This is a genomic window from Streptomyces bambusae, assembly GCF_020532645.1.
Classification (GTDB): domain Bacteria; phylum Actinomycetota; class Actinomycetes; order Streptomycetales; family Streptomycetaceae; genus Streptomyces; species Streptomyces bambusae.
Map to the genome: position 1 here is coordinate 57,672 of NZ_JAJAUZ010000002.1, position 57,671 is coordinate 115,342.

45 protein-coding genes and 4 pseudogenes (1 of these 49 only partly in view) are annotated in these 57,671 nt (G+C 66.7%); 29 read left to right on the top strand and 20 right to left on the bottom strand.

Going from position 1 to position 57,671, the window contains the following annotated elements; translation table 11 throughout:
- Nucleotides 1-855: 855 nt before the first annotated feature.
- A pseudogene (locus LG634_RS01690) lies at nucleotides 856-1,603 on the top strand (transposase).
- On the opposite strand, the gene LG634_RS01695 reads toward LG634_RS01690, so the two are convergent.
- Together LG634_RS01695 and LG634_RS01700 are read right to left on the bottom strand one after the other, a co-directional pair.
- Nucleotides 1,581-1,982: a helix-turn-helix domain-containing protein gene (locus LG634_RS01695; protein ID WP_372482353.1), complete on the bottom strand. Its 402-nt coding sequence runs from the start codon at nucleotides 1,980-1,982 to the stop codon at nucleotides 1,581-1,583. The pseudogene LG634_RS01690 and the gene LG634_RS01695 sit on opposite strands and share 23 nt — an antisense overlap.
- Before the next feature lie 125 nt (nucleotides 1,983-2,107).
- The gene (locus tag LG634_RS01700) at nucleotides 2,108-3,652 is read right to left on the bottom strand and encodes a hypothetical protein (protein WP_226731744.1); all 1,545 of its coding nucleotides are present in this window, start codon (nucleotides 3,650-3,652) and stop codon (nucleotides 2,108-2,110) included.
- A gap of 1,261 nt (nucleotides 3,653-4,913) precedes the next feature.
- Between LG634_RS01700 and LG634_RS01705 the strand changes: the two are divergent.
- The 3 genes and pseudogenes from LG634_RS01705 to LG634_RS01715 all read left to right on the top strand — a co-directional run.
- A pseudogene (locus tag LG634_RS01705) lies at nucleotides 4,914-5,260 on the top strand (transposase family protein); the annotation flags it as partial.
- A gap of 2 nt (nucleotides 5,261-5,262) precedes the next feature.
- Nucleotides 5,263-6,039, top strand: a complete 777-nt coding sequence (locus tag LG634_RS01710) for a protein kinase family protein (protein ID WP_226731745.1) — start codon at nucleotides 5,263-5,265, stop codon at nucleotides 6,037-6,039.
- 90 nt (nucleotides 6,040-6,129) lie between these two features.
- Nucleotides 6,130-6,747: a class I SAM-dependent methyltransferase gene (locus LG634_RS01715; protein ID WP_226731746.1), complete on the top strand. Its 618-nt coding sequence runs from the start codon at nucleotides 6,130-6,132 to the stop codon at nucleotides 6,745-6,747.
- Between the two features lie 14 nt (nucleotides 6,748-6,761).
- Here LG634_RS01715 and LG634_RS01720 read toward each other — a convergent pair.
- The 4 genes from LG634_RS01720 to LG634_RS01735 all read right to left on the bottom strand — a co-directional run bounded on the left by LG634_RS01720 (nucleotide 6,762) and on the right by LG634_RS01735 (nucleotide 12,079).
- Nucleotides 6,762-7,570 (bottom strand): IS5 family transposase gene (locus LG634_RS01720; RefSeq protein WP_443728997.1). Its coding sequence is split into 2 segments (ribosomal slippage): nucleotides 6,762-7,237 and nucleotides 7,237-7,570, totalling 810 coding nucleotides; the frame shifts between segments, so codons are not numbered across the junction.
- Nucleotides 7,571-7,740: 170 nt separating this feature from the next.
- Nucleotides 7,741-8,640, bottom strand: coding sequence for a phospholipase D family protein (locus LG634_RS01725; protein ID WP_226731748.1), 900 nt, complete (start codon nucleotides 8,638-8,640; stop codon nucleotides 7,741-7,743).
- Nucleotides 8,637-10,508, bottom strand: a complete 1,872-nt coding sequence (locus LG634_RS01730) for an ATP-binding protein (RefSeq protein WP_226731749.1) — start codon at nucleotides 10,506-10,508, stop codon at nucleotides 8,637-8,639. Before LG634_RS01730 ends, LG634_RS01725 begins: the two co-directional genes overlap by 4 nt.
- Entirely contained in the window at nucleotides 10,505-12,079 is a 1,575-nt protein-coding gene (locus tag LG634_RS01735; RefSeq protein ID WP_226731750.1) for a DEAD/DEAH box helicase, read from the bottom strand. The genes LG634_RS01730 and LG634_RS01735 overlap by 4 nt, the downstream gene beginning before the upstream one ends.
- A 679-nt stretch (nucleotides 12,080-12,758) precedes the next feature.
- On the opposite strand from LG634_RS01735, the gene LG634_RS01740 reads away from it, so the two are divergent.
- The 5 genes from LG634_RS01740 (at nucleotide 12,759) to LG634_RS01760 (ending at nucleotide 20,726) form a co-directional block, all read left to right on the top strand.
- The gene (locus LG634_RS01740; RefSeq protein WP_226731751.1) at nucleotides 12,759-13,970 is read left to right on the top strand and encodes a cysteine desulfurase family protein; all 1,212 of its coding nucleotides are present in this window, start codon (nucleotides 12,759-12,761) and stop codon (nucleotides 13,968-13,970) included.
- 60 nt (nucleotides 13,971-14,030) lie between these two features.
- A complete protein-coding gene (locus LG634_RS01745) occupies nucleotides 14,031-15,137 on the top strand; it encodes a DUF4007 family protein (RefSeq protein ID WP_226731752.1) in 1,107 nt (368 codons plus the stop codon).
- Nucleotides 15,138-15,139: 2 nt separating this feature from the next.
- Nucleotides 15,140-18,748, top strand: coding sequence for an ATP-binding protein (locus LG634_RS01750; protein WP_226731753.1), 3,609 nt, complete (start codon nucleotides 15,140-15,142; stop codon nucleotides 18,746-18,748).
- Nucleotides 18,745-19,581, top strand: a complete 837-nt coding sequence (locus tag LG634_RS01755; RefSeq protein WP_226731754.1) for a phosphoadenosine phosphosulfate reductase domain-containing protein — start codon at nucleotides 18,745-18,747, stop codon at nucleotides 19,579-19,581. The genes LG634_RS01750 and LG634_RS01755 overlap by 4 nt, the downstream gene beginning before the upstream one ends.
- Nucleotides 19,582-19,874: 293 nt before the next feature.
- Entirely contained in the window at nucleotides 19,875-20,726 is an 852-nt protein-coding gene (locus LG634_RS01760; protein ID WP_226731755.1) for an adenine nucleotide alpha hydrolase family protein, read from the top strand.
- A gap of 203 nt (nucleotides 20,727-20,929) precedes the next feature.
- Here LG634_RS01760 and LG634_RS01765 read toward each other — a convergent pair whose 3' ends face one another.
- Both LG634_RS01765 and LG634_RS38390 read right to left on the bottom strand, forming a co-directional pair.
- Entirely contained in the window at nucleotides 20,930-21,733 is an 804-nt protein-coding gene (locus tag LG634_RS01765) for a class I SAM-dependent methyltransferase (protein WP_226731756.1), read from the bottom strand.
- Between the two features lie 163 nt (nucleotides 21,734-21,896).
- Nucleotides 21,897-22,673: an outer membrane protein assembly factor BamB family protein gene (locus LG634_RS38390; RefSeq protein WP_372482354.1), complete on the bottom strand. Its 777-nt coding sequence runs from the start codon at nucleotides 22,671-22,673 to the stop codon at nucleotides 21,897-21,899.
- 715 nt (nucleotides 22,674-23,388) lie between these two features.
- Here LG634_RS38390 and LG634_RS01775 point away from each other — a divergent pair.
- Nucleotides 23,389-23,887: pseudogene (locus LG634_RS01775) on the top strand (NUDIX hydrolase).
- A 72-nt stretch (nucleotides 23,888-23,959) separates the two neighbouring features.
- On the opposite strand, the gene tyrS reads toward LG634_RS01775, so the two are convergent.
- The 9 genes from tyrS to LG634_RS01820 form a co-directional block, all read right to left on the bottom strand.
- On the bottom strand, nucleotides 23,960-25,363 hold the full coding sequence (gene tyrS, locus LG634_RS01780) for a tyrosine--tRNA ligase (RefSeq protein ID WP_226731758.1): 1,404 nt from the start codon (nucleotides 25,361-25,363) through the stop codon (nucleotides 23,960-23,962).
- A gap of 103 nt (nucleotides 25,364-25,466) precedes the next feature.
- Nucleotides 25,467-26,372 (bottom strand): glycosyltransferase, encoded by a 906-nt coding sequence (locus LG634_RS01785; RefSeq protein ID WP_226731759.1) that lies wholly within the window; start codon nucleotides 26,370-26,372, stop codon nucleotides 25,467-25,469.
- Nucleotides 26,369-27,463 carry a glycosyltransferase family protein gene (locus LG634_RS01790; protein WP_226731915.1) on the bottom strand — a complete coding sequence of 365 codons (1,095 nt, stop codon included), beginning with the start codon at nucleotides 27,461-27,463 and terminating at the stop codon, nucleotides 26,369-26,371. The genes LG634_RS01785 and LG634_RS01790 overlap by 4 nt, the downstream gene beginning before the upstream one ends.
- Before the next feature lie 5 nt (nucleotides 27,464-27,468).
- Nucleotides 27,469-28,170, bottom strand: coding sequence for a class I SAM-dependent methyltransferase (locus LG634_RS01795; protein WP_226731760.1), 702 nt, complete (start codon nucleotides 28,168-28,170; stop codon nucleotides 27,469-27,471).
- Nucleotides 28,171-28,186: 16 nt separating this feature from the next.
- Nucleotides 28,187-29,203 carry a nucleotidyl transferase family protein gene (locus tag LG634_RS01800; protein WP_226731761.1) on the bottom strand — a complete coding sequence of 339 codons (1,017 nt, stop codon included), beginning with the start codon at nucleotides 29,201-29,203 and terminating at the stop codon, nucleotides 28,187-28,189.
- Nucleotides 29,200-30,102, bottom strand: a complete 903-nt coding sequence (locus LG634_RS01805; protein ID WP_226731762.1) for a radical SAM protein — start codon at nucleotides 30,100-30,102, stop codon at nucleotides 29,200-29,202. Before LG634_RS01805 ends, LG634_RS01800 begins: the two co-directional genes overlap by 4 nt.
- Complete coding sequence (locus LG634_RS01810; RefSeq protein ID WP_226731763.1) at nucleotides 30,096-31,247, bottom strand: hypothetical protein; 1,152 nt, start codon at nucleotides 31,245-31,247, stop codon at nucleotides 30,096-30,098. The genes LG634_RS01805 and LG634_RS01810 overlap by 7 nt, the downstream gene beginning before the upstream one ends.
- A gap of 17 nt (nucleotides 31,248-31,264) precedes the next feature.
- Nucleotides 31,265-32,350, bottom strand: coding sequence for an alcohol dehydrogenase catalytic domain-containing protein (locus LG634_RS01815; protein WP_308072208.1), 1,086 nt, complete (start codon nucleotides 32,348-32,350; stop codon nucleotides 31,265-31,267).
- Nucleotides 32,281-33,090 carry an HAD family hydrolase gene (locus tag LG634_RS01820; RefSeq protein WP_226731765.1) on the bottom strand — a complete coding sequence of 270 codons (810 nt, stop codon included), beginning with the start codon at nucleotides 33,088-33,090 and terminating at the stop codon, nucleotides 32,281-32,283. The genes LG634_RS01815 and LG634_RS01820 overlap by 70 nt, the downstream gene beginning before the upstream one ends.
- A gap of 409 nt (nucleotides 33,091-33,499) precedes the next feature.
- Between LG634_RS01820 and LG634_RS01825 the strand changes: the two genes are divergently transcribed.
- The 7 genes from LG634_RS01825 (at nucleotide 33,500) to LG634_RS01855 (ending at nucleotide 40,454) form a co-directional block, all read left to right on the top strand.
- Nucleotides 33,500-34,738, top strand: coding sequence for a helix-turn-helix domain-containing protein (locus tag LG634_RS01825; RefSeq protein WP_226731766.1), 1,239 nt, complete (start codon nucleotides 33,500-33,502; stop codon nucleotides 34,736-34,738).
- A gap of 108 nt (nucleotides 34,739-34,846) precedes the next feature.
- Entirely contained in the window at nucleotides 34,847-35,281 is a 435-nt protein-coding gene (locus LG634_RS01830; protein WP_226731767.1) for a hypothetical protein, read from the top strand.
- Between the two features lie 135 nt (nucleotides 35,282-35,416).
- Nucleotides 35,417-35,611: a hypothetical protein gene (locus LG634_RS01835; protein ID WP_226731768.1), complete on the top strand. Its 195-nt coding sequence runs from the start codon at nucleotides 35,417-35,419 to the stop codon at nucleotides 35,609-35,611.
- Nucleotides 35,612-36,174: 563 nt separating this feature from the next.
- The gene (locus LG634_RS01840; protein ID WP_226731769.1) at nucleotides 36,175-36,822 is read left to right on the top strand and encodes a hypothetical protein; all 648 of its coding nucleotides are present in this window, start codon (nucleotides 36,175-36,177) and stop codon (nucleotides 36,820-36,822) included.
- Nucleotides 36,823-36,897: 75 nt separating this feature from the next.
- Entirely contained in the window at nucleotides 36,898-38,433 is a 1,536-nt protein-coding gene (locus LG634_RS01845) for an amino acid permease (RefSeq protein ID WP_226731770.1), read from the top strand.
- Nucleotides 38,433-39,878, top strand: coding sequence for a glutamine synthetase family protein (locus tag LG634_RS01850; RefSeq protein ID WP_226731771.1), 1,446 nt, complete (start codon nucleotides 38,433-38,435; stop codon nucleotides 39,876-39,878). Before LG634_RS01845 ends, LG634_RS01850 begins: the two co-directional genes overlap by 1 nt.
- Before the next feature lie 105 nt (nucleotides 39,879-39,983).
- On the top strand, nucleotides 39,984-40,454 hold the full coding sequence (locus LG634_RS01855; RefSeq protein ID WP_226731772.1) for a LuxR C-terminal-related transcriptional regulator: 471 nt from the start codon (nucleotides 39,984-39,986) through the stop codon (nucleotides 40,452-40,454).
- A gap of 101 nt (nucleotides 40,455-40,555) precedes the next feature.
- Here LG634_RS01855 and LG634_RS01860 read toward each other — a convergent pair whose 3' ends face one another.
- Complete coding sequence (locus LG634_RS01860; RefSeq protein ID WP_226731773.1) at nucleotides 40,556-40,981, bottom strand: acyl-CoA thioesterase; 426 nt, start codon at nucleotides 40,979-40,981, stop codon at nucleotides 40,556-40,558.
- A gap of 228 nt (nucleotides 40,982-41,209) precedes the next feature.
- Nucleotides 41,210-42,559, bottom strand: coding sequence for a helix-turn-helix transcriptional regulator (locus LG634_RS01865; RefSeq protein ID WP_226731774.1), 1,350 nt, complete (start codon nucleotides 42,557-42,559; stop codon nucleotides 41,210-41,212).
- 931 nt (nucleotides 42,560-43,490) lie between these two features.
- Here LG634_RS01865 and LG634_RS01870 point away from each other — a divergent pair.
- From LG634_RS01870 to LG634_RS01905, 9 genes and pseudogenes are all read left to right on the top strand, one after another.
- A complete protein-coding gene (locus LG634_RS01870; protein ID WP_226731775.1) occupies nucleotides 43,491-44,579 on the top strand; it encodes a hypothetical protein in 1,089 nt (362 codons plus the stop codon).
- Complete coding sequence (locus tag LG634_RS01875; RefSeq protein WP_226731776.1) at nucleotides 44,576-45,337, top strand: ATP-binding protein; 762 nt, start codon at nucleotides 44,576-44,578, stop codon at nucleotides 45,335-45,337. Before LG634_RS01870 ends, LG634_RS01875 begins: the two co-directional genes overlap by 4 nt.
- A gap of 158 nt (nucleotides 45,338-45,495) precedes the next feature.
- Complete coding sequence (locus LG634_RS01880) at nucleotides 45,496-46,218, top strand: WhiB family transcriptional regulator (RefSeq protein WP_226731777.1); 723 nt, start codon at nucleotides 45,496-45,498, stop codon at nucleotides 46,216-46,218.
- Nucleotides 46,209-46,334 carry a hypothetical protein gene (locus tag LG634_RS37705; protein ID WP_264202601.1) on the top strand — a complete coding sequence of 42 codons (126 nt, stop codon included), beginning with the start codon at nucleotides 46,209-46,211 and terminating at the stop codon, nucleotides 46,332-46,334. The genes LG634_RS01880 and LG634_RS37705 overlap by 10 nt, the downstream gene beginning before the upstream one ends.
- Nucleotides 46,331-46,751 (top strand): annotated as a pseudogene (locus LG634_RS01885) (DUF2637 domain-containing protein); the annotation flags it as partial. The gene LG634_RS37705 and the pseudogene LG634_RS01885, both read left to right, overlap by 4 nt.
- Nucleotides 46,752-47,629: 878 nt before the next feature.
- On the top strand, nucleotides 47,630-47,812 hold the full coding sequence (locus LG634_RS01890; protein WP_226731932.1) for a hypothetical protein: 183 nt from the start codon (nucleotides 47,630-47,632) through the stop codon (nucleotides 47,810-47,812).
- A gap of 363 nt (nucleotides 47,813-48,175) precedes the next feature.
- Nucleotides 48,176-48,802, top strand: a complete 627-nt coding sequence (locus tag LG634_RS01895; RefSeq protein WP_226731778.1) for a hypothetical protein — start codon at nucleotides 48,176-48,178, stop codon at nucleotides 48,800-48,802.
- Nucleotides 48,799-50,529 carry a relaxase/mobilization nuclease domain-containing protein gene (locus tag LG634_RS01900; RefSeq protein WP_226731779.1) on the top strand — a complete coding sequence of 577 codons (1,731 nt, stop codon included), beginning with the start codon at nucleotides 48,799-48,801 and terminating at the stop codon, nucleotides 50,527-50,529. The genes LG634_RS01895 and LG634_RS01900 overlap by 4 nt, the downstream gene beginning before the upstream one ends.
- A gap of 155 nt (nucleotides 50,530-50,684) precedes the next feature.
- Nucleotides 50,685-51,041 (top strand): hypothetical protein, encoded by a 357-nt coding sequence (locus tag LG634_RS01905; protein WP_226731780.1) that lies wholly within the window; start codon nucleotides 50,685-50,687, stop codon nucleotides 51,039-51,041.
- 241 nt (nucleotides 51,042-51,282) lie between these two features.
- Here LG634_RS01905 and LG634_RS01910 read toward each other — a convergent pair whose 3' ends face one another.
- Nucleotides 51,283-51,816 (bottom strand): putative phosphothreonine lyase domain-containing protein, encoded by a 534-nt coding sequence (locus LG634_RS01910; protein ID WP_226731781.1) that lies wholly within the window; start codon nucleotides 51,814-51,816, stop codon nucleotides 51,283-51,285.
- 234 nt (nucleotides 51,817-52,050) lie between these two features.
- Between LG634_RS01910 and LG634_RS01915 the strand changes: the two genes are divergently transcribed.
- The 3 genes in view from LG634_RS01915 to LG634_RS01925 are tightly spaced (at most 4 nt apart) and all read left to right on the top strand, a layout consistent with a single transcriptional unit that may run on beyond the window.
- Nucleotides 52,051-53,043: a restriction endonuclease-related protein gene (locus LG634_RS01915; RefSeq protein ID WP_226731782.1), complete on the top strand. Its 993-nt coding sequence runs from the start codon at nucleotides 52,051-52,053 to the stop codon at nucleotides 53,041-53,043.
- Nucleotides 53,040-56,297 (top strand): ATP-dependent DNA helicase, encoded by a 3,258-nt coding sequence (locus LG634_RS01920; RefSeq protein WP_226731783.1) that lies wholly within the window; start codon nucleotides 53,040-53,042, stop codon nucleotides 56,295-56,297. Before LG634_RS01915 ends, LG634_RS01920 begins: the two co-directional genes overlap by 4 nt.
- A gap of 4 nt (nucleotides 56,298-56,301) precedes the next feature.
- Nucleotides 56,302-57,671, top strand: partial view of an RNaseH domain-containing protein gene (locus LG634_RS01925; protein WP_226731784.1) — the 5' portion only. It continues 1,417 nt past the right edge of the window; 1,370 of the gene's 2,787 nt are visible here — the first part of the coding sequence; the start codon lies at nucleotides 56,302-56,304; its stop codon lies off the right edge, out of view.

The following is a 57,671-nucleotide window of genomic DNA, read 5'->3' on the forward strand; positions in this document are numbered from 1 at the left end:
TTTGGCTAACCGGGGATCGTCGGCTATATATGTACGCCGCTGTGTGAACCTCAGGCGCTGTCCGGAGGGGTCAGAGGGCCAACCGAAATGACCGAGGCGATCGCCCGTCGGCGTCGTTTTGCGCAGCCACGATCCCGTCGCGGACAAGGCAGTCGAGGCTTCGGGTCGCGACCTTCTCCGAGACACCCACCGCGCGGGCGACCTGTCGGACATTCACGCCCGGGTGCACGGCGACGTGAGCGAGTGCAGCTAGATCGCTTCGGTAGCAATCCTGGAGAAAGTCTTCGGCGAATAGGCCAGCCGCGCAGACACTCAGGCAGAGCGCCGTGGCGATGCCGCCATAGTCAACATGCTGCTTCTCAGTCCATGCGCACACAGCGCCGAGCGTGAACAGAGGAGGAGCCGTCAGGCGCAGAGAGAGCAATACAGACTTGGACAGAGGATCTCCTGGAGCCATGGCTCGATCGAGAGTGCAGTGAGCCCATGGGCCGCCTGGAGCACGCACGAGGCCTTGCTGACCTGGTGTTTTCGGGGACGTTGTACGTTGGCATGGTCCCGGAGAGCGTTCCAGTCCTTCGCGTCTCTTCCATGTCTGCCGTGGGCGAATGCTCCGAGCCGGGCGCGTTTCCTGCCTCGAACGGGAAACTCCCTGCGGCATCGGACCAGACTTGGCACGATCACGAGCATGATGCCGCATCCTCTCCTTGACGTCGCCCACGTGGCCAATGAGCGTTTTCAGCGTGGCCACTGATCGGGTGACGGGGCCGGGGGTGAGGGAGGGGTTCGCAACGCACAGGGCTCCCGTGCCGTTGAGGGAGGTGTTCGAAGTCTCAACCCATCGGCACAGGAGCCCTGTTGGTTCCGTATCCTGCCGCACTCGACCTCCCGCACGCCCTGGTCGAGTGGGTCACGATGCTCATAGTCACCCGCGAGGGTGACCGACGGTGCAAACTCCCGCCGCACCGGCGTGCGCTCGTCGCTCTGGTGTACTTACGCCGCCACGACACCCTCTCCCGCATCGCATCCGGATTCGGGATATCCGTCGGCACCGCCCACGCGTATGTCACCGCCGTGACCGGCCTGCTCGCCGAACGGGCTCCCGGCCTACTCAAGACTCTGCGCGAGCACGACCCGGAGTTCGTCCTGCTGGACGGGACCCTCGCCGAGTGCGACCGCGTCGGCGACAGCCGGGCGGACTACTCGGCCAAGCACCGCCGGCACGGCGTGAACGTCCAGGTCGTCACCGACCCCTCCGGTGAGGTGCTGTGGATCTCGCCCGCGCTGCCGGGCCGCACCCACGACCTGACCGCCGCCCGCACCCACCGCATTATCCAGATCTGCGAGCGCCAGGGCGCCCCGATCCTCGCCGATCGCGCCTACACGGGCGCCGGCCCCTGGGTCGCCACCGGCCTCAAACGACCGCCCGGCGGGGAGCTCACTCCCACTCAGCGCACTGTCACCGCGCCCTCGCGCAAACCCGGGCCCCTGTCGAACGCGGCATGGCACGGCTGAAGTGCTGGCAGATCTTCCGCAGGTCCCGCGTCAGCCCCACCGCATGACCGTCATCACCAAGGCCGTCCTCACCCTGGAGAGGCAACGCTGAAAAGGCTCACTCCGTGCCGGCGGTGCTTGGCCGAGTAGTCCTCCCGGCTGTCGCCGACGCGGTCGCACTCGACGAGGGTCCCGTCCAGCAGCACGAAGTTGGGGTCGTTCTCGCGCAGGGTTTTCAGCAGGCCGGGTGTACGGGCCGCGAGTAGCCCGGTGACGGCGGTGACATAGGCGTGGGCGGTGCCGACGGATATCCCGAAGCCAGCCGCGATACGGGTGAGGGTGTCGTGGCGCCGCAAGTACACGAGAGCGACGAGCGCGCGCTGGTGCGGCGGGAGTTTGCGCCTTCGGTCACCCTCGCGGGTGACGATGAGCATCGTTACCCACTCGACCAGGGCGTGGGGCAGGTCGAGTGCGGCAGGATAGGGAACCAACGAGGCTTCTGTGCCGATGGGGTTGAGACTTCGAACATCTCCCTCAACGGCATGGGAGCCTCGTGCGTTGCGGCCCCGCCTCCACCACACTGGCATCACCCGATCGGTGACCGCGCTGAAACGGCTCAGTGGCAAAAAATCGCCAGAGATTGAGAAAGCAGATCACGGACAGCTGGAATTGGCACTGATGATACTCGCCAATCCCAATACTCTATCGACAATTCACCTTTTAGGTCTTCTATGAGGGCGGGGTCGCCGTGGACGGCAACAGCGCGCAGTATTAGGCCGACAGCGGTCGGACTCCACTCTTCTTCTATCATGGCGACTATCGCTGTGTTCGAGGGGAGGGGAGCGGGCGGATGATCGACACCCAAATAGTTCGCTAGGCCCAGATATGGCATGTAAGTATCGTCATCTAGGCGAGGAAGCAAAGTTCCGCTGGTTTGCCGCATAAAAACCGCGGCACTCTCCTTGTCGGCCTGAGACGCGTTCCATAGCAGCCAGAAGCGCGCTTTCCAATCCGCCCGGTCCAGCATCTTTTGCAAGGAATCGCGATTTCGGACGATGAACTGCATGACGATTTCAGGGTGCTCAGCCTCATTCATCCGATAGAGGATTGAGGAAAAGCTGCCCGGCTCTGCATTCTCCATGACCAAAGCAAGGTCGGCGCTCAACACCTTCTCAAGGAATGGCGCAGTGCACCCTTTTTCTAGTCTCTCTAGATTGCCGATGAGGCCGCTCAGGCTACTCATTGAAGTCTGGCATTTTGTGAGAACACCCTGTAGATCGCCAGAAGAGAGCGCCCTTGCAAGCGAGTTTGCTGCAGGATTCAGACGGTAACGGAGGATGGAGTAGGCGAGGCTCTTTAGGCTATTGATGGAGGACTTGTTAATTGTTGTCTGCCAGTCTTCAATGCCCCAACCATCGAAAACAGTGCATGGATTGACAGTTGAGCACAGGACTCTCATGCCCTGGTCTACCTGATAAGCGGGAGCCCCCTTCAAGCTTTCACTCAACAGCGTAGTCGCTGAGGGCGTGAGGAGGTCCTGGAGGCGCCAGCGTTCATTTTGGGGAAGGGAGTAGAGGACGGGGTGCAGTATTTTCCTGAGCATCGCCCCCGATACGTTTTCCAGAGAGCTTCGCAGCCTTGGGGTTATTTTCTGGTCTCTCAGAATCCGAAATACTAGTTCACGCTCCCGGCGTTCAGCAAACCAGCGCAGCGCATAAATTCCTACTCCCCCGGTCGCGATGGAGCGTTCGTAGTACTCATGCACAATTGAGTCGTCGGTCGGTATGATTGTTTTGCAGTGCCGAGACAGCGCACGCAGAACCCAATCGCAAACCTTTATGTTGCTGAGCTGGTAGCGTCCACGTCTGGTCGGACTCTCACTGACCAGGCCCTCAGCCAACAATTTTTGCATCGCTCCAGAGAAACGGGTAAGCATCTCCACAGGTGTGGTGTATTCCCGCGCCCCAAGGACGGCCAAGACGTGAAGCGCCTTGCAGCGATCGCCACTGAATGGGGCGATCCCATATTCTTCTTTAATGAAATCCAGGACGGCATTTCGATCCACTTGCCTTAGCGATATTTCTGGCTTCTTGTTCCACACTTCCAAAGATTCCACGATTCCCGCCAGGTCAAAACCAGAATGCCGTACGAGGGCTTTCATGTCCTCCTTGGTGGCGCTTCGTTCGACTCTGCGAGTGTATTCCTTTACTACTTCCAAATCCAATTGATGATTCCGTGTGAGCAAGACAACATCGGAACCCGCCGTCCTCTCTTTCAACGCCAAAACCCATCTAGGCAGTTCAATGAATGAGTTGCCCCGGAAGCAAAATAGAACGACTACGCCTGGAGGACTCGCTTTCATGTAGAGATTCCTGGCAATGTCTTCGTTCAAGTGGCAGTCGTCCAAAATGTACAGCGTTGGAGTTTTGTACCTCCTGTACTGTTGGTCGGCTATCGCAAGATCTTCTAGATCCTCATTTTCGAGCTCGCTTGCGGAGGCATACCGAACAGCGGGATTGCCGGTCCTGGAGATATCATGCCAGAGCCTCCCAGCCTGATATGAGAAGAAAGTCTTCCCGCGGTTTGGTCCACCAAATATCACCACATGGGCTTGCTCGAGCCTCTGTGCCACACGGCTGAGGAGCTCTTCTCGTCCTGGGAGTCCGTGGAACGAAACGTCCTCCCATGTCGGTTTCCCTGGGAACGTCGGCCATGACTGACTTGCCAAGTGTCGCTGTAGGTCCTCGAATCCCATACTGCATCGCCTCACCTTAGGAACAGGACCCCAATTGCGCTGGCCAAAACTGAAGTTCCAGATATCAACAGGATGCTCAATTTGCGGCTCACGCTGGAAAGTGTAATGAGGCGCTCGAACTCGGAAGCGTCCCGAGAATCACCTCGAAACCCTTCAAGGTTGAGGCTAAACCAAGCAAACAAAATAGCCGAAAGTATTAGAAGAGCTGCGGAGGCGATGATGGTCCCTTGAAGCGGCTTCGCAGTCTGCGACACTTCCGACGTTAGGATGTTGATAGCCGCTCCGGCTATCGTGCCAGCCAACAGGGACCATGCACTTGGTGCAATCAGAAATATCCTCCTGATGCTCACGCCACACCTCCACCACCCAGGATTCTGGTGAGTATGTAGAGAGGGTAGAACGATTGCTACCAAGTCCCTGCCTCAGCGAGCTCTTCGCCATCAAGGCTATTTGCTTCTCAATCAGCTTGCACCCTGACGCCAGGCGTCGTCATGCAGGCCCCGAAGTGCGGTGAGCCAGTCTTCCGGCACGGTCAGGACTGGCCGGTAGGAGTCCAGCCCGGCTGGGCTGCTGCCTGGATCCGGTACAAGTTCGAGCGCGTGGCCCGCGACCCGGACGCGCTGGCCGAGGCTCCACCGCTGGTCAGCCCAGCCGTGTACCAGCGGCGACCGGGCAGGTGCTGTGGATCTCGCCGGCCTTGCCGGGCCGGCGCCACGACCTGACCGCGGCCCGCACTCACGGGATCATCCGGGTCTGCGAACGAAAAGGTGTCCCAGTCCTGGCCGACCCCGCCTACCAGGGCGCCGGCCCCTGGGTCACCACCGGGCGCAGACGGCCGCCCGGCGGGCAGCTATCCCCAACACAGCAGACGGTCAACCGGGCACTGGCCACATCCCGGGCACCCGTCGAACGGGGCATGGCACTGCTGAAGTCCTGATTCCGAAGATCCCGGATCTGCCCCAACCGCATGACGTCAATCGCCAGGCCGTACTCACCATGGAGAGGCAACGCTGAAAATGCTCAATCTCGACGCCTACGTTGCGGACATCGGAACGATCTTTCGCGCGTTTGCCGATCAGGACTCCGGATGTGTCTCGTACGGGGTCCTGGTGGAAGGGCGGAGATGGTTCGTGAAGAGCGCTTCAGTCCCTGCAGCTGTGTCGTCGCTGCGGCGAGCCGTCAGCGTGCACCTGGCCGTCACTCACCCAGCCATCACGCCCCTGCTGCACAGCATCACGACGAATGAGGGACTGGCCCTCGTCTACCCCTGGGTGCCAGGCGAGGTTCTCTACCACCCCACCAAATCCCACCAGGGGGGCAGAACTGCTCCGGACAGCCCGATGGCCCGTTTCCGTGGCCTTCCACTCCCCGAGGTCCACGCCGCCCTGGACATGATTCTGGACGCCCATCTCGCGGTGGAGTCCGCGGGGCTCGTGGCCGTCGACCTCTATGACGGCTGCATGTTGTACGACTTCGAAGAGCAGCGGATGAGGCTGTGCGACCTTGACGAGTACCGGCAGGGGCCGTTCACGCTGGACGCCAACCGGCTCCCCGGCTCCAGCCGATACATGGCACCGGAGGAGTTCGTACGCGGTTCGCTGATCGACATCCGGACCACCGTATTCAACCTCGGCAGGGCCTTGCGGCTCCTGCTGGACGCTGGCGACGATGAGCATCAATGGCGCGGCACCGCCTCCCAGCTGGCAATCGCCAAAAAGGCAACATGTAAGGAACCAGACCAAAGATTCCCCTCCGTCAACGCACTGACCGAAGCGTGGCATGAAGCCCTGTAAGCACAGGATCGAGGCTAACGCTGACCAGCTGGACGTAACGGTCACATTCGCCAGGCAATATTAGTGCGAGCCAGGAGGGAGGATTTCGAGATGAATGGCAGAACCGCCAAGAGTAAAGCCAAACAACGCGAGGCACGCGACGAGAACGAAAATCTGGCCAGGCTCTATGAACAGGTGACTTTCGAGGAAGTACACCGCCAGGTACTCCACCTACTTCCGACGGAGTCAGTCAGGGTCTTGGACATCGGTGCCGGTACGGGCAGGGACGCAGCCGCCATGTCCCTCCTTGGGCACTCGGTGATCGCCGTCGAACCTGCCGAAGAACTACGGTCCGTAGGACAGCGCGCCCATGCCGGTCACAATATTGACTGGGTGGATGACGCACTGCCCGAGCTAAGGAGCCTCGGTCGACAGAACGAGCGCTTTCAGCTGGTGATGCTGACAGCGGTGTGGATGTTCCTCAACGAGGATCAGCGCCACAATGCCCTGATCCGCATCGATGAGTTGCTGGAGGACGGCGGCCGGCTGGGGATGGTCCTACGCGCCGGACCGGTACCAGCCGGCCGCGTCATGTACACCGTGTCCGCAGCTGAGACGGTCTCTCTGGTATCTAGCCGGGGACTCCGCCTAATCCACCAGAGCCAGCAGGCCGACGCCCTCGGGCGCGACGGCGTGGTCTGGAACAACCTGTTCTTCGAGAAGCCATAGAGCTCGTAACACGATCACGAGTCGGGCTTGTTGAGGCGTCGCCAGCAGATGAGGCTGCAGGCGAGGGACATGAAGGCGTCGTGGAGCTCGGTGCGGCGTTCCCATCGAACGGCGAGTCGTTTGAACTGGTGGAGCAGGGCGAAGGTCTGCTCCACGACGTAGCGGAGTTTGCCCATGCCCTTGATGTTCGGGACTCCTTTGCGTGAGATGACGGGCAGGATCCGGCGTTTGCGCAGTTCATCGCGGTTGGGGTTGGAGTCGTAACCCTTGTCCCCGAGCAGGGCCTCGGGACGTCGGCGGGGTCGGCCGGGGCGGCCTACCACAGGTGGGATGCCGTCGACCAAGGCGAGAGTCTGGGTGACGTCGTTGACGTTCGCCGCAGTCGTGATGACTTTGAGCGGAGTGCCGCGTCCGTCGCAGATCAGGTGGTGTTTGCTGCCCGTCTTCCGCCGGTCGACCGGCGACGGACCGGTGTCGGCTCCCCCTCTTTCGCCCGGATGTGGGAGCCGTCGACGCAGGCCCTGGACCAGTCGAGCCGGCCGGCCGCGTTCAGCTCGGCGAGCAGGATCTGGTGCAGTTGGCCGAAGACACCGGCCTGCTGCCAACGCTCAAGGCGCCGCCAGCAGGTCTGCCCGGACCCGAATCCCAACTCAGGCGGCAGGAGTTGCCAGGCGATGTCGTTGCAGAGCACGTACAGGATGCCTTGCAGACACAGCCGGTCAGCCACCGGCCGCGGCCCTGGCGACCTCGTCGGCCAGGGCGGCAGCAGCGGCTCGATCAGTGCCCACAAGTCGTCGTCCACGATCCACGGCTGAGTACTCACACCACCACGAACGGCCGAATCGTCACACCGGTCACGGCTGACCAGGGCATCTCATCAAGATCGTGTTACGAGCTCATAGGCTGCCTGCCAAAACGACAGCAGTTGCGGCGCAGTGCCAGGACTTCCGGGCCGGCTGGCCGCTACCGCAACCAGCCACACCCCGTGAAGCATCAACCCAGCTCGCGACCACGGCGTAGTTCCCAGGAACCCACCTCGGTGTAGTACCTGTCGAAGTGTTGGAGCCAGGCTGCGATGTTCTCCGTTCTCCGGCGGGCCAGAGCGTCGGTCACACCCGAGTGCTGCGCAATGGCAGCCGCCAGCTCTACGTTGCTGAGACTCTCGCCCTCCTGCAGCTTCCGTAGTTCCGGTATGGCGTGCAACCGTGTCCGAACAGAAGCGTTGAACTGAGCCTCTTCCAGTCCGGCTGGAACGTTAAGCAGGGCGAGATCCCGCACGATGCCGGCCTCTACGGCGGACGCAAACGTTCCGCGCCCGCTGTAGAGGGCGAAAAGGTTCTCCGGTCGCCGAGTGGCCGGGTACCAAAGCGTGGTCGCCTCCGCACCTTCCGTTTGCGACGGACCGGTCTCGGCCTTGAGGAGTTCGGCCTGTTTACGGATGAGGGCTGCCTGTTGCGGTGTCGCCTCACTGGAGGCGGCTTCGACTTGGTCCAAGACTCGCTGGACCTCAGGGTGTGCCGCGGGGGTCTCAACCAGTAGCTCGAAGTTGCTGTTCGGGCCGCGACCAGTGGCCTTGCCCGTCAGGTTTGCGGAGCCGACCAGACAGCGGTCGTCAGCGAGGTAGATCTTGGCGTGTAACGCAGGGCAGAGATCGACCTGGACGCGTTTGTCACTCTCTGTCAGTTCCATGATCTCCGGGTCGGAGACCCCGGCGGCTACCTCCGCCGGGGTCCACCGTGTCACGCAGCGAACGCGCTCCACGGATGCGGGCACGGCTGCAACAGCCGCTTCGAAGATCGGCTTCTTGATGAACGGCGCGATCAGGGTCACGCTCCGCGAAGCGCGCTGCAGCAGCCCCTCGATCTGCCGCCAGACGTGGTCGTACTCCGTCACGCCCCGTCGTCCTCGCCGTCGATGAAGTCGCGGGCGTAGCGGCCCCAGTCCTGCCGCGCATCTGCGATCTTCTCGCGCTGCCGGTCGCTGGGGATCTCGTCCTCCATACGGGCCCATGAGAAGAGGAGGAGCTTAAACGTATCGGCCGCCCGGTCAAGGCGGTGCCTCAGTTCATCCGGGGTGGCGTCTTCCGGCACCTCTTCGAGCACTGCCAGCAGGTGGGCGTGCAGCGGGTGCTTTTCGTTGAAGATCACCTGGAGCATGCCTGCCATGAGGTCCACGCTGAAGAACGCATGCGAGTCCTGGTAGCTGGAGATCCAGCGCACGCGCCAGTCGTTCTCCAGGGCCTCATCGACCAGGGACTGCGCAGTGTCCTCATCGAGGTGGTGCCGCTGGGTCAGGGCATCGAACTGTTCCTGCCGCTTGTCTTCACGAGTCGCGCCTTCCGCCAGGTCGTCGGTCTTGCCCGTATGCCCGTCCTCGCTACGTCGCTTGACAGCGTCCGTGGCCTTGGCGTTGACATCGTCGTCATGGCGCTTCTTCGTCTTGCGGTTGCCCACCGTCTGCTGCCGCAGCTGCCGCCGAATGGCGGGGAGCAGCTTGGTCTCGAGGTAGAGGGCAAGGTCGATGAGCCGCAAACGAGGATCGCCGAGGTCCGCGAGGCGATCCTTGAACGCCTTGAACGTCTCGTCAGCCTCCGCTTCAGACCTCCAGTCAAAGTGGGCGAGCGAGGAAAAGATCGTCGCAGTCTGCTTGTTATTCGTGACACCAAACACGTCATCGAGGGCCGGAGGGAAGTCGATCTCGACACCCCACCAGCGCTCCACAGGGTCATAACCGATGGCCCAGGAGGAGTCGAGGTCGAGTTCACGGCCGTGACGGACGAGCGAAATGCCGATGTTGTGGCGGGCGTGCTTGCCCCAGGGCTGCGCGCCGGCGTCCTTGGTGGCCTTCGCGCTCTCCGGCCAGGGCTGGCCTTCGATATCCGGGCGGCGAGCCTCGGGGCGCGCGATGGAGGCACGCACCTTGACTACGTGCTGCTTGCCATCGACGGTGATGGGGAAGTGCGCAACACCGGGCTGATCTTCGGTGCCCATGTTGAAGGGTTCGAACATGGGCTGCTCATCGAACGGCTTCGGGGTGCTGGTCGATGCCATCAGGTACAGCGGGTCGTTGGGCGCGGCGTAGTACTCGCCGTCGATAACCGCTCCGTCGCGGACCGGAGCCATCCTGATGTCGACAGTGCCGGCATCCAGGTAGTGCCGGTAGACGCGACCGATGATGTCCGACGTATTACGCAGTGTGGCTGCGGCACCGTGCCAGTTGACGCGGTCAAGATTGGTCCACACCACGAGGGTTCCAGTACTGCCCAGCCCCAGGCTGAGATTACGCCAGTACTCGGGGAGCGGGCTGAACTCTGGAGCGGGGACGTCATCCCGCCCCTTGTTGATCTCTTCGAGATCAAGGTAGCTATACATGGCGTTGCCAGGGCCATTGGTCCAGGACCACACTTCGAGCTTGGTGCACTGGGACATGCTGGAGTTGGGCAGACCCATCCCGAAACGACCGATGCGCTTACGGTCGTCACCGCTGCCGTCACCAAACTTCAGCGCTCGGCGCAGAGCCTCAGCGTCCATTCCGGTGCCGTTGTCGAGCACGGCGATGGTCTCAACGCGATGGCTTGTACGAGCGGCCACCTGCACCGGGCTCTCACAGGCGAAAACTTCTACAAGCTTGGCCTTGGCATCGATGCTGTTGTCGATGAGCTCGGCGAGCGCGTACGCCGTGTTCTTGTACCCGCTGTCGCGCATGGCCTTCACGGTCAGCGAAGGGCTGACGATCCGGTAGTTGTTGCCTTCGCTGGTCACGCGGTCTCCCATACATCTTCCCAGTTGATGAATGCCTCGGCGACGTCTCCGAATCCGGGAAGTTCCGGGTCGACGACGGTGACGATCTCGCAGGTGGCGGTTCCGCCAGCCTTCGGGCCGCGGATGACCCGGCCGACCATCTGGCTGTAGAGCACCAGGGACATGGTCGGGCGGGCAATGACTGCGGCGCTGGCCGCCGGCGCGTCAAAGCCCGTCGTCAGAACCCCGTAGTTGCACAGGATCATCGGACGGGGAGCAGCGCTCTTGAAACGGGTGATGACCTGGTTGCGGTGCCGGGTCGAGGATTCGCCCGTGACGAACTCGGCGTCGAGGCCTACGGCGGACAGCACGGCCGCAATGAGGCGGCAGTGGTCGACGGACGCCGCAAATACCAGGATTCTGCGGTGCTTTCGCTCCAGCAGATCCATGATGGTCTGGACAACCTTAAGGTTCCACTGCTCGTCCCGGGCGAGCTCGGCGATGATCCTGGCCGGGATGTCGAACGAGTTGGCCAGCAGGCGCTGGTCCTGTACCGACAGGTGCAGGCCAGCCTCGGACGCCACCGTCTTCATGGTCGGCTTGGAGAGATAACCCTGGTCGATCAAGGCCGTGACCGGGTTGCTGTAGCCATCGATCTTCAGCATGACCTTCTGGCGCGAGAAGAAGTCGGACAGCCGCTCATCCTGGGCAATGTCTGCCCAGGTACGTCCCGGTGTGGCCGTGAGTCCCAGCAAGCTCGCGTCCGGGCGGATGGTCAGTGCGTCCACGACCCGCTGGAAGGTGGGCGCGATGATCTGGTGCGCCTCGTCGAACACTGTCAGGCTGCTGCGGGCGGCGAGGAGCCGCAGAAACTCCGGCCTGCTCTTTGCTGCCGAGACCGCCTTCTCCAGGCCAAGGATGACCACGCCATCCGTCACACCTTCCAGGTCAGTCGGCGCATCAGCCCACATGCGGACCACGGATACCGGTCGGTCACCCAACTTGCCCCAGGCCCGCTCGAACTCAGCAGCTGCCTGCTCGAGGAGCTCTTGCCCATGGGCCAGCCACACCACGAGTGTCGGCTCATGCTGCCGCAGGTGATCGCAGATCAGGTTCATGCCGGTGCGGGTCTTGCCGACCCCGGTGGGCAGATGGAGAACCACCCGCCGCGGGCCGTCGTACAAGAGCTCCTTCACCCGGGCCGCCGCGGTCCGCTGATGCGGGAAAAGGGCGTACTCCGGCCCGCAGTCCTGACGGAACAGCGGCTGCGCCGCCGGCGCCCGGTCGATCGTGAACCCGAGGAACTCGAGCAGCTCCCGACGCTGGTCGAGCGACCACTTCAGGGACTTGAGGTATACGAGCGGCTCGATGCCGGCCTCCTCAGAGCCCAGCCGCTGCGCCAACTCCCGCTGCTTCACGGCGGGCAGCAGCGCGAACAGCTCCTCCCGTTCCGCCGCATCAGCGACCAGCGCCTCGGCATCGATTGCCACGGACGCCACGGCGCGGAGTCGCTCGTCTTCCGCCGCACCACCGTCGATGAGGTCCAACAAGGCGCACAGGTCCTTGCCGAGCCGCTCACGGATGTACGACATCGGGGCAGCGTCCAGGACCGCCTGAAAGGCCAAGCCAGGCGACCACGCAGTCAAGGGGCCACCATCCCGTGAGTGCCCATCGCAGCGCCGCGCGACGCACGCACCTGACCAACCATCAACATGAAGCGCCCCCACCTCAGTACAGCCGACGCCAAGCATCGCTCCAGCGATGAGTAGCCCCAGCGCAACAGCGTGCGATCACCTTAAACCCGCCCACTGACAATCGGGTTCACGTCCCGCATATCAGCAGATCAGCAGACGTCTTTCGGGCATCCGCCTATCGAAATCACGCCACGAAACGCTTGACGGGTGGCAGCGAGCCCGGCGCACGAGTGAATAGAAATTATGTTCGATTCAGCACGCCGCTCACTCTGCCAGCCCCCATCCCATATGGCTGGCAGAATTCGACTCCTGGTGAAGGCCAGAGGCATGCGCCCCGCATTCACCAGGAGTGCCGACTCAGACGGAGATCACAGGGGCGTCCGGCCCCGTCATCGACCGAGCGCAAGCGCGGAGACTAGGCCGGATCGATCCACTCGGTGACCCGGGGAGTGCGCGTTGTGCTCCGCGCCACACCGGGCCGGTTGTGGCGAGCCTGTCCCGGTTGTCTCAGGCGTTCGTTAGGATCTCAGTGCACTCCTGGTGGAAGATGAGAGCCGGCCGAGGAGAGCCGCCAGGAGTGACCGGAGCGCACAGCAGCAAATGGGGGCAGAACATGGCAGGTGACCTGCGAGACGCAGACGTGGTCTACCTCGACTACAACGCCACCGCGCCCCTGCGACCCGAGGCCTTTGAAGCGACCCTCGGCGCACTGCAAAGTGTCGGCAATGCCTCTAGCATGCACCACCCCGGCCGCGACGCCGCGGCCCGAGTCGATGCGGCCCGCCGAGACCTCGCTGACCTGCTTAATTGCACTCCCGGCGAGATCATCTTCACCTCCGGGGCCACCGAGGCGAACAATCTGGCCCTGCGGACCAGCTATGCGCGCGGCGGCTTGCTGGTGACCACCGCCGCTGAGCATCTGGCCGTGATCGAAACCGCGCGCGCCATCACGGCAGAGCGCCCCGACTCCCTCCTCGTCCTGCCCGTCGACAGGGACGGTGTGGTTGATCTTGAGCCCCTGGATGCAGCGCTGAGCGACGGCCCCGTGGCTCTCGTCTCCCTGATGATCGCGAACAACGAGACCGGAGTGCTGACGGACCTGGCCCCCGTCTGCAAGGCGGCCCACGAAGCAGGCGCCCTGGTCCACACCGACGCCACGCAGTACGTCGGGCGGCTCCCCCTGGATCTGCGCGAGCTCGATGTCGACCTGCTCTCCCTCTCGGCCCACAAGTTTGGCGGGCCGCAGGGCATCGGGGCCCTCTTCGTCCGTCGAGGGACACCCCTGCCGCACCGCCCACTGCTCGTGGGTGGCGGGCACGAGCGGGGATGGCGGGCCGGCACGCTTAATGTGGCGGGAATCACAGGCCTCGGAGCGGCTGCACGAGCCGCTCGACAGCAGCTTGCACATGAGGCAGAAAGAATCGCTGCGCTGCGTGACGCCCTCGAAGCGGCACTGACCGCCGAGGTCGCCGACTGCCGCATCAATGGAGCTCGGACCCGTCGCCTCCCCGGCGTCACCAGCATCACCTTCCCTGGCCTGCCGGCAGACGCTGTCCTTGCGGCAATGCCGCACGTGGCCGCATCTGACGGAAGTGCGTGCTCATCAGGAGCCCCGAGCCCAAGCCATGTGCTTCTCGCCATGGGGCACAGCCGCGACGACGCCGACTCCACAGTGCGCTTCTCTCTCGGCTACGCCACCACCGAACGCGACATCGAACGGGCCGCCACTGCGGCCGTGAACGCCGTACGGCACGTCCGGTCAGTCATGGCCGCGACGGCCGAGCCCTAGCCGGCGTTATCCCCTCATAGACGTCTTCCTCTCGTTCTTGTTCACTGAAAGGCCCCTCGCATGTCAGACAGCCGGCTTCCTGAAGCCGTGGAACTCTCCTTCGGGCGCCACGAGACGTTTGCCCCGCGTTTCGGTTGGCTGCACAAGGCGTACATGCAGGTCAAACACGACAAAGAGATCTTCCATCGCGAGGATGCCCCGGTTCTGCTGGGTGTGGGCAAGAACATGGTTCATTCCATGCGGCACTGGTCCAAGGCCTTCAAACTCACCCAAGAACACGCTCACGAGGACCCCTCCTACCGGGCCATGGCCGCATCCCCTACGTGGCGTGCCCGGTGGCTGCTCGACGAGGAGGGAGCCGACCCCTACCTCGAGGACACAGGCAGTCTGTGGTTGCTTCACTGGTGGCTGCTGTCGGGCGAGCCTGAGGCCAAGTCCTGGGTTCCGAGCTGGTACGTGATCTTCAACCACTCGCCCCGCTCCAGGGTCACCTCAGCAGAGATGACCAGCTTCATCACGCGCACCATCCACGAGAACTTCAAGGAGAAGGACTGGCCTGCAGGGGAGTCCATCTCGCGCGACGTGGAATGCATGATCAAGATGTATGCGCTGGACCAGGAGTTCAACCCGCTGTCCCCCGGCAGCTTCGAAGACCTCCTCATGTCCCCTTTCCGTGAGCTCGGTCTGCTGGAAGGCCAAGGCAAGGGCAGGGACCGGACCTGGTACTTCACCAACGGATCCCGCTCAAATCTTCCCGCGCCCGTACTGGCCTATGCCTGCCTGGACTTCGCCGCGCGGTTCTCGAAGAACGCCGGCTCCATCTCCTTGGCCCGGCTCGCTCAGGACCCGGGATCCCCAGGCCGTGCCTTCCGTATGCGGGAGCCCGAACTGACGAAGGCCATCGAGTCTCTCGTTAGCGACCACCCGGACCTGCAGATCGTCGAAACTCTCGGCCAGGGCAGTCTCGCTTTCTCCAAGGCTCCTCTGGAGCTGGCCTGGGACATTCTTGACGCGCACTACGGACGTGTCCGGGAGCGCGAGGGGTTCCCCACCCCCCAGGAATGGACCAAGAAGTACCCCGGACTTGATGGCGACGTTCCCAAGCGGACGCGCAAGAAGCCGCCGCAGCAGGTCGAGGCGCTGGACCTGATCGAGGAGAACGCGTAACCATGGAGATGAAGACCAACCGACGTCCTCACCAGGCCGCTGCCGCCCAACTCCCTGCTGGTATCACCCTGGTGGGCTCCGAACTGCGCTCAACCAATCTTGAGCGCGACGTCCACGAGAAGCACCTCAACAACCCCTACGTCGGGGTCCGCGCCCTCGATGTCCTTGATCGCGTCACGAACGCCGTGGCGGATCTCCGCCGTACCCGTGCCTGGTCCTTCACTGGTCCGTATGGCTCCGGCAAGTCCACCCTTTCGAACCTCTTTGACGCCTTCCTCGGTCACGACGAAACCCGCCGCGGCGAGGCCGAGGCTGCGGTCAGAGCCACCAACCCCGGGCAGGCAGCTCGGCTCGCCCGGGTACGCGACGAGCTCACCGACAAGGCGGGCTTCCTCGGTGCGGTCGCCACGGCTCGCCGCGAGCCGCTCGCCGCCACCGTGTATCGCGCGCTGCAGACCGCGGTAGAGCGCAAGTGGAAGAAGCGCGTCCCCAAAGAAGTCGCTCAAGCGCTGGCCGTGTGCGCGGAGCGCGAGGTGCCGAGCACCCAGAGCATCATCGATGCTGTCACCATCCTGTGTGACCGGCACCCTCTCCTGCTAATCATCGACGAGTTCGGCAAGACGCTCGAATACCTCGCCGCCAGCGGCGACTCGGGCAGCGCCGAGAGCGACGTGTTCCTGCTGCAAATGCTTGCCGAAAAGGGTGCCGGGCCCTCGGGTATGCGGCTGTTCATGTTCACCCTGCAGCACCTCGCGTTCACCGATTACGCGGCTCGCTCCAGCGCCATCCAGACTCAGGAGTGGGCCAAAATCCAGGGCCGCTTCGAAGACATCACCTTCGCTCCGAACCTCGGCGATGCCATCCATCTGATGCGTCGACGCCTGGACTTGACGGGAGTCGCAGAGCCGGGTCTCGAGCTGATCCGCATGCAGGCCGACGCCGCAGCCCGGGCATGGAGCGATCACGCCTTGAGCGCCGTGGTGAGCATCTCCCCGGAGACGTTGGCTGGCGTCTACCCGCTGCACCCACTCACCGCCGTTGCTGCGCCGCTGCTCGCGTCCCAAATCGGCCAGCACGACCGCAGCCTTACCGGCTTCCTCGCCAGCGACGAGCCCAACACGGTCCGCCGGACGCTGGACACCCTGTCGTCTGACGCACCCGAGCGAGCATGCACCATTCGTCTGCCGCAGCTCTACGACTACTTCTTCGCGTCAGGCCGCACCACCATCCTTGCTTCGACCAACGCCGGCCGCTGGCTGGAGGTCGACAACCGCCTCAACGAGGCTCACGGCCTGCCTGCACAGGACCAGGAAGTCCTCAAGGCGATCGGCATCCTGAACCTCATCGACGCCGACGGCCTGCTGCGCGCCACTCCATCCATGATCCAGTTCGCGCTGCACGACCCGGCGGACGCACCCGACCCTGAGCGCTACACCGCCCTGCAGCAGCGGCTGAACAAGCTCGTCGACGACGGCTTCATCGTCCACCGCGCCTACAGCAACGAATACCGGGTCTGGCAGGGCTCCGATGTCGACATCGACGCGCGTGTTCGGGAGGTCGCCACCCGCATCGCCCCGGCCGACGTCATGGGCTATTTCAGCAAGCACCTCGGGACTGTGCTGCCTGCGGCTGTCGTGGCCGGTGGGCACAGCCAGCGCACCGGCATGTTGCGCTACTTCTCCACTGCGGTCAGCCACAAGAGCGAGAAGCTCACCGGACCCCAGGTTGTCCAGGACGCCGCCGACGGTCTGATCGTCTACCACCTCGGGCCGCTCGAGAGTCGTCCTGTAGTGCAATCACCGTTGCCCGTACTCATCGGCACCACCAAGAACCCAGAAGCTGTTCTGCAGGCTGGCATCGACCTCGTCGCTCTTGAAGAGCTCCTGGACGATGACACCATCGACCACGTTGCCACCCGTGAGATCGAGGAACGCGCAGCACACATCTCCCAGACCATCGGCACACTGCTGGACGAGGCATTCAACCCCCTCAGCCCGCAGTCCAGCTGGTACCTGTGGCACAAGGGAACTGAGGTTGACGGCGGCGAGAGCGAGCCCATCGAGGCGCGCAGCTACGCCAACCTGGCCTCCCAGGCATGCGACCGGGTGTACCCCTACACCCCGCACATCCGCAACGAGATGGTTGGACGCCACCAGCTCACGAGCAACGGTGCCCGGGCCCGCCGCGAACTGCTCACCTCCATGCTGCAGCGGTCCGGCAACCCTCTGCTCGGATACGACAAGACGAAGTACACCCCTGAGCGGGCCATGTACCACGGCGTCCTGGAATACCTGGGGCTGCACCGGGCTGCTGGCGAGACCGAGGCAGGCACCGACTCCACCAGCATCCTCACCCACGGCCTGTCGCGCCCCAACCCCGAGAAGAACCCCAGCATCAGCAAGGCCTGGGAAGCCCTCGAGGAAGCGCTGACCGGCGCGAAGCAGGCTACGCCGATCGTCGACATCTACCAGCAGCTCATGGCGCCGCCCTACGGTGTCAAGGCCGGCGTCGTTCCCATCCTCGTGGTTACCGCACTCATCCTGCGTGCTCAGGACGTCGCCCTGTTCGAGGACGGCAACTACTGCCAGCGGCTCACTCCGGAAATCGTCGAGAGGCTCAACGTCCCTTACCCGGACCGCTTCACGATCAAGGCTTCCCCGACGGGCCGCGGGCAGCGCCTCCTCGTCGTCAACGGTCTGGCCAAGGCACTCAACGTCGACACCCCGCGCTCCCGGGCTGCGCGTAACCCTGCGCTACTCGGCGTGACGCGGGCGATGCTCGAACGCGTCATGGTTCTGGAGCCCTATGCCCTGAAGACGCGTCGGCTGAGCGCCGAGGCACTCGCGATCCGCGACGTGCTCTCCCAGGCCACCGACCCCGACGAGCTGGTCTTCACCTCTCTGCCCATGGCGTTGGGCTTCGAGCCGATCGGGGCTACAGCACCTCGGGACGACGAGGCAGCCAAGGCCTTCGTCACCAGCCTGACCGCAGCACTTGACGAACTGACCGGTGCCGGCGCCGCCCTGCGCCAGGAGGTCGTGGCCACGATCGGCCGCGAGTTCCGTCTGCCGGCCGAGATCACCAGCCTCCGCACCGGACTAACCGAACGGCTGCTCGGTTTCGCCAACGCGCCGCTCGAGCTCAACCTGCAGGGCTTCGTCTCTCGTGTTCTCAACGAGAGCCTGCCGGACGAGGACTGGCTCGACCCGATCATCATCCGCCTGGCGAACCGAGCTCTGGGAGACTGGACCGACAAGGACGCCGCGACCTTCCCGCGGCAGGTCAAGGAGGTGGCCCGCGCTCTCGACCGTGTGAGCCACCTGTACGAAGCCCACACGGCTACCAATGCGGCCAAGGACGAGACGACCGTCTCCCGGCAGATCGACACCCATCTGCTGACACTCACCACACCTCAGGGGACCGAGGAGCGCACCCTCATCCACGTCCCCAAGCAGTCCCGCCAGGTGGCCGACGAGCTCGTTGTCAGTGTCATCAGGCAGGCTGAAGAAGCACTGGGTCCCGACGGCGCACGAATCCTTCTCGCCGCCCTGGCCGAGCGCCTGGCCGTGCAGGACGCCGACGCGGCCCCGACGACGAAGGAGATGCTGTGACCGACACCAACAGCCCGGCGGGGAAGAAGCGCCACGTCCTCGGCCTGTCGGGAGGCAAGGACTCCTCTGCTCTCGCGATTCACATGCGCGACCGGGTGCCGGAGATGGAGTACTTCTTCTGCGATACCGGCGCCGAGCTGCCGGAGACGTACGAGTACCTCAACCGCCTTGAGGCCGCCGTCGGCAAGCCGATCGTGCGACTCAACGCGACCCGCGATTTCGACCACTGGCTCGAGGTCTACCAGGGCACGCTGCCCAGCCCTCAGATGCGCTGGTGCACCAAGAACCTGAAGCTCAAGCCCCTGGAGGAGTGGGTCGGCGATGACGAGGTGATCTCCTACGTCGCGATCCGCGCCGATGAGAACCGCCTCGGCTACGTCAGCACCAAGCCGAACATCTCCGCCGTCTTCCCCTTCCGGGAAGACGGCATCGACCGAGCCGGCGTCGACCGCATCCTCGAGGAAGCTGGCATCGGTCTGCCGGCGTACTACGAGTGGCGCACTCGCTCGGGCTGTTACTTCTGCTTCTTCCAGCGCAAGCACGAGTGGGTGGGCCTCAAGGACCGCCATCCGGAGCTGTTCGAGAAGGCCATAGCGTACGAAGAGAAGGTCAACTACCGGCGCACTGCGATGCAGGGCCGCGAGTACACCTGGTCCCAGGGTGAGTCGCTGCACGAACTGATCGCCCGCCGGGACGAGATCGAGGAAAAGCACCAGGCCGCGCTCGACCGCGCAGCCAAGCGCGTGAAGCCGAACCGCCCCCTACTCGAGATACTCGCTGACGCCCACGACGAGGATGACGACGAGGCGGGCTGCGCCGTGTGCCACCTGTAGAGCTCTCACACGTTGAAGGGCCTTGCTGATTTCGGTCTATGCCGAAGTCAGCAAGGCCCTTCTCCTTTGCCTACGATCCTCAGCAGTCTCCCCCCTTCCCGAAGTGCCTCTTTCAAAGGCATACCGCCAGATTTCTACCTGCTGAATCCTCCACTCCGTCACATCCAGGGCAGATCTAAATTTGCTAAATAACCGGGCTTGCCGGTAACTCAAGAACTCCATACAACTCATCGTTGACTTCTCCCCCATACGTGGGTTTGGTTGTACAGACCGAGACCACGGAGGGGCCCAACTTGACCGATTTTGCAATTACACACGACCTCGACCCAATTTTCGAGCGTGAGCCGCAGAGCGCACTGAAGGTCATCTCATATGGAGGTGGCGTGCAGTCCACGGCCCTCCTGGCCCTAGCCGCAAAAGGAACGATCGACTTCCCCACATTCTTGTTCTCCAACGTTGGGGACGACAGCGAGAACCCAGACACTCTGCAATACATCAGGGAGGTTGCCTCCCCTTTCGCCCAGCAGTACGGCATCTCCCTAGAGATCCTGCAGAAGGTGCGGCGAGATGGGCGCACGGAGACACTTTGGCAGATGCTGCACAGGCCAGAAGCGCGCTCCATACCAATCCCTGTGCGGATGGCCAATGGAGCTCCTGGGCGCCGCAATTGCACAGGCGACTTCAAGATTAAAGTGATCTCCAAATGGCTCAAGACCAATGGCGCATCAGCAGACAGGCCCGCTACTGTCGGCATCGGAATATCTGTCGACGAGATCCATCGCGCAAACAGACGACGATCCGAACCCAATCAGAGGGTCGCGTACCCTCTGCTCGACCTCGGGCTACGTCGCGAAGACTGTATCCGACTGATCAGAGAGGCCGGACTTCCCGTACCCCCCAAGAGCTCGTGCTTCTTCTGCCCATTTCACACTGTCGACGAATGGCGAGCCCAGCGAAAATTCGCGCCTGAGCTATTCAGCAAGTCGGAGAACCTGGAGAGGTTCATCAACTCTCGTCGCGCTGCGCTGGGCCGTGATGATGTCTATCTCACACGATATGGAACCCCTCTGGGGACTGCCATTCAGATTCCAGCCGGCGACGACCTCGGGGAAGGCAACTGCGACTCCGGCTGGTGCATGACGTAAAGGCTGCACAAGCCTGCCACTGAAGTTGATCGAGTCGTGTCGTTGAGAAGGCCGCGGCGCCTGCCTCGGATGGCCACTTCCGTTCCATGCACCCGCTCGTCGGTGGATGGCATGCGACAGCCCGAGAGTGTGCCAGCTCATCCCGCGCCCCCCTACGACGACTCGTCCAGTCCCCCGAAGCGAACTCCGGCGAGCCCTGCGCCTCAGACTGTGCCGACCGCAAGAACGTGCGAGGAGGCGTCCACGAGCGCGCAGTGCTCGTCAGCGAGGCGAGCCGTCGTGATCGCATCCGCGAGCAGCGCTCCTGCTACCTTCTGGCTCGCATAGCGGTCTGCCGCGACTACGTACGCCCACCCCGGACCCTCGATTCCGTGGACGCTCACACCATTGAGTCCCGCCTCGGTGGCCTCCTCGGCGAGCTCAGCTGCGGTGTGGAAGTGAATCACCGTGAATCCCCTACTGCCGTCGTAGGAGCCTGTGCTGATGACTTGCGCGACCTCGCCAGCCAGCAGCTCCGGGGTCAGGCCCGCGCTGACGGTGTAGTCCTGCATCAGCGAGTAGCGGGAGATCCCTGCGGCTGCCACCAGGCCGCCCGGCACCGTGACCCGGCAAGCCTCCCGGAGAGCCCTGAGGCGATCCGCGCGGTCCGCCAGATGGTATAGAGGGCCCAATAGCAAAACCGCCTCGAAGCAGTCGGACGGGAAGGCTAGATCGCGAGCGTCGCCGAGCTCGGCCGAACAGCCCGGCGCGTACGCGCGGGCCTGCTCGACGTGCTTGGGCACCGGATCTACGAGCAGCACCTCATAGCCGTCCTTGGTGAGCCAGCGGGCATGCGTACCCGGGCCACCGCCCACGTCCAGCACCCGGGCCGGCGCCACGGGCAGGTGGCGCCGCAATAGCTCACGGGTCCTCTCGAACTCCAAACGACCGACTGCTGTGGCGTGCAGCCGGGATGCCTCGTCGTACTCGGCGTAGAAGTCGGCGATCCGGGCATCGATGCTCTTCATGCCCTGCGAGAGTAGGGCCGGCGAAGCAGATATCCGGCCGCGACAGGGCCGACGCGGGGACAGGAGATCCGGTTGGGGGTCTGTAGGCCCCGTCGCAACCAGCATCGCGCTGCGGCTCGCGGCAGGATTCCGGAAATCGTGACGCTTCCGGGATCCGCCATTGTTAACCGGCGGCGCGATGGAACGTCGATCCGGCCACACCGCCATACCGATCGATCTCGTACGGCGCCGCGCCAGCAGAAGTCTGCCGATCCTGTCCCGTCGTGCCGTCCAGGACGATCGGTTCGCCGCCCACCTCCCCGTACACGGCACCGTGCCAAAATCCGTTGACCTTCGGCACTTTCCGTCCGGACCCGTCTGGCAAGGCCCACCGCTTCTGAACCGAAGCGGTGTCGAACACCGTGATCCCGCGGTCTGCCTCCCTGTAGCCGTATTTGGAGCACAGCACCAGGGACTGGGCGTCGTGGCGGCACCGCCAGCCGCTGCCATCGAGCGCCACGCGCTGCTCACCGCTGACGGCATCCACAACGAGCGTCTTGTCTGCGAGGGTTGCGCTCAGCAGCCGGGGCGCGGCGGCGGCCGGCTGCCGCGCCTCCGCTACTGTCCATCGTTGTTCACCCGTGGCCGCGGCAACGCCCAGCAGCCTGCCCGCGCCGAACCCCGTCTTCTCGCCCCCGGCAACGACGCCGTCAGCGAAGGTCACTGCACGGAAGTCCGGCTTCGACCAGCGAACGGTGCCCGCAGAGAGTTCAACGGCGTACGTGGTGTCAGCCGCGGTGACGAGCGCTGTGCCCGAGTCGACTCCGATGACCTGTGGTGCGAGGATCTCGTCGGCCCCGATGGCCGTGGCGGCGAGCCCGCGGGAGCTGGGAGCAGCCGCGATCTCGGCCGACCATGCCGTCTTGCCGGTCGCCGTCTCGACGGCCAGCACCTCGATCACGGCTCGATCCGGCGTTGTCCCTTGCCCCTTCACATCCCTGTTCCAGGCGGCGTACACGGTTGCACCGTCAGGCGAGACGAGGGGGGCAGCCCGGTTGCTTCCGAACCCACCCTTGTCTGCCGCGTACTTCGTGGCCACATCCCACCGCGGTGCACCGGTCTCGGTGTCGATCGCCTTCAGTCCGTCCTCAGCAGTGATGAAGGCGACCCCGCCGGCAAGCGTGACCGCGGGCCGTGCCGCTCCCCCGCTCGTCGTACTCGGCTGGCTGGCGTCCGGCAAGTCGACCGTAGGCCCGGCGAAGCGCACGGGCGGGTCGAACGCCGGACGGCTTGGCTTCCCGGAAGTCGCGTGGGACGGTTCCGCGGACTTACCGGACGACTTCGCATCCGATGAGCTGCCGTCTCCGCAGGCGACCAACGTAGCTGTCGCCAGCGTCACTCCGGCCGCAGCAGCGGCCCATCGTCGCGTCCTGCCTGTCCAGCCCATCGCTCCCCCTGCTCGTGATCTTCGTGATCACGACGACCATAGCGGTTGGGCTCCCTGGAGAGCGGCAAGTTCTCCAACCACCCACGGCGAGCCGGTGCGGGGGAACCAGGCCGTCTCCGAGCCACCTCACCGTCCTCATGAATCTGGTCGGTGGTGATCCGAAAGAAGCGTCTTAACCGTCGGTTGGTCCAAGGCGAAAGCCACCGTCCGCAGTCGAAGGGTGCAAGTAGTGTCGATCACCAGGCGAAGTGCGAGGGCCATCCTGTTGCACGGCGATGACCTCGTGCTGATCATTACGAACCAGGCCAGGGCGGGAACCGTACTGGGTAACAGTCGGCGGCGGTGTCGAGGACGGGGACCCGAGCATCGAGGTCGCCCTGCACCGGAAGGTATTCGAGGAGGTCGGCGGCAAGCTGAGCAGGGCAGAGCTGGTGTTTCTGATCACCGATTCGTTGGACGGGAGTGGAGGTGTCCAGCACATCTTCGCGGCGCGTCTGGAGCGGTTGGACATCGAGGCAGGCACGGGCACCGAGTTCGACAAGCCCGAGCGGGGCAGCCACGAGGTCGTGCGGATTCCGTCTACCGCGGAGACTATCCGGCAGATCAAGCTGATGCCGCCGGAACTAGCAGAGTTCGCCGCTGGCAACGTCGAAGCCCTCACGGCCGTGCTCGACGCGCAGATCGCGTCCGTCCCCGTCACACAGACAGCGATTCGCCCCACCGAGTGAATCGGTGGGGCGAATCGAGGTACTCAGCTGCCGGCGGCGTCTCTCCTCAGTGCCGAGTCGCCTGGCCTGCCGTCAGGCGTCGATGCGGGCAATCTTGCGGCCAGCCTTGAGGTAGAGGTCGGCGCCATCGGCCGCGCCGGCCTCAGTCAGGACGGTGGCCAGCGTCTGCTGGACGGCGGTCTCGGTGAGCGGCGTGGCGTTCTGTTCTCCGTCGGATTCGGCGATCAGGCGGAGCCCGTTCTGCTGGGCAATGCGACGGACGGCCGAGAGGCTGGGGGCGAAGTCCAGCGTCTGGCTGAGCAGAGCGCCCAGGGAAGTCTCCGCGTGTTCCTTGAGGGAGATGACCGGGAGGTTCTGCGTGTCGCCGAAGGAACGCTTGGAGAAGCGGGCCGTGAACTCGGCGCGCGCAGCCCGGGCTGCGTCCAGGCCGTGCAGGGCAGCCACGACTTCGCCGGCGAGGATGCGCTTGACCGCCATGGGGTGGGCAGTGCCGTCGGCCAGGCGCTTGGTGACCACCTGGATCTCTTCGTCCGTCCACTCGGTCAGCAGTTTCAGGTACGGCTCGGTGACGTGGTCGGGAATGGACATCAGGCGGCCGTAGACGTCGTCTGGGGTGGCAGTGAGGCCGACGTAGTTGCCCTTGCTCTTGCTCATCTTGGCGCCGGTGCCGTCAGTGCCCTCGATGAGCGGGGTGGTGATGACGACCTCGGGAGTCTGCTCCGAGATCTCCATGACCTTGCGGCACATCTGGAGGTTGAGGAGCTGGTCCACGCCGCCCAGTTCGACATCGGCGGTGATGGCCACGGAGTCCATGGCCATGACGACCGAGTAGACGAACTCGGCAACGGACAGGCCCTGCCCCTCCGCGAGCCGGGTGCGGAAGTCCTCACGCTGGAGGGACATGGACACCGGCACGCGGGCCAGGATTTCCACGAGCTGGGGCAGGCTGACCTTGTTGAGCCACTCGCCGTTGAAGCGCAGATCGGCTCGCTCGAAGTCGATGAACGGCGTCACCTGCTGCTGGTAGGTGCTGAGGTTCCGCGCGATGTCGTCGTCGGTGAGGGCGGGACGCTCGGACGAGCGCCCGGAGGGGTCGCCGATCTTCGCTGTGACGTCACCGATGATGAAGACGACATGGTGCCCCATGCGCTGGAACCGGCTCGCGATGATGATCGGCACCGCATGGCCGAGGTGTACGTCGGGGGATGTCGGGTCGATGCCGTACTTGATGACGAACTGACGACCTGCCGCCTGAGCGGCGGTGATCTTCTCCGCGAGTGCCTCGGCTGAGGGAATCATGTTGATCGCGCGCCCTTCGACCAGGGCCGCCTGCTCCCGAGGGGAGAGGTCGGAGAGGTCGAGAGAGCGCCGGGCTGTTGTCTCGTCCAAGAGCTGAGCGACCGTATAGTCCGCGCCCAGGTCCGATCCCTCGAGGATCTGCATGACGCGGGTGACGGACTCGCTCAGACGGCTCATGGTGCCTATACGCTCCTGGGTCTGACAACTGGCTTGGTGCCAGCGTGGGTTGGTTGGCGACTTTATCATCGCTGCTCACGCCGTCGTATTCGAATAGTCACTCTCAGCTTCGCCGTTCCTGATCACTGGAAATGGCTACCTGCGGTCGTCCGGTCAAGGCACTCGACACCGCCCTGGCCCATGGGGCGAAAGACCGCCGGGAGCAGGCTGTATCGATCAGCATGGTGATGAGAGGACGCAGACATGTGCGCCGGCGCCCGAGCTGCACCTGTGCCTCCACGAGGTGCCCGGCGCCGAGTGCGCGGAAGTGCCGGGACATGCGATGGAGGTCGCGGCGCGCCGTCCAGGTCGGCGGGTCGGCAGTCAAGGTGCGCAGTCGGCGGGCGAGGGCTGCGGAGACCTCGGCCCGGTACAGCTGTGACACTCCGCGGTTGTGCCGGTCGGTCATGCTGAGCGGGTGAAGCCGGTAGTACACCAAGGGGACACGCAGGGCGTGGCCATGGCCGGCCTCGCGCAGAGCATGGAAGAAGATCTCGTTCGTGACCGGGAGGAGGGTGAGGGCCGCCTCCCGGTGTACGAGCAGGGTGCTGGTGTTTCCACCAGGGTGTGGCTCTGCGAGGAACGGGCGTCCGTCCGCGTCGACCACGTGCTCCCAGTGCTCGATGAAGAGCCGGCCGTCGGTGACGGCGTCGGCACAGGTTCGCAGCTTGGATGCGTGGAACCAGTCGTCGGCGTCGAGCGGGGCCACCCAGTCGCCGCTGCTCAGGCGGAAGGCGTCAGTCAAACTGGGGCCGAAACCTTTCGTTTCTCGCCGGATTACGCGGACGCGGTCCTCGTAGCGACGGCAGACCTCCACGGTCTCGTCGGTGGAACCGTCATCAATGACGATAACCTCGTGCAGGACGTATCTCCCGGGCTCCTGTTCCAAGCAGCTGCTGATGGCCCTGTCGAGGTAGCGCCCGTAGTTGTGGCACAGGATGACGCACGATATTCGAGGCAAGTCGTTCACCGGTCGCCTCCGTATATCTGAGCGTAGGCGTCGATGACAGACTTGTGCTCCTGGGCGCGGTAGTCGAGAAACGTGCGGTCAAGACCACGCGATGTGGAGGATGCCATGCGTGCTGTGGCGTTCTCGACGGCGGTGAGAAAGCGCTCGCCGAAGAGGTTGGGGTGTCCCGTTGACCAGTCGAACCACTCGGGCTCGCTCACCAGTCCTTGGTGGTGGCGGTACTGCTCGGGCAGGTGGCCGGTGCGGGAACAAACCGGCAGCAGGTTGAGGTCGAAGGCGAGTTCCAGCTGACCCGAGTGGCTGCCCCAGAGGTAAGGGAGCAGGAGGACGTCTGCGGCGAGGCCGGCGTCGACCACATCGTCGTCGCTGGGGTACGGGCGCATCGACAGCCGGATCCGGGGATCGTGGCGGGCCGTCTCCAGAAGGAGAGGGATGCGGCTGTCCGGGGCGAAGTCAACAGGGCTGAACGCTCGGAGCAGGAGCCGGAGGGTGCTCCTGGGGTCCGTTACGCCCAGGCTCCAGTTGATCACCGGGGAAAGCTGGTCGCGGCTGGCCCGGGACGCCCCGTACATGAGAAAGCGGGCTGAGGGAGAGCCTTGCTCCCGCTCTCTGCGGAGCAGTGCATCCGGCGGGACGACGTACCCATGAGGGATGACCGTCGCCGGAGGCCGGTCTCCCAGCAGGCAGGCCAGCTCGACGAGGGAGCTCTCCGTCAGGCATACCCACTGCACATCGGCGGCGAGCAGGAGCTGCAGACGGGCGGCGAACTCCATCGCGGACCCGTACATGGGGCGGGTGTCGTGGGCTGTGAAAACGACGCGGACCCCGGACCTGGCGCAGGCGTCGAGGAGCCTCTCCAGAGTGGGGAGGTCCTCGACGTCGATGTGGTGCAGGTGCAGCACATCGAGCCAGTCGAGCGGGGTGTGTGCGAGTAGCCATGACGCATTCACTGCCGCGGGGACAGTGACTCCGGAGCGGATCGCGGTCTCGTTGAGGATCAGGATGTCCTGGCTGTGCAGCTTGCGGGCGTACGGGGTACGGGCCGGCAAGTGAACAACGCGCAGGGCCGGTGAGCGCGTGGCTGCCATCATGGTGGTCACCCGTTGTCTCGCCCAAGGCCGACGAGTACCAGCTGGGTGGACAGGCCGTGGGAGACGTCGTCGCTGCGGGTGAGCCCGGCGTAGTGGATCTCGAAGCCGACGGCGCGGAGCAGGGCCTGGAACTCGTCGCTCGCCCACTCGCGGACGTGGCTGGGGTTGCGGGGCGGACCAGGGGCGTCGTAGCCGCTGCGGAACTCGCGGGCGGGTGTGGAGAGAACTGCGGCGGCGGAACCCTCGGCGAGCAGTCCGCGGATCAGCGCGAGCGCCGGCCCGGGGTTGAGCAGGTGCTCCACGACGTCGGAGCAGACCACGACGGAACGGCGGATGAGGGCGGGGGCGATCGGGAGAACGTGGGTGGACTCCAGGTCCGCCTCGACCCACCGGCCGAAGGCGTGGTTCTCGCGGCACCAGCGGAGGTTCTCGCCGAAGTCGACGCCGACGTAGTTCCAGTCGGGACGCGCAGCGGCCAGAGTGGCCAGCTTGCCTGCCCGGCCGCAGCCGATGTCGATCAGTACGTCACGGCCGAGCTCCTCCGCTCGGGCCGCAGCGTATGGGTAGACGTCGGGCTGCCAGACGGTGGTGTCGTCCGTCTCGTCGGCGAAGTACTCCACGGTGTCGCGGCTGAGGTAGCCGTTCCTGATGAAGTACGAGGCGGCGTCGCCTATGGGGCGACTGGATAAGGCGGGGGCGGTGTGCATCGAATAGCTCCTTCGGTTACTTCGGCCAGAGGGAGAAGATGGTGATCAGGCGTTCGGTGAGCTCCTCGCGGAGCACCTGCCACTCGGGGGCGTTGTTGCGGCGTGCTGCAGCGGCGCGGTCGTAGTCCGGACCGTCGACCTCGGGGAGGCACGCGTACATCTGGAGCATGGCTGAGCCGTCGTCCTCGGGCGCGGTGTCGCTGTCGGCGGCGAGCAGTGCGCGGATGTCCTGGCCGGGCATCGAGGCGTCGATCCCGGAGCCAGGGATGCTCTTGCTCATCTTCGGGAGGCCGCCCAGGCCGGGGATCATCTTGGTGTAGATGCCGGACAGGCGGTCCGCGGGCAGTCCCCAGCGTTCCGCTCCGCGGCGGGCGAGAGCCACATACTTGTGCTCATCGACGCCGAGGGAGACCAGGACGTGCCGACCCTCGGAGAGGAGCTGGACGAAGTCGGCGGCCATGAGGAGCGTCGCTTGCTTCATGCCGTACGACAGGTGATCGAAGACACCGTGGCTGCGGTAGAGGCCGGAGAGGTCCTCCTCGGCCCACTGGAAGTCCGCGTCGTCGAGGTGGCGGGAGAGCAGGAAGGCAGTGGCCAGCACGTCGGTGTGTCCTTCCTGGCGGCGCAGCACACCGCGGTGCTCATCGAATCCGAGCCCGCGCACGAATTCCTCGTACTGGTCCGCGATGCGGCGCACGGTGTCCAGGGGGGTTCGGCGCGCGTTGTACGAGTCCAGGTCGCCGAGCACGATCTGCACGTCCAGGCCCTGCTGCTGGAGTTTGATCGCACGCAACAGCTGGAACACCGTGCCGGCGTGGGGAGGGCCACCGAGGCCGACACCGGTGGTCACGATCGCGGGCTGGCCGGCCGCGACCGCCTCGGCGAAGTCGCGGGCGCCGGTGTGGCACACCCACTTGGTGCGCAGGTCGTCGGGGCTCATGCCGGCGAGGGCGAAGTCGATGGCGCCGAGACCGAGGCGCTCGTAGCGGTGCTGGTCGATGACGCTGTCGTAGTAGGCGGTGTCGAATTTCACGAGGTCACTTCCTGGTGTGAGGAGGCGTCTGCGCGAAGCGCGAAGGCGCGGCGGACGAGCGACTCGAAGCCGTCGGTCAGGATGTTGCCGAGCACGGCGTTGCGCGGTGCCGAGACGCTGCCGAGGTCAGCTGTGACAGTGCCGTCCGCGAGGACCCAGACGCGGAACGGGTAGGCATCGTGCGGGGCGCGTGTCGGCTGGGCGAAGACAGGGATGTCGGGGACGAGGGCACGGACATCGTTAACGGCCTGAAGGAAGTCCTCGCGTCCGAAACCGTAGATCTCCGCCTTGTGGGGGTTGGCGCGGCCGATGGGCCGGTACTGGGAGATCAGCCAGTACTCGACCGGGGTGGTGACGGCCAGGTCGCTGATGAGCCGGGCCAGGTCCTGGAGAGTCTGGATGGAGTGCGCAGTGGTGAAGGTGTTGAAGGCGAGGCGCCGCCGGTCGGAAGTGAGCATGGCCGTGTTGGCCTGGAAGCAGTCGAAGTAGCCCTCTCCGCGGAACCAGTCGGCGGTCTCCGCATCCGGGCCGTCGATCGCCAGGGAGTAGACGGATACGTGCTCGCGGATTTCGGGGTAGCGCCCCTTCAGGAGAAGACCGTTGGTGTGCAGGTTCGTCTCGAAGCCGGCGGCGCAGGCGTGCCGGAGGGCGAGCTCCAGATGGTTCTCGTACGGCATCACGGGGTCGCCGCCGGTGAAGACGATTCGGTGCGCCTCCGACTCGCCTCGGAGGCGGTCGATGACACGGACGACGGTGCCCGGGTCTGCCTTGACTCGGTTGCGCTCGCGGTAGCAGAAGCGGCACACCCCCGGGGACGACGGCGTGGGGGCCAGGTCCCAGGCGTTGCAGTCTGTGTTGAGAACCAGGTGGATGATGCCCAGTTCGTCTCGGGTCAGCATGCGGCCTTCTCCTCGAGATGTGCCTGGACTGCGGGGCCGGAAGGCGGGACCTGGCGGAGCAGTACGTCGAGCGTGCGTGGCGACCCACCGGTGAGGCGGACGAAGCACAGGAGCGTGTCCAGTCCAGCGCCGTTGCGGAGGATGTTGAACGCCGTGTCGAGTCCGGCCTGGAACGTCGGGACCACCCGGGCCGTCAGCAGAAGCAAGGCTGCGTTGAGGGCGACGGCGTCCCGCGCGGGTGAGGTGTCCTGGCCAGCCAGGACGCGGACCGCGGCCGCCACGTTCACGTGAGGCTCGGCGTGCTGGGTGATGCAGCCCATGTCGCGGGGCATTGACGCTGCGGCGCGCATCACGTCGTCGGCGAGGGTGCGGTCTTCATGGCCGTCGATGATCCGGCAGGCACGGGCCGTGGTTCCAGGCAGGAGTTCGTCTACCTGAAGCGTCGCGTCGTCGGAGGAGTTGACGACGGTCGCATCCGACAGCCCGAGCCGGGACAGAAGTTGCGCGGAGACGTGGACCGCGGTGTGGGAGAGCCCGTAGACGTACGCGGGGCAGACCACCGGACTCAGCAGCGCGGGGAAGGCCAGGCTCAGCGCGTGGACCGCTTGGAACCTGCCGCCGTAGCGCCTGTCGAACTCGGGCACACGGTGCTCGATGGAGAAGAAGCCGAACCCGCACTCGGCCGTGATACCGACCATCTCCCCCTGCGGCACCGTTTCGGCGTTCGCGCCAACGATGTCGATGAAGTCCCGGGACCCGGTCTTGGAGGAGGCGCTGCGTGAGCCGAGCTTGGCGATGTGTGCCCCACCAGTGGCCGCGACGAGCGCGGCGGTTGAGCTCAGGTTGATGGTCTTGAAGGTCTTCTTTCCGCTGCCGGTGTAGCCGACGAAGCGAATTCCCTCGGGCGGCTGGTGGAAGTCCCAGGCGGCGCGGTCGAGGTGCGTGGCGGCGTGGATGGCCGCCTCGACCTCTCCGATCCTTGGGCCGCGTAACAGCAGGCCGGTCAGAACGCTGCCGAGCATCACGTCGCGTGTATGGCCGGCGGGGAGTTCGAGGACGGCGAGGATGCCGTCGTGGACCTCATGCGGGTCAATCTCGGCAAGCGAATTGATCTTGTGGACCAGTGGAGGGATGGAGACGGTCACGAGCATGGCTCCCGGAGCTAGATGTTCGAAGTGAGCAGGACTTTGAGCGGGCGACAGTGGTCCTGACGGCCCAGCGCCGCGAGTGCTCGCGGCAGTTCGGGCAGCGGATATCGGTCGCGCGTCAAGAGGTCAGCCCAAGCACCGCCGTGGGTAAGGAAGGCAAGTGCGTCGCGGAAGTCGTCGTGGCCGCTGCCGCGGCAGTACGAGAAGGACCCGCGCAGGGTGACTGACCGACGGAAGAGGTCGCGTAGAGGGAGGGAGAGAGTGACGTTCGGTGCATAGGCGTTCTGGACGAGCACTGTGCCCCCGTCTCGGACCGATGCCACAGCCTGAAGCAATGGGGAATCGTCGTATCCGGAGGCGGTGTCGACGACCGCGTCGCACGGAGGTAGGGCGCGGTGGTGCACGCTGAGGCGCGGGCCGACGAGGGCTCGTTGCAGCTCCTGGTGCCTGGCGGCGGATCGGACCGCAAGGTGGACATCCCACCCGGTGGAGGCTGCGCAGACCGCCGTGCAGATCCCAAGGGCTCCGGCCCCGATAACGCCGAGGCGCCCGGACCCCGCCTCCAGTCCGCAGCGAATGCCGTGCAGGGCAACTGCCATGGGGTCGGCCAGAATGCCGTGCGCGGGATCTCGGAGGTACGGGAGCTTCACGATGCTGGACTCCGGCACCTGGACCATCTCGGCCAAGCCGCCGGGCAGATCCCATCCGACGCGCCGCAGATCGCGGCACAAGTGTGTACGTCCGGATTGGCATGCACCGCATGAGTGGCATGCGATCAGGGGGTCGACACTGACCCAGTCGCCCCGAGCATCCTTGCCGACGATCTCGTGTCCGGGGAACCAAGGCGTGGGCAGGGAGCCACGCCAAGTGGGAAGGAGCTTGGGAATGTCACTGCCGCACACACCGGCGTAACGGACTCGGACCAACGCCGAATCGCGACCGGTGCCGCAAGGCGCCGAGCCGGGTCCGATCGGGGCCTCCGCGAATCGAGGAACACCGTCTCGCACCGTCCAGGCACGTGCCGCCGCGCTCATACGGGCCACCCACTGGCCAAGGCCGCAGGCAGAGCCTCGATGCTGGGAACCGATGCCCCAGACCATGGTGTCTCGCCGAAAGCGAGGCGGTGTGCTCCACCTCGGCGTAACACCCGTAACGGCCGCATCCCTAACCGTTGGGCCCCCGTCAGTTCGTCCCCGCCGCCGTCGCCGCAGTAGACGGCGTTGGCCGGGGCGACTCCGAGCCGCGCCAGCAGACCGCCGTAGAGATGGGGGGCCGGCTTCACCGCGCCCTCCCAGCAGCTGAACGCTGCCACCTCGAAGTAGGAGGCCAGCGCCGACTCGCTCCAGCATTCCGCGATGTCCGGCGAGGCGTCACTGAGCAGTGCCAGACGTAGCCCCGAGCGTTGGAGCTCGGCCAACGCCCTGCAGACCGACTCGTCCGGACGCAGCCGGGCAGTTGCGAGCCGACGGAGCACCGATGCTGCACGGGCCGTGCGGTCCGCGGAAGCGCTGCACCTCTCAACAAGGTGGCCAGCGACAGCGGCTGCCGATCGCAGTTCCCCGTCGTGCCGTACCCGCCAGCTCGCGGAGAGCTCTGCCTCGACGGCCCCCGCCGTCACGCCGAGGGCAGAGGCGAGCTCGGCCACTGCGACGCCGCGTTCGGCGATGTCCGGAGCCGCGACAAGAGTCCCGAAGAGGTCAAGCACCAGGGCTTCGGAGCCGTTCGCCGCCTGCGAGTTGGCCGACCGGTGGGGCGCCACTCCCCTATGACCGGTCGCAACGGCGGACAACTGCGATGGCAGCGACTCGTTGCTCGAGGACATCGCGGACAGATAGCGCAAGTCAAGACTCCCTCACCTGTGTCGGGCATGCCTGTACGGGGGTGCGGAAGCGCCGACATACCGCGTCGTCATTGGGGAGACGGGGAGCGGGCAGGGGGCGCGTTGTCAGGAGACGATTCCACCGACGAGGGCGTGGACAGCGGACAAACTGTCCGCAGCGATCTACTACATAGATCTTGACTGAGCGTCACATGACATGTATTAGCCAGGGCTCACCTTTGGCTGTGCATCTGGGATGAAATGTGCGCTGCCTGGCGAAATCGGCAATCGCCGTGGGTGGCCCACGGACCGTTGGTGGGGCTCCGCCATGAAGTGGCGCGGAAGTTAACTCTTTCCGCAGCCCGTCGCAGAGCTGGACATCGAACGTACGCTGGACGGAGTGCTCCGTCGCGAAGGGACTGTTCCGCCCATGAGTGAAAACCTGACGTTGGGAGACCGTCTCCGTATCGCCCGAAAGACACGGAACCTGTCTGCCGCCCAACTGGCGCAAAGAGTCGCCATATCACCTAGCTACGTGCAGAAGCTCGAATCCGGCGCGCGCAAGGCGTCACCCTCGTTGGTCCTGGCGCTCGCGAAGGCGCTGCACTTCGGGCCTGAGGTCCTGACCGGGCAGCCTTATTACGGGGAACCCGAGTCCGAAGACGGCGTGCACGCTGTGATCCCCGAGCTGCGCAGGATCATGCTGTGCTATGACACGCCGGACGACTTGGAAATCGCTCCACGGCCGCTGCCTGTACTTGCATCCGAAGTGGATCAGGTTGCCGCCCTCCGCCGCGATGCCCGCTACGCCCCCATGGGCCCGCTTCTCCCGGCGGTCATTACGGAACTGACGCACGTCGCCCTGAGCGGCACCAACGGCGAGCGGGAGAAGGCCTTCGGCCACCTCGCCCGCGCCTACCGGGCGGTCAACTCCCTTGCGCACAAGCTGGGACACCACGACCTGTCCAGCACGGCGCTAGAGCGCGTCCGCTGGGCTGCCGACCGCTCCGGTGACCCCTTGATGCAGTTCACCGCTGGGTACCTCGTCGTTGGGGCGATGCTGCGGCAGGGAGCATACGCACCGGGACGCCGCAAGTTGCTGGCCCTGCGGCACGAGCTCGAGCGAATGCAGCCGGAGCACTCGTACACGAACGATGCCCTCGCCGTCGATGGCGCGCTCCTGCTGAAGCTGGCCGTGTTGGAGGCCCGGGAGAACAACCCGGACGGTGCTGACACATACCTCCGTGAAGCGGAGAGCGTCGCGCGCTTGGCCGGCAACCGCGACTCCCTCGCCTACGAGATGTCATTCGGCCCCACCAACATCCGCATCCACGAGGTGCACGCCCTGATCGACATGGGAGACGTGGAGCAGGCCCTCGCCCGTCTCGCCGAGTGGTCCGATGCACCGGGGCAGGAGTGGACACCGCCGGCCTCGACCGTGGGGGAACGATCGAGCCACCACTTCATCGACGTAGCCTCGGCGAAGCTGGCCGTCGGCGACAGGCGAGGCGCTTTCACCGACCTCCGCCGAGCGCGAAAGGTTGCCCCCAACCACACGCGCTTCCACCCGTCCGCCCGAGAGACCTCAGCAGCACTCTTGCGCCTGGACACGCATCCCTCCGCCGAACTCACGGCCTTCGGAAGGTGGGCAGGGGTTATCACAACCTAGCCCTCCTGTACGGCAGTTCACGGAACTCCCCCGCAGACAATCTGTCCGTACACGGCTCTGGCCACATGGAATGGTCTTCTCACCAGCCTTTGTGAGGAGACCATTTTCATGTCCGTGGACCGCCCCTCTCCCTCCGGGATCCCGCCCCGCTGGATGCCCATCGGTGACGACCCCGAGGTCTGCCCGGCCGGACAGTGGTGGGACGTGGTTCGAGTGTCCGAGGAGGTCGGCCGGCGCGCCATCGAGATCCTTCAAGCGGAGGGCGAGCCCATCGGCCCAGTGATCCTCTGCGACGAGGTCACGGAACTGCGCATGTGCCTCCTGGTGCCGGTCGGCACCGCCGCCACTTGGCAGGAACCGGACACCGTGGCACTGGGTTCGCGATGCCACCTCGTCGTGCCGCCCCTTGAGGCCACCGACCCGCCCGGACTGCACTGGCATTCCTTGCCCGCCAGCCCGCGAGTCCTCACCCGCGCAGCTGCCCTGAGCAGGGCAATCGGCCGGGCGCGCAGGCAGTTACGCGGCCCCTCCCGGAGCACGTGATGCCTCGCCACAACTCCCCCGATCTGCAACCGCGCGCTACCCCGGTCCGGCCCATCCCGCAGACACCCGGCGGCCCGGTCAGGGCAACGCCGCAGCCGCTCCAGGTGCGGGCGCAGATCCGTTGGAGGGCGTCCCGTGGCCGTTAGCGTCTCCGCTGTCGTACTGCTGGCGGTGATCGTCGTCCTGCTCGTCAAGAAGGGCGGGTTGAAGGCCGGGCATGCTGTCGTGTGCACCCTCCTCGGGTTCTACCTGGCCAGTTCCTCGCTCGCACCCGCGATCTCCGAGGCCGTGACCAGCGCCGCACGCTTGATCAGCGGTCTGAAGTTCTAAACCGGCCGCCCAAGGTGCCGCAGTTTCCCCTTCCGCCCAGGCCACACTTCCTGACTCGACCGGCCATATCTACCAAGGGATCATCCGGTGATCGAGAACTCCGTGCCCTTACCGGGCAGCATGATCGAGCTCTTGCGTTCTCAGCCTCCCTTTCCGCGCGCCGCCGTCGGCAGCCACCTCCCTGGGGCACACTGATGCGCCCGGTGTATCACCCCGCTGGCGGAGACGAGGCACTCGCCTTTGCCCTGGTCGAGTTACAAGCGGGGCGATGGAAGCCAGCACGAGCCTTACTGTCTGCGACTGGAAATCAATGGGCACTGCGGACCTCGCGAACCCAAGTGCTGGCAGTCGCAGCCGCGCACTCCGACGTGATCGGTGTGTGGCTGGCCGAGGAGCCTGACGGTTACGACGCGCAGCTAATGAGGGCTCGCGTGACGGTGGAGCGCGCCCTTCGCGCCCACCACCAGCGGCACGCCAGCGCCGTGGTACTGGAGGAAGCCGCCCGGCGTGCGGCCTTGATGGCAGCACGCCGAATGCCAGAGGATCCGGTGCCTTGGGTGTGCATGCTCGCGCTTGCCCAGATCGACGAGCGTCAGGTGCGGCGGGAGCACCGAGAAGTCTCGACGGAGCCGATGCTGCCGAGCGGGCCGTGGGGCCTGCTGCACGGCGTCAACCAGCGAGACCCGTATAACCGGGAGGCGTTTCACCGGGTGTCGCAGTTCCTACTGGCCCGCTCCGCGCCCCCGGCGGCTTCGGTCGCGGCAATGTTCGACTTCGGCAGGTGGGTCGCCTCCTGGTCGCCAGCAGGGTCCCCGCTGCTGCTGTTGCCGTTGTACGCACTGGTCGAGCAGTGCCGGCAACAGTCCGCCTGGCGCCGGTCCGATCCGCTGTGGCGAAGGCAGTGGGCGGAGGAGCCGACACTCACGTACGCGCTCAAGGCATTCCACCACTGGTTCCGGCAGGTGGAAGCCACGCTGCGATCGGTGACGGACCTGCACCACCTGGCGTACGCGCTGTGGGCCGGGCACCGGTTCGTGGAGGCCGCCGAGGTGTTCACGGCCGTGGGCGCGTACGCCTCGCGCGAGCCATGGGCATCCGTCCACAGCAGCTCCAATCACCCGGACGGCGGCGAGGCCCTGCTGCTGCGTGCCCGCCGGGAATCCCTCTCCTTCGCCCGCACCCACGCACCCAGCTTCGGCCCGCCGAGCTGACTACCAACCATTTTCAATCACGTGACATGCACCTGACCATTACGTCCCTTCGTCAACCCCTGTGGAGGATTTCCAGTGTTACGAACCCGCCCGGCTCACCGCACGGCCGGAGCCCAGGCCGACGACGCGTTCCTGCGGGAACTGGGCTATGAGCCGGTGCTGGCCCGCCGCATGGGCCCGTTCGGCAACTTCGCCATCAGCTTCTCGGTGATCTCCGTGCTGAGCGGCTGCATGACCCTGTACGGCTTCGGCCTCGGAACCGGCGGCCCGGCCGTGATGATGTGGGGCTGGGTCGCGGTCGGCGCGATGGTGATGCTCGTGGGCGCCGGCCTCGCCGAGGTCACCTCCGCGTACCCGACCTCAGGGGCCCTGTACTACCAGGCCGAGCAGCTCGGTGGCCGCAAATGGGGTTGGTACACCGGCTGGCTCAACCTGCTGGGGCTGCTCGGCGCGATCGCCGGCATCGACTACGGCGCCGCGCTGTTCACGGGCGCCTTCCTGAACCTGCAGTTCGGGTTCGTCCCGACGCCGGGCAAGATCATGGCGATCTACTTCTGCATTCTCGCGCTGCACGCCGCCCTCAACCTCTTCGGTGTCCGGCTGGTCAGCATCCTGAACTCGGTCAGCGTGTGGTGGCACCTGGGCGGGGTCGCCGTGATCGTCGGGGCGCTGGCGATCGTGCCGGGGCACCACCAGTCGCCGTCCTTCGTGTTCGGGGAGTTCGTCAACAACACCGGCTGGTCCAGCTCGCTGTACGTGGTGCTGATCGGACTGCTGCTCGCCCAGTACACCTTCAGCGGGTACGACGCCTCGGCGCACCTGTCCGAGGAGACCACCAACGCGCAGGTCTCCGCATCCCGCGGGATCATGCGGGCGATCGGATGGTCGTGGCTGGCCGGGTTCGTGCTGCTGGCCGGGCTAACCTTCGCAATCCAGGACTACGCCGCCACCCAGGCCACCGCGACCGGGGTGCCACCGGCGCAGATTTTCCTCGACGCCCTCGGCGTCGCCGGCGCGAAGGCCCTGCTGCTCGTTGTGATCGTCGCGCAGCTCTTCTGCGGCAACGCCGAGACGGCCGCCGCCAGCCGAATGGTGTTCGCCTTCTCCCGTGACGGCGCCCTGCCCGGCTCAAGGCTGTGGAGGCACGTCGATACCCGCACGGGCACCCCGACCCGCGCGGTATGGCTGTCCGTCGGCGTGGCCGCGCTGCTGGCGCTGCCGTCGCTGTACAGCCCGACCGCGTACGCCGCCGTCACCGCGATCAACGTCATCGGGATCACCCCCGCGTACGCGATACCGATCTATCTGCGGATCCGCAACCGTCACCGCTTCCAGCCCGGTCCCTGGAACCTTGGCCGCTGGGGCGTGCCCGTCGGCGTGGTCGCCGTGGCCTGGGTGGCGTTCGTGACTGTGCTGTTCTGCCTGCCCCAGACCCGCCCAGAGACCGGGCTCGTCTCCGTGGCGACGTTCAACTACGCGCCCATCGCCCTGCTGGTCGTCCTCGCCCTGGCCGCCCTGTGGTGGCGGAAGTCCGGGCGGGACTACAAGGTGCCGACCGCGGCCGCCGACGCCGGCTCCGACATGGCCAAGATCCAGGAAGAAGTCGTGTGATGACAGCCCAGCCCACCTCCGCCGAAGCGGCAGCACGCCCGAGCAGCACGGTGCAGCGTGGCAACGAGACCGCGTCGGCCTCCCGACAGCGGCCGGCCCGGGCGTTCAACGTCGACGAACTACGCAAGGCCGTCGGCGCCGGCCTGATCGACACCGTTCTCCTCGCCGTGCCGGACCTGCAGGGACGCCTCAAGGGCAAGCGGTACGGGGCGCGGCACTTCCTCGACCGCGTCCTCGACGGCGGCGCCGAGATGTGCGCGTACATCCTGGCCACAGACGCCGACATGACGCCGTCCGACGGCTTCGTGCTCACCTCGTGGGCGACCGGGTACGAGGACATGACGGTCGTGCCCGATGCCTCGACGCTACGGATGCTGCCGTGGATGCCGCGTACCGCGCTGGTTCTCGGCAACGCCGTCGACCTCGACGAGGACCCCATTGAGGTCGCACCCCGGCAGGTCCTGCGCCACCAGCTGACCCGTCTGGCCGCCCACGGGCTACACGCTCAGGCCGCGTTGGAGACCGAGTTCGTGCTCTACCGCGGCAGCCACACCTCTGCCTCCCGGGTCGGCCACGAGGGACTCGTTCCCGTGACCGAGGAAAACTTGGACTACGCCCTCGACCACACGCCGGAAGCCGACCGGTTCTTCCGGCGCCTCCAGGGCTCACTGGCCAAGGCGGGCATGCCCGTGGAGGCGGTAAAGACGGAAGGCGCGCCGGGCCAAGTAGAGGTCACCTTCCCCTACGGCCCCGCGCTGACCGCGTGCGACAACCACCTCGTCTTCAAGCACGCGGTGCGCACCCTGGCCGGCCGCTCCGGCATGACCGCCACGTTCATGGCCTCCCCCCAGACCGGACTGGTCAGCGGCCTGCACCTGCACATCTCCCTCACGCGCAGCGGCAACCCCATGCTCAACCATCCGGACGGACGGCTCTCGGAGATAGGTGAGCAGGCCGTCGCAGGACTCCTGGCCGCCCTGCCCGGGCTCGCACCCCTGTACGCGCCGAACACCAACTCGTACAAGCGGTACGTGCCCAGCTCGTTCGCCCCTACCTACATGACATGGGGCTGGGACAACCGGACGTGCGCCGTACGCATCGCCGGCCACGGACAGGGGCTGCACTTGGAGGTCCGCGTACCAGGTGCGGACGCCAACCCCTACCTCGCTCTCGCCGCGGCCATCGCAGCGATCACCCACGGCATCGAGCGGCAGCTCAAACCGCCGGCACCCTGCACCTCCAACGCCTACGAGGCCACTGACGCGCCCAGGCTGCCCCTCACCCTCGACCAGGCTCGCTCAGCCTTCCGGCACAGCCCCGTCGCCCGCGAGGCGTTCGGGAAGACGGTGGTCGATCACTACGCGCACCTCGCGCAGCTCGAACTCGACCACCACCGCGGCACGGTCACCGACGCGGAGCAGGCCCGCTGGTTCACCCGCGCCTGACCACACCCGCCCCAAGACCAGGCCCCGGCCGAGCTTCCCCCCTCGGCCGGGGCCTGCCCAACGCCCGCCCCCGGCCGACACCCATCGACTGAAAGTGATCCACTGATGCCTGCACGCCCTGGTCCGGCCGCCTCGCACCCGACCCCCGCCCAGGTGAAGATCGTCGGCAAGCTCGCCCAGGGGCTCAGCACCAGCAAGGCTGCCGCCGAACTGGGCCTGTCCGAAGGCACCGTCGCAAATCAGATGTCGCACGGCAACCGGCGTGCCGGAGTACGCCACCGCCATGCCCTGGTCCACGCGTGCTACGTCACCGAGCAGCTACCCCGGCCGGAGCCGACAGCATCACCCCCCGGCGGCATCGACGACACTGAGACCAAACTCTGGTCGCTCGCGCTGGACGGCACGTACGCCGAGATCGCGCAGCACTGCGGCCTCCCCCACGACGCGATGAAGAAGCGGATCCGAGCGCTGCGGGCGCGCTGGGGCGCCGAGCACGACCCGCATCTGATCGCCCTCGGCTGGATGTTCGGCGTACTCGACGGCTCCTATGGAACCGGCGGCGACCAGGTTGCATGACTGCAGACCGGCCAGACCAGGCGGCGGTGGGCCTGGACGCTCGTCCTGGAGCGCGATGCCGTCCGGCCGCCGCCAGGCAGCCGATGGTCTGGCCGCGGGGTTCAGCTGGTGGCGGCCGAGGCGGTGTCGGCGTAGCTGTTGAATACGTCGAGCTCGTTCTGCTCGAAGCGGCGGATGCCGCCGCGGATGGAGTCGTAGCCGGCCACGACAGAGGTCGCGGTGGCATAGACGTGCTTGTCGTCCTTGACCTCGAAGTGGAAGGTGAGGGAGACGCGCTTGACGTCGGTCACCCAGGCTTCGACGCGGACCGGGGTCTCCCAGGTCTCCAGCGGGTGCCTATAGCGGATGGTCTGCTCGCGCAGGAGGAAGTTGCGGGCAAGGCGCTCGGCGGGATCGGCAGGAACCAGCATGCTGAACATGCGCATGCGGGTCTCCTCCAGGAGGGTGCCGTAGCGGGAGCTGTTGAGGTGTCCGTTCGCGTCGAGGTCCGACCAGCGAACGGGGCAGTCATAGATGTGTCGGGACACAGTGACTCCTGAGAGCTGTGAGATCTGCCGTGCCTTCAAGGCACCCGGCCGATTCAAGGGCGTACTGGTACACGCTCCCTCGCGAGCGCCAGGGGCATCGGGAGGTCTGGCCGTCCGGACCCTCTCCGTGGTCCGGACGGCCGCGCCTCGGCCCCCACACCTGGGAGAGAGAGCCCGCACCAGTCGTGACGGTAAGTTACCTTTTGCGGCCAATGGGCCAGCCACCAGCTAGCCAGGCAGGGCCTCACCCTCTTGGAGATCGTTGAAGATCTCCCGAAGGAGCGCTGCCCTCAGGTCGACCTGGGGCAGCTGTTCACGGAGCCGGCTGATGGCCGCCGGGTCGGAGTCCGGCAGCGAAGCACGCAGGAGTAGCTTCATCTCCGCTCGGGCCTGGGGGTCGACGATCGGCACCTGGATGCGGTCGACGACGGCACCCGCCCCCAGCTGCGTGACGCCCCACTCGCCAGCGGATTCCTCGATTGCCCACACCACAGAGTGGTTCTCGGGCGACAGGGTGAGACGGCACCCGGGTCCGGCCAGGGCGCTGAGTGCCGGGAGCGGGACACCGTCGGGGCCGGCGAGCGCCGCGGCTCCGTCAGCGCTGTCGACGACGAGGCGGGCAGTGAGCGCCCGGGCTGCGCGGCGGCGGGCGGCGTCGGCTTCGGCCTGTGCAGAGGGCTGCGGAGTCGTAGGCGAGCCGGGCTCGGCGTGGGCCCAGGCGTTGCGCTTGCCTCCCAGGGCGTCGGTCTCATCATCGGAGGTCTCGGCCTCGACCCAGGTGATGACCACGAACCGGCAGTGCGGCATCGACGCCGGGTACAGGACGTGGGAGACGACCTCGACGGTCTCCCAGCCCAGGGCAGGGATGATCATCCGGAAGACGTGGCCGTCCCTGTCGGCCTCCAGATCGGCCTCGGTGCGCCAGATCCGCTCGACGTCCGGGTTCTGACGAACCTCGGCAATCAGTTCGACGAGCTCGGCGTTGTCCTTGTGGGTGGCCTGGGCGAACTTCAGCAGGCGGACGTAGGCTGCGGCGTGCATGTCCCAGTCGTGGTACTGGGTGCGGGCCTCCGGGTTCGTCAGAGCCCAGCGCATTAGGTTGGCGCGCGGTTCCATGACCCAGGGCCACCACTCAGCCATTGCCGCGTTGTACGCAAGGACGTTCCAGTTGCGGTCGGTCAGATACGTCGGCGAAGGCATCTGCCTGTCAATCAGCAGGCGAAGGGCCCGGCGCAACTCCGGGCTGGCATCGATCTGCGGGTCACCGTCGAGCGAGGTGCCGATGTTGTACAGCAGCAGGGCGTGACGCTCACTCTTGTCGAGCCCGAGCAGGTCCGCGAGCGCCTCGCACTGAGGCTTGGTGAAGCGGGGCGGCACGGCCCCCTTCTCCACGTTGCGGTAGGTCCGGACCCCCATGCCGAGGGCCTTGGCCACCGGGGCCTGGGTAAGCCCCGCCGCCTGGCGCCATCGCTTCAACCAGCCGCCGAACCCCATGAACTGACCGGCGATTTCTCCGCCGTGTGCGCCCTTGTTCTCGGCGCGGTCATCGCCGAAGGGGACGGTCCCCTGAGCAACCATGAGGCTCTTCCTTTGTCTCCGCAGTGTGCAGGACGACATCCGGACGAGGGCATGAAAAAAGAGGGGCAGCACGAACGCTGGCCCCCCGGCCGGGTGTCTCCTACAAAGACGATACGACGACCCTGAGGGCTTTCCGCAATTTGTGGCCTCAACCACAGAGCAGGTGGTTAAACGTGAAACCACGTGGCGCCACACCAGATCCGCCTTTCGTGACGAATCTGGACATTCCTACGCCCGAACTGCCCATGATCGGGAAAGCGGCAAATCCTTGCCGTTTTTTGTTGCAAGGGATTGAATGATCATTCATGCAGTTGGCTCCTACCCCAACTAAGCGGAGCGGAACTCGCCAACTCCCCTGAAAACCAGGAGCGTTACTCATTCCTTTACGTCGCCTCCACGCTTCCCACACCTCCGTCTACGCGCGTGGATTCGCCTGTGAGATGCCGTTGACGAAGGCTTTGCCTGCGGGCTTAAATCCAGACCTGACCAGCCGGTAAAGCGCGACAGCCTGCCGGTTCACAGCAGGTCAGAGCATGTGCGGGAAGTTGTATGAGGTCGTAGAGCTATCTCTGGACCTTGGCGCAGCCTGCCCATATGTTCGTCGTCGCTCGCCGGGCAGTCCGCCCGGCCAACGGGGGATCGGGGGGAGGGACCATATGCAGTGCGCGCACCAGCCGCGCGGGTTAGACCGCAGAAACAGCGACGGCGCCTGAGAGAGGCAACTCTCAGACGCCGAACGCTCACGGTGCTCCCGCCCATGCAAGGGCCGGAGACCACCTTCATCCGCACCGATCCTTCTCACGGGACCACCGGTGCGGCTTCACTGCACAGGAGAGTGTTGCATGATGCCTGCCCAGCGCAAAAGACCGAGTTCTTCGGCCCGCGCAGCAACGGCCCCCCTTCGTAACCCCGCCCGTGGGGGTGCCGTCTGATGGCCCGCATCCGGACGATCAAGCCCGAGATGTTTCTGTCGGAGGATCTCGCCTCGGTCGACATCAGCGCGATGGTGACCTTTATCGGGCTACTGACGCAGGCGGACGACAATGGACGCTTCCTTGCTCACCCAGCGATCATCGCCGGGTTCCTGTGGGCGCTGCGCGCCGAGCACACCCCGGAGCACGTAGCCAACGACCTGGAGCAGCTGGAGGCAGCCGGGCTGATCTGCCGCTACATCGGGTGCGACGGCAAAAAGTACCTGCACATCGTGACGTGGGAGAAGCACCAGAAGATCGACCGGCCGTCCGCCTCGCGGCAGTCGCGATGCCCGAAGCACCAGGCGCACCAGCGGTGCGGCGGGTGCGCGGCGGAGAAGCAGGCGGCCTGCCCGGCGGTGGAGTCTGCCACGGTGCAGGTTCCGGCGACGCCGGCGGGGATCAGCGGCCCGGTCCTGCAGGGTGTGGCGCACCCTCGTCGAGCCCTCGATCACCCGGTTTCACCCGAATTTACGCCTGCGGACGGGTACGCCGCAGCACCGGTCGAGGCCGGTCTCCGGTCGGGGCAGGCTCGTGAGACCGTCTCGGATGCTCCTACGGCTCCGGCTGAGGAAGTTGCAGGTCAGAGGGCACTCGCCGAGCCCTCGTCGCAGGCTCGCGAGGGCTCGGCGCCTGGATCTAGGATCTTGGATCCTGGATCTTCCCCTAAGGGGGGCGAGGCCCCCGCGCCCCAGTCGGCTCCCGATACCGCTTCGACGAAGCACCTGGTGGCCGATTACGTCGGCGGGCACGTCCAGCGCCCCCCGAAGGCAGTGATCGGACTGGTCGGGCGGCACGTCAAGGGCCTCCTGGAGGAGGGCTTCGACCCCGAGGTGATCCGGGCAGCCCTGGAGCGGCTGCGGTTCAAGAACCTGCATCCGAGCGTTCTGCCGAGTTTGGTCAACGAGGCCCTCAATGCCTCACCGCCGCATGGCGCCGCTGGGGTGTCGTCCGCCTCCGGCGCGGGGGCCTGGGCCCACACCTCGGGCTACACGCCCTACATGAACCCGACCACGCCGGAGCCGACCACGTTCGGGGGCAGCCTGTGACCCGCGCCCGCCTGACCGACCCGCTGCCGGCGGTCTCCGACCGGCTGCGTGAGCGCCTGGCCTCCCGCCTGGCCGAGCGCGGCATTGACCCTGCCACCGCACCGGTGCTCCCGGACACGCCAGAGCCGATCCCGGCACTGGAGGCCGCCCAGAAGCGGATCCCCTACGCCTACCGAGAGGCGGCGCCCCAGCATCCACAGGTCGCCGCCTGGGTGCGGACCATCGCGGACGCCTCAGTCGCCCCGGCCGCCGAGGACCTCAACTCCCAGTGGGGAAGGCCGGGTCGCCGGCGGATCGCGCACGGCCCGTCGCTGCTGCTGTGGGGCGGGACCGGGATCGGCAAGACTCACGAGGCGTACGGGGCGATCCGAGCCCTGACCGCCGCCGGGTGCGGAGTCGAGTGGCACGCGGCGACCGCCGCGGACCTGTACGCGGAGATGCGCTACCGATCCGGCGTGGACCCCGAGCACATGCTCCGGCGGATCATGCGGGTGCCGCTGCTGCTCCTGGACGACCTCGGCGCCGCAAAGACGTCGGAGTGGACGGAGGAGATCACCTTCCGGCTGGTGAACTGGCGCTGCCAGAACCGCCTGCCGACGATCTTCACCACCAACCTGCCGCCGGTCCGCGACGACCGCATAGACAAGCACCTTCCGGTGCTGCGCGACAAGGTGGGCGACCGGGTCCTGTCCCGCCTGTCCGGCATGTGCACCCCGGTGGAGTTCACCGGCCCCGACCGCCGCTTCCAGCGCGCCTGACCGGCCCCACGCCCGGCGCACCTCCTCCCCGGCGCGGCACCGCCGCCGTCGCCCCCTGCTCCGCCTCCCACCGGCACCCCAGCCGCACCCCGCCCGACCGCAGGTGCCGTGCTGCCCTGACCGCCAGCCGGTGAGGCGTACCCGAAAGACAGCTCCCGATGCACTTGATCACCTCGAACACCACTCCCCCGCCGACGCTACGGGCCGTCTCCGACCACAGCTGGCACGCCCGGGCCGCCTGCCACGGCATGGACCCGGACTCCGCCGACGGGCTGTTCTTCCACGCCCCCCGCGACCGCTGGGCCATCCGTGAGGCCCTGGAGACCTGCGGCATGTGCCCGGTCCGCCAGGAGTGCTTCAACTACGCCCTCGACAACGAGCAGAAGGAAGGCATCTGGGGCGGCATGACCGCTGACGAGCGCGTCCACTGGCACGACATGACCGAGCACCGTCTCGACTACGACCGCGTGCTGTCGGTGATCAACGGCCGAAGCATCCAGCTAAGCGAGCAAGAGCGCCGGACTCTGATCCGGTACGCCGCCGCCCAGGGCTGGAGCCCCGAACACCTCGCCTTCACCCTGCAGGTCAGCCTCAACTGGGCCCGCGACGTGCTGCGCGAAGAAGCCCGCGCCATCGAGGACCGCGACAACTTCAACGTCGTCATCGACACCAACCCCATCGCCACCGCACGCCAGGCCGAAGCCGACGGCACCGAGCCGTCCGGTGCGGGCACGCGCCACGACGGCGATGGTCCCGAACGCGACCGCAGCAAGCAGACCCCCGAACCCGTGCCCCGGCAGGTCCACACCGCCGCCCTGATCAACGACTTCCGAAAGGCCCCATGCCTCCCCGCCCCTACCACGTCGGCGCCATGCGCCTGAGCGTCCGGCGCACGGCACCCGCCACCGTCGGCATCTCCGGAGCAGCCGCCTCCTACAACGACCCGCACCAAGTGGCCGACGCCGGCACCACGACGAACGGAGGCACCTCCCGATGACCACGCAGACCGCTGAGCGCTACGTCCTGATCGCGGCCGGCACGGTCATCGTGGTGCTCACCGCCGCCGGATTCTGGCTCTCCTACGCGCACCTGGCCGAGGTCGCCGGCCTGCACGGCCTGGGCACCTCCCCCATCCGCCAGTGGGCCTGGCCCGCCACGTTGGACGCGTTCATCGTCACTGGCGAGCTGCTCATGCTGCGGGCCGGCCTGCGCCGTATGACCGACTGGTGGGCGATCACCCTGACAACCACGGGGTCGATCGGCTCGATCGTGCTCAACGTGGCTGGCGTGAGCGGCACTGGCACCGCGCCGGTGCCTCTGCTGAACTACGTGGTCGCTGCGATACCGCCGACCGCCGCCCTGCTGGCCTTCGGTGTCCTGATGCGCCAGCTCCACCAGCTCGTCGCCACCCCCCATCCCGGCCAGAGCCCGAACGGTGACCGTGCCCCCGCACACGCCGCACCGGGACCAGCCGCACAGGACGAGGCGGTTGGGGACCGGGCGGCCCCTGGCTGGGGCGAGGGCACCGAACATGACGGGAACCGGGCGTACGGGACCGAGGCCTCCATCGGCGGGGACCGTCCCCACACCGCCACAGGGACCGACCACGGCCCCCTCCGAGACCGCATCACCACGGTCTCCAGCACCGGTCACGGTCCCCACACGGTCCCGGTCCCCAACGGGGGCCGTACGAACGGGACCGGCCGTCCCGCCGAAAGGGACCGAAGCGCCACGACCGGGACCGTCCCGCATGGCAGCGACCACGGTCCCCGATCGGTCCCCAACGCCGCCGTCCCCCAGGGAGACCGTACATACGGGACTGGGGGTTCCGCCGCAGGGGACCGTCCCCACACTGAGGGGACCGCCCCCGGGACCGGCCACGGTCCCCTCCGGGACCGCGCCACCGCGGCCCCCGACACCGGCCTCGGTCCCCAGACGGTCCCAGTCCCCAGGGCCGCGGTCACCAGCGGGGACCGTCCCCGGCACGAGCGCACCCTCGCGGTCCCGGGGACCGGGGACCGCCCGTGGACTGGGCTGGGGACCGACGCTGAGGGACCGCGTCCCCACCCGGTCCCCGACGGGGACAAGGACGGGGAGGGGGACCGGGATGACGCTGGGGACGGGGACCGAGGTGACGGCGAGGACGAGCCCGCCGCCGGGGAACGGGGACCAAACCCCGCGGCCACGCGCACTCCGGACCGGGACCGCTCCCGAACACCACGGGGAACACGGCCCCGTACGGGACGGGTACCGCGGTCCCGAACCCGTCTCTCCGAGGACGAGATCGTCGACTTGCTGCGCCCCCATGTCCCGGCGGCGCTCGAGCGCGACGGCAACGAGTCCATCACACGGGTGCAGCTGCGGCAGATCATGCGCGAGCACAGCGTCCCGATCCGCAACGACCGCCTGACCCCCGTCCTCGCGCGCCTGCGCGACGAGAACGCCCCCTCCACGAAAAGGAGTTCCGCCCGATGAAGATCTGCCCCCGCTTCACCCGCATCAAGGCCGGATTCGAGACGGAGATGGGCCTGATGGCCAGCCACTCCGCGGCATGCCGGCACCCGGCCGGGCAAGGCCAGCGCCGGGATGGCGGTCGGCACCAAGCAGCGCATGGCCAGAGCCCTCACCCGCCACTATGCACACTGCCCCGAATGCGGCTAACGCCCACATAACCGCAGGTCAACCACCTACTTAAGCGCCACCTGGCACCCGGGTGGCCCGGTCACCGGCCGGGCCACCCGCCCGCCTTCCGCCCGTCCACCCGTACGACAGGGGCAGGCGGCCACCCGACAGGCACCCCACACCACCGGCCAGCCCAGCAACGAGGACCCCAGCCCCATGACCAGCCCGAACACCACGCCCGCGACCGAGCACTCTAGGTCGAATTCCAACCCGACCTCGACGCGAGCAAGTTGGGACGGAAGCGTAGCTTCCGCCGAACCCGCCCCCGAGGGGGCGGGCCAGGACCTGCACCAGGGGGCGCAGGTCCTTCTGGCTTCGACCGGGGGCGGATCGAAGCCAGAGCAGGAGGAGAAGCCGTCCGAGCGTCGCAGCCGCCGCGACCGCGCCGACCGCGCCCGACAGCGCCCGCGCCAGCCGCGCGAGAAGAAGCGCCTGCACCAGCCCAATACCCGCTTCAACGAAGAAGAGTTCGCCCTGATCAAGTCCGCCGCTGCCCGGTGTCGCCTGTCCGTCGCCGGCTTCCTCGCCCGCGCCTCTCTCGCCGCCGCCCGCGACCTCGACCGCACCAGCGCCGAGATCGCCGACGAGCGCGAAGTGATCACCGCCCTCTTCGGCAGCCGGCGCAGGCTCGGCTGGGCCGGCAGCAACCTGAACCAGGTCTCCAAGGCCCTGAACTCCGGTGCTGACGTCCCCCAGCTCGGCGCGGCCCTCGCCGCGGTCCAACGGGCCGCCGACACCGTTCACGAGGCCGCCTCACAGCTGATCGCGCAGCGCACCTCGTGATCCCCAGCGTCAACGCCCCCGGATCGCGGACCATCGGCCTGCTCGCCTACCTGTACGGGCCCGGCAAGCACGAGGAGCACACCGACCCGCACCTCGTCGCGTCCTTCGACGGCATGTCCCCCGACCCCGGCCGGGACCCGAACGCCACCCTGAAGGACCTCCAGCAGCTCCTCGACCAGCCCGTCCAGGCCCTTCCCGAGCACGCCCGACCCGCCAAACACGTATGGCACACCTCCGTGCGTGCCACCGCGAACGACCGGATCCTCTCCGACGAAGAATGGGGCGAGATCGCCCGCCGGATCGTGGCCGCCACCGGCATCGACCCCGGCGGCGGCGAGCCGGGCTGCCGCTGGGCAGCCATACGGCACGCAAACGACCACATCCACATCATCGCCACCCTGGTGTGCGAGGACGGCAGCCGCCCCGACGACTTCCGCTCCGGCAAACGGGCCCAGGCCGAGTGCCGCCTCCTCGAGAAGGAACTCGGCCTGCACCAGGTCGCGCCCGGCGACGGTACCGCCGCGCAGCGCCCCACCAGCGCCGAACGCCACAAGGCCGAGCGCCAGGGCCGGGAGCGCACCGCCCGGGAGGAACTGCGCGAGACCGTACGCCGCTCGGTCGCCGGAGTGCGCAGCGAGGAGGAGTTCTTCGCCCGGCTGGCCGCCGCCGGTCTACTCATCCGCAAGCGAGTCGCCCCGTCCGGTGACCTCCTCGGGTACAAGGTCGCCCTCCCCGACGACCGTAACAAGGACGGCGAGCCGGTGTTCTACCCCGGTGCGCGGCTCGCCCCGGACCTGTCCCTGCCCCGCATCCGCGAGCGCTGGACCGTCGCTGCGCCCTCCAGCCAGGAGCGCGAAAGCGCTACGGCCGACGCTCCGCTGCGAGCCATGCGCGGGCCCGCTTCCGCACGCCGGGCCGCGACCACCGCCGCCTGGCAGGCGGTCCTGGTCCTCGACGACGGCGACGACGGCGTGATCGCCGCGCACATCGCGGCGGCGGGCGAGGTCCTCGACGCGCTCGCCAAGACGTCCGCCGCCCACACCCGCAAGCAACTCGGTGAGGCTGCCGTCGCGTTCGAGCGGGCATCCCGCTCCCACGTCCGGGCCGTCCGCGGGCACGACCGCGCCCTGCGCCAGGCAGCCCGCGACCTCGTTCACGGCGGACCGGCCCTCGGCCGTGGCGAGGACGGCGCCACCACCGCCATGCTCATCGACATGGCGTTCTTCCTCGTCACCGCCGCCGCGCACTGGCACAGCAAGAAGCAGCACGCCCAGCAGGCCGAGGCCGCCCGCCAGGCCGCCGAACACTTGCGTGCCGCCTACCAGGCCGCAGCCTCCCAGCCCATGGCCGTCCTCCACCAGCGCGGCCGTCTCCTCCCCCTGCCACTGCAGCGCCGCCACACCCTCCTCGTGTGGGAGGCGCTGCCGGAGCTGGCCGAGCAGATCCTCGCCGAGGCGGGGTGGCCGGCGCTCGCGGCCACCCTCGCCGATGCCGAGGCCGTCGGCCACGACCCCGCCGTCCTGCTCACCGAGGCAACGGCCCGGCGGGAGTTGAACAGCGCGGCCTCTGTCAGCGATGTCCTCGTGTGGCGGCTGCGTCGCGCCGTCGGCCTCCCCGCCGACGCCTCCGCCCATCCCCTCCCCGGCGCCGCCACGGCCCAGGCATCGTCGCAGTCGCGTACAAGCGGGCGTACGCAGAGCCGCGACGACCGTCGCCGGGGCCGGTGACTATTCATGAATTTGCTAGTTGCGGCAGGTCACGGGGTTGGTGCACGATCTCCCGTGCCCGGCTGGATCAGGACGAGGGGGAACTGATGCTTCGACGCAGACGTGAACGACAGCAGCGGCTTCAAGCACAACAGCAGTGGGAGGTCTGGAGCGCCATGCACGTCGAACCGGACCCGGCACCGTCGTCGGCCGCGGCGGCAGCCGTCGCGGTGGTGGACGACTATTTCCTGCCGCCCGACCTGCGGATGCCGAGCCGTGACGAGCTGGCCGGGATCCTGATGCCCCACGAGGCGCCCCTCGTCATCGACGGCGAGGTCCACGCCTGCGCCGACTGCGGTGCGTACCGGCAGTGGATCGTCGCCAGCACCCGCGACGGCGTGTGGCTGCGCTGCCCTGCAGGCCACGAGCGGCCCGAGTCCCGCCTGGATGCGGCCTGGTTCAACCGGGTCAGCGGCCCCATCACCGCCCAGCACGCCTCCTACGAGGAGTGCCTGCGCCACCTCGGCCACTGAGCCCCCGGCCCATGCCGGAGGAGAACCTCTTGCGGGACCGGTTGTTAGACCCGCCACACCCAGCAAGGGTTCCCCTGCGTCGTCGCACCATCATCGCCATATCCCTGGCCTTGACCGCCTCCGCCCCGCTGTCCGGCTTCTCTGGCAGACCCGCACCATAGTCGACTGGGCGGACTCCGCCGACGGGCAACTGGCGCTGCCTCACCCGCGCGCCGCGGTGTCCGGCCAGGGAGTGGGTCCTTCATCCGGCTTTTGCGCTCGACCGGGTACGTGGTGCGGTCGGCTGGGCGTGGCGGTCCCGCCGAACCACTCTGGTCGTTGCGGCGGGGCTCGTGTAGAGGCTGGTTCCGTTCCCATATTCTCCGCGCTCGGTGGCCTCGTCGGTCTTATAGGCGAGAGCGTCCCGGACGCCGAGTGAGCGGAGCGCGACCAGGACGCGTCGTACGTCCTGTTCGTCGTGGTGGTTGGCGGTGTAGATGATGACCGGGCGGCGTGTGGGGTCACCGTCGAAATCGTTGCCCAGGGTAGCAACCTTCGCTCCGGGTCCCAGCTGTCCGGCTTCCACGGCCGTCTTGATGAGTTGCCAGCCTGCGTTGAGGGCGCGGACGGGCAGGAACCACAGCCATTTTCCGGCGTTCGCGTAGTCGCTGGCAGCGCTCGGGGACAGGAAGTCGACGCCCGGGGCCATGACCCACTGCCATGGATGGCGGGTGTCGGCCGCTGGAGGGAGAACGTCGCTGGGCTGCTGGCCTGTGCGGGTGGGCTTGGTGTGCATAGATTTACGATATGCCGCATTCTTTGCGTTTTGGTTGCTATGTGTTCTGGTGTGGTTGTCAAAGATGCTGCCGTTGACGAAGGGCGGCGTGACCAAGCCTTGATGGCGTGCTGCATGGCGGCTGTCGCGGAGTGCGATCCGGCCCTTGCGCCCGCTCGCCGGAGCCAGGTACTGATGGACTGCCTAGCGGTTCTTCGAGCTGCTCACCCCCCGGAGCGGGCCGCGGAGCTCGGGATGAAGGAGTTCCGTCAGGGTCTGCGTGGCACGCTGGGGCCACTGCTTCCCCCCGCTCCGGGCAGGTCCGACCGCTTCGACAGCATGAAGCTGTTCGACGTAGGGGGACTCGTCCGGGACGCGGTCCAGGACCTGTGCAGCGAGCACCTGGTCCCGCAGACTGCCCTAGATCAGTACTGGCCCTGGGCCCGGGTACGCGCCGAACAGGAAGAGCAACGCCTGTTCGACCTCATGAGGCGCCTGACCCCCGAGGACTACCGCCGTGCCCGTTTCCTGCTGGGACGGCATGCCGCGGGTCCGGTACGAGAACTGAGCCGGCAGTGGGACCGGCTGTGGATGCGATTCGACTTCTTCGAATCGGTGGCCGACTGGCCGTGGTGCCAGGTCGATGGGTGGTGGTATCCGTGCCCGATCTGCCGTTGGCCCATGCGGGCTGTGCGCTCCGGGGCATTGTTCGATGTGCGGTGTGAGGCCCACGCGCCCCGAGGCGTGCACTACCGGTACAGGCTTGGGAAGGGGTCAGGCCCGGGCGAGCTGACCGGAACTGGGAAGGCAGCGGTACCCGTCACTCCCCTGCCGGCCAGCTCCGACCATCTGGCGGTCAGCCGGCCCGTGTGGCGCTACGGCACCCTTCCCGTCCTTCTGGAACTCCAGCTGCACGACAAACTTGCTGGCCTGCCGTTCGTCGACGTGGAGATGTGGCCGGGGGAGCAGCGGCCGGACGAGTATGACCTGCACATCAGCGTCACGGTGCCGGGCAGGCGCACGCGGCACTGGCGTGTGGACGCCAAGGCGTGGGAGTCGGTTGTCGCGCTCGGGAAGGCTCTGCATGACCGTCCGGGACTGCGGCGCGGACTGACGATCGTTCTGCCTGACCACCAGGACAGCGAGCGGCATTTCCTCGGCGACCAGGTAGCCCACCGGGGTGTGAAGGTGACCACCGTCAGCCGTCTCGTCGAGTGCGTCAAGACCGCGTGCGGAGCGCTGAGGTGACGCCGGAAGAGTGGGAGCTGCGGAAGCTGTCCGTCACGGTGCCGCTGGCGCTGGCGCAGGAGTACTTCGGCTTCCGTGATGCAGACGGCCGCATGGTCGTGCCGCTGGACATGGCGTACGTGTTCGCGGCCGCTCGCGCGGACCTGTGGGAGCGCTGGCCGAAGGTCCCCAGGCACGTCAGAGAACTGGCCGGCCGCTACTGGCGGGTGCGCCCCGACGATCTGGCAGGACGCAGCATGTTCGAGGGGATCGCGCGGGCCTGTGCGGCCTCGGGAGGCCTCTACCGGCTTCCCGACGACGTGCCGCCCCGCGAGGCCACCTACCTGCTGGCCGCCCATGCGCAAAGGCCGCTGGAACTGGCACGGGAACTCGTGCGTGAGGCCGAGCAGTACTACTACAGCACTTGCAGGCCGCTGCCCGTAGCCGGCCCCGGGAAATGGCAATTCGGTGGACCTGAGCCCTCCGTGGTGACCATCCCCGACACTGAGGAAGGCGCTCATGTACGGCCTGTGCGGCTGACGACCGCCCCGTACGCAGCGCTGACGACGGTAACCCGCAAGAAGATCCTGCGCCTGGCCCGGCGCCAGGCCAAGGCCGGGCCCGAACGCCACGGCTGGAAGCCGGGCCTCCTCACCTCCTTCATCGACCGGCTCCAGGACGCTTCCGGTGCCCCTGTCACCCGTCTGAACCTACCGGCCGGGAAGGTCACAGTCGCCAACGCGCCCACGGGCGTGGGCAAAAGCGTCCTGATGAACAACCTCGCACCGCTGCTGGCCGCACGGGGCCAAGGCCCCGTCGCCGTGGTCGTCAGCACGATCCATGACGGCCTGACCAACGCCGAGAGGATCGAGGCGGACGACGCACTCGTCTTCCAGGTCGCTGCTCAGCTGGCCCAGGCCACCGCCCGCCACAAGCTGCGCTGCGTGCCGCTGGTCACCGAAACCCGCATCGCGGAGCAAGCCCAGCGCGCTGCCGAACAAGGCCACGAGGACCGACACGACAAGCTCGCCTACGGATGCGACCTGTCCGCATGGGTAACCGATGGCCCCAAGGTGACCCGCGGCCGCGAGCCCTGTCGTGCTCTGACCCAGGTCACCGATCCCGCGGCCGACACCGCAGACGCGGAACAAACGGGCCCGCACGCCTGCCCCCGGATGGCCGTATGCGGGAAGTACGCCCTGTTCCGTCAAGCGGCGCAGGCGGACATCATCGTCACCAACCACCACAACCTGCTGCGCGGCCTCATCCAAGTACCGGTCGACACTGGCCGGCACGTCCTTCGGCAGATCACCGCGATGGAGTTCGTCCAACGCCACTGCCGCCAGATGATCGTCGACGAAGTCGACAACCTGCAGAACAGCTGGTGCTCCACAGGCGCCCACGACTTCTCCCTGGCCACGCGGGGCATCAACAAGACCTCGCTGCTGGTGCAGGTGGACCACCAGCGCCAGAGCCTGGCAGCGGCGGCAGACCGCCGGGTGATCAACGCCCTGTTCAAGGCCAGAGGACTGGGCGAGCAGTTCCTCAACTACGTGCTGGACGGCGAGCTCTGGCTCGAACAGGACACCCAGGAGGACGAGCGTCCCGGATCTGGATGGCACGTACCAGGCATCTGGGACCGCATCCTGATCAAGGACCTCCTCGGCCTCGACGAACACGCCCGCCTCGATCGGGACACCCACAAAGCGTTCCGGGCGATCTTCCCTGATGCCGATAACAACACCGCTCCCGACCCACGCTTCAAGGAACTGTCTGGCATCCTCGCCCGTGCCGTCAGCCGTGACACCGACGAAGACGAGCTGCCCCTCCTCAAAACAGAAATCGCGCGAGCCCTCAAACACCTCAGGATCCCCAGACGGCGCCACCGTGACGTCAGCAACGCACTGCTCGTCCGCGCATGGCTGGGCTGCCTCCACCAGAGCCTCACCTACCTTAAGTCCGTCATCGCCGGACTCGGCTCCCAGCTGACAGCCGGCCGTGAACTGGCCCGAGCACTCGGCTCCTTCACGCAAGGCGGCGCCCTGCCCTACGGCCCCTTGGGCTACCAGCTGTTCGGATTCAAGGTCAACAAGAACAACCGGGGCGGCGGAGAGCTCTTCGTTCAGTCCCTCGGCGGCGACCCCCACACCGGGACCGTCCAGCTCGGCGGCACCATCGCCCTCGCCACCGGCGGCTTTGAGCGCAGCGTTCTTGCCCTGTCCGCCACCGCCTTCTTCCCCCGAGCAGCCTGCGAGCACCTGCACACCGAACCCGCCTACGTCATGACTGACGCCACCCCCGGCGCGGTCACCGCCCTGGCCGGCACCGTCTCCGACTCGGACACCGCATGGAACCCCATCACGGTCGGAGGCATCGACGAAGCCTACAAACCGGAAAGGATCCAGGAACTCGGGAAGAGACTCTGGCAGACCCGGCTCTCCGAACACCTGAGACAGCTGGAGATCGACGACCACGACCGGGCCAGAGCCATGGTGGTCTCCAACTCCTACAAACAGGCCGCCCTCCTCGCGATCGGCATCGCCTCAGCCGCATTGCAGGCCTCCTGGATCGCCGTGGTCATCCCCAAGTCCGGAATCCCGCCGGGCATTCACCTGCCCCCAGGCGTAGTGACCATCACCATCGACCAGCTTGAGGACCTGCCCCGCACCCACCCCCAGGTCAAGGTCATCTGCGCCCCCCTGTCCCTGGTAGCCCGCGGACTGAACATCCTCGTCCCCGGCACCGAACGCTCCGCATTGGCCTCCGTGTGGGTCGGCCTACGCCCCGTCGCCGACCTGCACTCACCCGCGGCGATGTACGCCAGCATCAACGCGACCGCCATCGCTGCAGCCTGCCCGGGCCCCGACCCCGCCCGCATGCTCGCCATCCAAAGGCGAGCCGCCCGAAGGCACCTCCACACCCTGCTGAGCAGCGACCCGCGCTTCAGCAGACTCCCCCGCTACCTGAAAACCGAGATCCTGGCAGGAATCCTGGTCGACCTCATCCAGCTCGCCGGCCGCGCCCGCCGCGGAGGCACCCCCGTCCAGCTCTACCTCGTCGACAACTCTCTCCTCGACACCCGCCTGGGCTCCGACTTCCCCTCCCTGGTCCGCTCCTACTACGCCGGACTCACCGAGGACGAACAGGCAAGCCTGCGCCGCGTCTACGGCTCCACCTTGACCGCGTGGCTCGACTTCGCCCACGCACCCGACATCCCCCCGCTCTCCCACGTCCCCCTGCCCCGCAGCGAAGACCTTGATCACGAAGGCGTCTGATGAGATGAGTACGGACCAGACCCAGCTGTCCCTGCTGGCCTGCCACACCGACGAAGAACTTCTGGGCTCGGTATTGCTGTACCGCCTGCCCGAGGCAAAGATCGACACCGCCTGGAGAAAGCTGCGTGAGGAATACCGCGGCATCACCGGCTCGAAAGCCAACCTCCCCTACAGCGGCCTGCTGACGGTCCTACGCGCCATCGGCTACACCAGCGCCGTCCTCGACCCCACGTCCAAGGCCAACCCGCCGAAATTCCTCGCCACGGCACGGCCCATCGACCGCGACGACCTGCATGCCGCCATCACCCTCTGGGAGCAGGCGCTGCTGCAGACCCCCGCCGACAGCTTCACCTTCCAGCACCCGAGCCAGATCGCCGACCTCATCGCCGGCACCGCGCCCGAAGAGGTCAAGCTCTGGGACCAATTCACCCGCACCACAGCCTGCGTCGACGCGCCGGGGTGGGTCTGGAGGGCCGCTGGCTGGATCCTTGCAGACAAGCTCGCCGCCCACACATGGAAGATCGACGGCAAGACCGTCGCTTTCCGCCGGGATCTCGACAACTGCCTCCAGGTGTGGGATCCCACCCTCCTATGGAGCAACACCTGGCTCGCCGCCCGTGGTGAAACCCTCGAAGACACCCCCAAGCCCGACCAGGAAGACCACGCCTGGAAGAAGGTCACCCGATACGCCACCCTCCGGCTCGACGTCAGCATCAACTCCCACCCCGGCCTGACACACCCGGTGGCCGTCGTGCAACCTTCCGTCTCCCGGCTGAGCAAAACGCTGCGCAACGCACGGACAGCCTGGTTCGAGCCCCGCAATGCCCAAGGCCCCCTCCTCAACCTCGAGCTCGGCGGATACGGCGAGTACACCCACCTCAACCACACCACCCGTCTGGCGTTGGACGCCTGGACCCGCCTGCACGGAGAATCCGTCTTCCCGCGTGACGAGGACAATGAGTTCCTCGCCCCCGCCGCCCTCGACCTGAGCGGCCCTCCCGGAAAGCTGCGCGCCCTCGTACCCTTCGCCACGAGCTACCCGGTCGGCAGGGGCCTGGGCATGTACGGCCAACGGGAGCTCGCCCGCCACGTCAGTACCGCCCTCGACCAGTCATTGGTCAAGTGCGCACAGGTCGCGGGCCGACGCCCCTTCGGCAACCGGCGCACCACCATCGAAGGCCGCGACGCGATCCTGTGGGACGACGAGAACCTGCCGCACATCATTGCCGCATCCGGATGCCGGAAACTGCGCATCCTCGCCCTCTACAAGAGCCAGGACATGCGCACCCGCATGCAGTCCCTGCTGGCCTACCACTTCAATCGCCCCGACCTTGCCGCCAGCGGCATCGGCGAGCACAAGGTCGTGCCCCTCAA

What these genes read in the sequence shown, in the direction of transcription:
- LG634_RS01700 (WP_226731744.1), bottom strand. Translation starts at nt 3,652, where the DNA reads ATGAAAGCCCTCGTACGGCATTCTGGTTTTGACCTGGCGGGAATCGTG.
- LG634_RS01710 (WP_226731745.1), top strand. Translation starts at nt 5,263, where the DNA reads ATGCTCAATCTCGACGCCTACGTTGCGGACATCGGAACGATCTTTCGC.
- LG634_RS01715 (WP_226731746.1), top strand. Translation starts at nt 6,130, where the DNA reads ATGAATGGCAGAACCGCCAAGAGTAAAGCCAAACAACGCGAGGCACGC.
- LG634_RS01735 (WP_226731750.1), bottom strand. Translation starts at nt 12,079, where the DNA reads ATGTCGTACATCCGTGAGCGGCTCGGCAAGGACCTGTGCGCCTTGTTG.
- LG634_RS01745 (WP_226731752.1), top strand. Translation starts at nt 14,031, where the DNA reads ATGTCAGACAGCCGGCTTCCTGAAGCCGTGGAACTCTCCTTCGGGCGC.
- LG634_RS01750 (WP_226731753.1), top strand. Translation starts at nt 15,140, where the DNA reads ATGGAGATGAAGACCAACCGACGTCCTCACCAGGCCGCTGCCGCCCAA.
- LG634_RS01765 (WP_226731756.1), bottom strand. Translation starts at nt 21,733, where the DNA reads ATGAAGAGCATCGATGCCCGGATCGCCGACTTCTACGCCGAGTACGAC.
- tyrS (WP_226731758.1), bottom strand. Translation starts at nt 25,363, where the DNA reads ATGAGCCGTCTGAGCGAGTCCGTCACCCGCGTCATGCAGATCCTCGAG.
- LG634_RS01790 (WP_226731915.1), bottom strand. Translation starts at nt 27,463, where the DNA reads ATGATGGCAGCCACGCGCTCACCGGCCCTGCGCGTTGTTCACTTGCCG.
- LG634_RS01795 (WP_226731760.1), bottom strand. Translation starts at nt 28,170, where the DNA reads ATGCACACCGCCCCCGCCTTATCCAGTCGCCCCATAGGCGACGCCGCC.
- LG634_RS01805 (WP_226731762.1), bottom strand. Translation starts at nt 30,102, where the DNA reads ATGCTGACCCGAGACGAACTGGGCATCATCCACCTGGTTCTCAACACA.
- LG634_RS01815 (WP_308072208.1), bottom strand. Translation starts at nt 32,350, where the DNA reads ATGGTCTGGGGCATCGGTTCCCAGCATCGAGGCTCTGCCTGCGGCCTT.
- LG634_RS01825 (WP_226731766.1), top strand. Translation starts at nt 33,500, where the DNA reads ATGAGTGAAAACCTGACGTTGGGAGACCGTCTCCGTATCGCCCGAAAG.
- LG634_RS01830 (WP_226731767.1), top strand. Translation starts at nt 34,847, where the DNA reads ATGTCCGTGGACCGCCCCTCTCCCTCCGGGATCCCGCCCCGCTGGATG.
- LG634_RS01840 (WP_226731769.1), top strand. Translation starts at nt 36,175, where the DNA reads ATGCTCGCGCTTGCCCAGATCGACGAGCGTCAGGTGCGGCGGGAGCAC.
- LG634_RS01850 (WP_226731771.1), top strand. Translation starts at nt 38,433, where the DNA reads ATGACAGCCCAGCCCACCTCCGCCGAAGCGGCAGCACGCCCGAGCAGC.
- LG634_RS01855 (WP_226731772.1), top strand. Translation starts at nt 39,984, where the DNA reads ATGCCTGCACGCCCTGGTCCGGCCGCCTCGCACCCGACCCCCGCCCAG.
- LG634_RS01865 (WP_226731774.1), bottom strand. Translation starts at nt 42,559, where the DNA reads ATGGTTGCTCAGGGGACCGTCCCCTTCGGCGATGACCGCGCCGAGAAC.
- LG634_RS01870 (WP_226731775.1), top strand. Translation starts at nt 43,491, where the DNA reads ATGGCCCGCATCCGGACGATCAAGCCCGAGATGTTTCTGTCGGAGGAT.
- LG634_RS01880 (WP_226731777.1), top strand. Translation starts at nt 45,496, where the DNA reads ATGCACTTGATCACCTCGAACACCACTCCCCCGCCGACGCTACGGGCC.
- LG634_RS37705 (WP_264202601.1), top strand. Translation starts at nt 46,209, where the DNA reads ATGCGCCTGAGCGTCCGGCGCACGGCACCCGCCACCGTCGGCATCTCC.
- LG634_RS01895 (WP_226731778.1), top strand. Translation starts at nt 48,176, where the DNA reads ATGACCAGCCCGAACACCACGCCCGCGACCGAGCACTCTAGGTCGAAT.
- LG634_RS01905 (WP_226731780.1), top strand. Translation starts at nt 50,685, where the DNA reads ATGCACGTCGAACCGGACCCGGCACCGTCGTCGGCCGCGGCGGCAGCC.
- LG634_RS01910 (WP_226731781.1), bottom strand. Translation starts at nt 51,816, where the DNA reads ATGCACACCAAGCCCACCCGCACAGGCCAGCAGCCCAGCGACGTTCTC.
- LG634_RS01915 (WP_226731782.1), top strand. Translation starts at nt 52,051, where the DNA reads ATGAAGGAGTTCCGTCAGGGTCTGCGTGGCACGCTGGGGCCACTGCTT.